Source organism: Nocardia sp. NPDC047038 (genome assembly GCF_040644075.1).
Lineage (GTDB): Bacteria > Actinomycetota > Actinomycetes > Mycobacteriales > Mycobacteriaceae > Nocardia > Nocardia sichangensis.
On the sequence record NZ_JBEYVQ010000005.1, the window covers coordinates 314,029 to 371,075 of the forward strand.

Genomic DNA, 57,047 nt, shown 5'->3' on the forward strand with positions numbered 1-57,047 from the left:
CGCGAGCGCGCCGGTCCCATATCGCCGCGGTCCAGCGGCGCCCCCTTCCGATCACCCGGTTCCGGCACCTCGTCGCCGACGCGCGGCGGCGTCGCCAGATCGGACGGCCGATTCGCTTCATCCGCAGCGCCCGGTTCACGGTCACCCGGTGCAACCCGTACTGGGTCAAGTGCATTCGAGTCATCGGGCGAACGCGCCGGGTCCGACGGCGAACGCGGCGGTATCGGGGCATCGTCTGCGGGACGCCCACCGGCGACCCGCCACCAGGTGTCGGCGTTCTTGCGGAACTCGCGGGCATGCCATTCGGCCTGTCCCGCCTTGATCCGCAGCGAGCGTTTCGTCACCCCTTCGGGCAGATCCGCCTCATCGATTCGGTCGATCAGGTCACGCAGCTGCCGCGCTTGCTCGGCGGCGCGCCTGGAGTGCATGTCGGCCATCTCGGCGCGCAACCGCGCTCGGAACTGCGTCGGCGTCTCGCCATCGCGCCGACCCGCGATCTCGCCCTCGGGACCATAGATCGGCCGTTCGTCGGCCGGTCGAACCCGCGGGTCGGAGCCGCTCGGCGGCACCACCTTTCCCGCACCGTCGAACAGGATCGCCGATACCGAGCGGAGGTCCGACGGCACGTCCGGCGGGAACCCCTTGCGGCTCTCCGCTCCCGGGTCGGACACCTCGATGCGGAACTCGCCGGTGTCCGGATGCATGCGCACGGTCAAGGTGTAGGCGTGCGCGCCGACCCCGTGCTCGTCGACCGGGCCGGTGTATTCGTCCACCACGAGGGCGCGCGGTCCACGGCCTTCGGCGACATCGCGCGGGTCCATCCCCGCCGCCATCCGCAGCAATTCGTCGGCGATGCCCTGGTGACGAGACTCGTCCGGCCCGCCGTCCGGGTAGTCCCAGAGACGCCCGCCCGCGGCCTCCTCGATTTCACGCAGGGACATGCCGCGCTCGCCGACCGGCTCGTCCGGCGGCCGGATGGTATCGCTACCGGTGGCCTCCTGGAGTTCCGCGAGCGACAGCCTGGCGCACTCCCCGCGATTCTTCGGATGATCCTGTTGCGCATCGGAATCCGGATCGTCCCGCGTCGTCTCGTCGGTGTCCCGGCGAGCCTGGCCATCGGTGTCCGCACTCCGGCGGCGGGCCGGGCCATCAGCATCCCCGCCCGGGCGGCGGGTCGGGCCATCGGTATCCCCGCCGGGGCGGCGCGCCGGTCTGGACTCACCTGCGTCACCGGCGAGCGGCAGCACAACCGGTTCCGCGGTATCGCGCCTGCCGTCGTCGGATTCCGAGGTATCGCGTGATCGCGACGCCTCGCCCGGTCGATCCGTATTCGCCTGACGCGTCTCTCCGACCGGGCGCGTCCCGCCGTCCTGGCGCGTCTCCCCGACCTGACGAGTCGCGCTCGCCTCCCGCCTGGATTCGGCTCGCGGCGCCTCGGAGTCGGCCTTGCCCGCACGCACCCCGGCCTCGTCGCGACCGGAACCGGCGGCGCGATCGGCCACACCGGCCCGGCCCCGGTCGGCGGCCGCCCTGCTGTCCGGGTTGGCGGCCTGGGCGCGCGAATCGGCGGACGACGCGGGCCGTGCGTCGCTCGATCCCGGCGAAGCAGGAGACGCGTGCGTCGCGCCCGGCGCGACACCAGTGGACAGCGGCGTGCTCGCGATACTCGTTCCGGCGTGTGGCGACGCCGGGTGGCCGGTCAGCGGAGCGCCCACGGCCGGCGTCGCGCCCGTTGGCGCCGTGTCCGATACCGATCGCGTCTCCGTGTTCTGCACGCCGTCGACGGCGCCGCGCTGGGCGACCCCCGGCTCGGTAGCCCTATCATGCTGACCCGCAGCGATATTCGGCTCTTCGGACCGACCGGCTCCGGAGCCGCGGTGCTGTCTTCCTTCGTCGGCGAGCCCCGCGCCGGTGTCGGATGCCGACCGCTCACCGGTGGACCGTTCCCCCGACGACGAGTGCTCACCCGACGAAGACCGCTCACCAGCCGACGACTGCTCACCCGACGAAGACTGCTCACCCGACGAAGACTGCTCACCCGACGACGCGCGCTCACCCGACGACGACTGCTCACCCGACGACGCGCGCTCACCCGACGACGACTGCTCGCCCGACGACGCGCGCTCGCCGGACGTGCCCTGCTCACCGGTCTGCGCCGGAGTGCCGGACTCACCACTCCGCCCGGCGTCGTTGCCCTCCGACCTCGCGCCATCGGAGGCCGCGCTCGAAACCCGATCTCCCCCGGACGCACCGGTGGCGCGCGACGTATCCGTGCCGCCGGAGTTCGATGAACTATTGCCGCCGGCGGCGGGCATTCCGGCGCGCGGAGCGCCCGCACCGTTCGTCGCCCCGGACGTGTCCGACGCACCGGAAGTGTTCCCAGCGCCTGGAGCCAGACTGCCGTCGCCCGCGCCGGTCGTTCCCGCGCCGTCGGGCCGGTAGCCCACCCGCGCCCCGCCCGCGTCGGCGAAGAGATTGTTCAGGCGGGTTCCCAAGTCGGGACGACTCATCGTGGTCGGCATCATCTTGTTCCACATGTGCGCGGAACCGACCTTCGCGACGCTGGTCATCGCGCCGTTGGAGGCGCCCGCGGTGAACATCCGCCAGTCGACCGGCGTGTTCCCCAGGTTCTGCAGCGCCTGGTCCAACCCGTCGGTCGCGACATCGAAGCCGAACTGCGTCGCGGTCGCGCCGACGAAACCCGCACCCGCGCCCACTAATCCCGCCGTCGTCCCGGTGATGATGCCGTGCAGGAACGGATTGAACTCCGGGCCGAACCGCCGGGTCAGCGCGTGGCCGAGCTTCTCGCCCAACGGCCCCGCCGCGGCGCCGCCCGCCGCGGAGCTGACGGCGGTGACGACGACCTGTTCGACGTTGATGTTCTTGCGGTGCCCCTGCTCGACCTGATAGGCCTGCACGCCGAGTTCCTGCATGGTGCCGAGGATCGTGTCGATGGCGATGTGCCGGAGCAGGAAGCTCACGAACCGGTTCGCCACGATCCGGCCCACGCGCTGGATCACCGCCTGCACCAACCGCTGACCGATGATGCGGACCGCGATCCGGGTGGCCGCGATCGCCGCCGCGTCCACCGCGGGCTTGAACGGGCCGGACGCGAACGACGCCGCCAGCTCCCCCGCCAGCAACGCCAGCGACGACCAGTACATCAGCTTGCCGTACTCGATCTCGGTGCCGACGTCGTAAGCGGAGTCGCCGATCTCCTTGAAGTAGTCGGCCAGCTTCGACAGCGTCTGGTCGTCCTGCGGGTTGCCGCCGCCGAATGTCAGGAAGCTGTCGAAAGCCTTGACCATCTCCTCGTAGCCGTCGCCCGAGGGATAGGCGGTCATCGACGCGCTCTTGGCCGCCACGATGTCGGGGATGACCGAGCGCAACTCGGACGCGGCGGTCCGCCAGTCCCCGCCCAAGGCCCACATCTGGTCCTCGTTGCCCTCGGGCCACTCCATGCCGACGATCGGCTCGAGGTACTTCAGCGCGCCGGGCAGCTCGATGGCCATGCTCAGCTACCTCGACGGCCCGGTGCGGCGACCGAGCTCACCAGCTGGAATCGGTGACCGATCCACCACGATCGCGTTCTACCGTCTCGGTATCGGTGAAGCGCATGCCGCTGCCGTCGGAGAACTCCCTGCGCTCCCGCGCGTTCGGCGGCGCCGTCGGAGCCGGGACGGGTTCCGGAGCGCGCACCTCGGGCATGCCCTCGACCAGATCGGACAGCTTCGGCATCCGGGCCCGATGAGTGTCCAAGGGAGCCATCAGATCCCGTGTCTTGCGGGCCACGTCGGCGCTGGCCAGCTGCGCGGCCTCGGTGACCGCCTTGGCGATCTCGGCATGGCTGAGGTCCTCGATATTGGGCCCGAACTGGGTGTCGATCACCGTGTTGTCGGCGTTCACGACCACCGTCACCCGCTTGCCGCGCACCGTCGCGCGGCCGGTCAGTTCGGCGCGCTCCTGCTGCAACCGTGCGATGATCCGCATCTGTTCTTGGACGCCGTCGAGGATGTCGGCCAAGTCCGCCTTGGCTTGCTCGTTCGTCATCGGTCGGTGAACCCCGGGTCAGCGGATGCCGTCGCGGTTGCCGTGCTCCATGTCGCGCAGCAGATTCGCGGTCTTCGTCTGTCCTTTGCTGAAGTTCTCGAACGTGCCCGCCATGTTTCGTGCGCCCTTGATCAGGTTGTCCCTGGTCGTGGTGTAACCGCCAGAGCCGTCCGGGCCGTTGGCGAAGTTACGGCCGATACTGTCGTTGCCCCAGCAGTTCCCCCGCGCCGCGATCGACGTGCTCAATCTGTCTATGATGCCGGTGATCCGGTCCTGGACATGCCCCGTCTTCTGGGCCGCCTTGCGGAACAGATGCTCATCGAATTCGACATTGTCCGCCATCGCGTCCGCTCCTCCACCCTCGAGTCCTTCCCACCCACGGTAACAGCGGATGACTAATCACCAGTGACGTCAACGTGAACAGGAAATTCCTCGATGTTTGCGGGCAGACTCCGCGCCAGGTCGAGTGAGGCGCGGATCACCAGATGCACTCGGAGCCCCCGATTTTCGGGGCAAGACAACAGCTCACAGCTCCACCATAAGGGTGACCGGACCGTCGTTCACCAGGTCGATGTGCATGTGCGCGCCGAACCGCCCGGCGGCTACGGTTGCGCCGAGTTCGCGTAACGCCTCCGCGAAGTGCTCGACGAGTGGTTCGGCGACAACGCCGGGCGCGGCCGCCGACCACGACGGACGCCTGCCCTTCTTCGTGTCCGCGTACAGCGTGAACTGGCTGACCACCAGAATCGGCGCGCCGAGGTCCGCGGCCGAGCGCTCCCCGTCGAGGATGCGCAACCGCCATACCTTGTCGGCCAATGCCCGCGCGGTCGCCTCGGTGTCGGAGTGGGTCACGCCGACCAGGGCGACCAGGCCGTGCGGGAGGCCGTCGACCACCGGATCAATGCTTCCGACGACCTGCTCGCCGACCGTCACCCGGGCCGATCTCACGCGCTGTAGAAGGGCTCGCACAACCCTCGATCATGCCTTCCGCCATCGTGTCGGCCGCCGCGCGGGTCGCCGACCGCCGAACGACCCGGTCTGCCTGGCGGGATACAGGTGCGCGCGGGCGGCAAGCGTGACAAACTCGGTGCGCAGAAGAATGTGTTGCGCGGTTGCCGCGCGTTGGCGGAGGATCATGCTGGAAACGAGGAGCGCGATGGATCTGGACGCGATGGAGCGTCAGATCGCGGCGGATCGGTATGCGGCCCTCGACCGGACGGTCGAATCCGAATTGCGCTTGGCCACCTCGCTCGGCGAACTCGCCAAGGGGCTGATCGCCACCAAGAACAACGGCTCGACGCGCGACCGCACGAGGGAAGCGCTGGCGCCCGCCGAAGAAGCGGTGGCGATCCGCCTGCGCCTGCTGTCCAGGGGCCAAGTGCTCACCGCCCGTCTGGCCGGGGAATTGAACGACGCGCTGCGCTCCTTCGAGCAGGCGGCACGGCACAGCGGGCGCAGGGAACTGGCCACCACGACGATCCGGCGCGCCTGTGACGTCTACCGGCAAGTGGCGCGGGCGCATCCGGAAGTCGCGGGCCCGTGCGCCGACGGCCTGTCCAAGTGCGGTGTCTGGCTGGGCAGGCTGGACCAGGACGCCGCCGTGGCCGCCACCGAGGAGGCGGCCCGCATCCGTGCCGGCCTGGCCGCGGCGAACCCGGAGTTGTCCGGCAAGTACCTGGCCAGCTTGAGCACGCTGCTGCGCACGCTCATGGTCGGCCGGTCGCGCAAGCAGGCCATCGCCATGTACCGGGAGCGGTACGCGGCGTTCACCTCCACCAGCATGTCGATCCGTCTGCGCGCCTGCGGCATCCAGGACCTGGATCTCACTCCCAAGTCGCACCGGGCGCTGGTCGAACTGGGCTGCCGCACCCTGGAAGGAGCCGGACGGCTCACCCAGCAGCAGATCATGTTCAAATCCTCCGGCGACCTGTCGACCGTCGAGGAGATCAACTGGAAGCTGGCTCTCGTCGGCCTGCGACCGCTCGCGCCGGGCACCGAGCAGGATCAGCCGTCGACGCCGGTCCAGATCGGCTCCACCTTCGGCGCGCTCAGCGTCTACGTGCCGGAACGGGACGCCATCGCCCAGGTGCGCGCCGCGATCATCGCGGCCTACGCCGTCGACGACGCCTATCCCCTCGACCGCGACAGCTATCTCGGTACGCCCGAGTCGAAGTGGAAGATCCGCGAGCCGAAGCTGAACGCCTCCGCCACCCTCGGCGACGACATCGTGCTGATCGACCAGCCCTACGGCGGCTGGGTGACGGTCATGAGCCTGAACTGGGAACTCACCCCGGTGGCGAAACATCCACTGGCACTGCGCCTCTCCCAGGACTGGCCGGTCGCGGCGATCACGGTCACGGAGGACGTGGCCTACGAGTTGTGCTGGTACGAGCGCGGTACGGCCACCCAGTACGCCGCGCTCGGCCGTCCTGCCGGGCAGGCCCCCCTCGACAAACCGCTCGCGCCACTCGATTTCGAGACGCTGGCCTTGTACAACCCCGACCGGGCGACGGAGAGCAAGCTGCGCGCGGCCTTCGGCAACACGAAGGTGTTCGCCAACCTCACCTACCTGCCGGATTGCGGCCTGCGCCAGATCAGTGTCGACACGCCGTTGTCCGAGCACGGCGACCGCGTGCTGTACTTCCGCACGACACCCTGAGGCGCGCTGCCGCGGTATCGATTTGCGGCAAGGTAGCGCACCCGTCAGCGACGGCGCTGAACAAAACTCCCCGCGTTCTCGCCCCGCATCTACACAGGTCGTTTGACCAGGAATTACGTACGCCGAGTTGAACGCGGGGCGTCCCCGCGCACCCTACCGGTAACCACACCCGCCGGTAACCGGCGGGCGAACGAATTTCTCGAGAACTAATTGAACGGAATGTTTGATCCGCTCCATGGAGTGCTCTACTGAGACAACGCCCGCACGATGAACCGGATCACAGCACTGGTGCCGCAGCGCCGTCCGGGCGGCTTGGAAAAAGTCACACGAAGCTACCCGAGGGCCCTATGGACCAACTGGCGTTGGCGGATACCCCGACCGCCCGATGCGCCTACTATCGACACACCTGCGACCTGCCCGCCGGAGTCCATCCGGAGATAGGCCGAATCGTCCTCCGCGCCGGATTCGTCGGCGCGATCACGATGCCCGCCGCGTTGGGGCAGAAAGTTCGCGACGATCTCACCCATCGCCGAATAGCGTTGGGCCCGATCGTTTCTCACGTTCGGTCCAAACGGTGGACCTTCCTCACCCGCCCCGACTTACCCGACGACGTCCGGCTGTTCGCGGAACTGTTCCGTCTCAACGTCTCCATCGTGCCCTCCGGCGGTGAGATCGCACTGCCGTCTCCCGCCGTGGCCGACGCCGACTATCGGCACTGGATCGTGGCACCCGAGAACGGTTTCCGTCCCTCCGGCTCGTCCATCATCGACACCGTACGGTCCTGCACGAGAACGGCCGGGCGATGACCACCGGGGCGGTTCTTCCGGCGAAACATCAAGTGCTGCAAGCCTGCCGAGGCGAGATGCACGAGAGCAATCCGATGCTGCGCTGCGCACACGAACTCACCACGTTGCACGAACGCAGGCTCAGCGCGGGACCCGAATCACTCGGCGAGATAGACGCGTTGCGTGCGAGCCTGATTCACGACATCGATCGCTGGATCACCACGCAATTGCCGCCCGCCCACGGCGCGGCGCACGTGCACACCGAGACCGTCGGCGCCGTGATCGATCGCCTGGCCCAGTTCACCGCGAACGCCTACGCGGCGCTGGCCAGCAGTTCGGAATGGGATCTGTGGGACGCCTGGCAGCGCTTGGCCGAACTGGCCGTCGGCTACGACGACCTGGCCGCCGAGGTCTGCGCGGGCGTGCGGAGGCTTCCCGGCGCATCTTAGGTTCCGTCGCGGCTCCCCATCCGTAGAGTGAAACGGATGGGGAGTCCCGACGACTACGAAGAAAAGCTCGCCTTGCACACCAGAAGGGCGAGTTCGTTCGGCGCACATGCCGCCGCGTACGCCGAACACCGTCCCGATTATCCCGCCGCGGCCATCCACTGGGCGCTGGCCTCCGTCGCCCACCGGCGACCGTTGACCGTCCTCGATCTCGGCGCCGGAACCGGCAAGCTGACCGTGGGCCTGCTCGAAGCAGGCGCCACCGTGATCGCCGTCGAACCGGACGAGCACATGCGCGCCGAACTCGCCCGCCGATTCCCGGACGTCGCCGCCCACGCCGGTACGGCCGAAGCCATTCCGCTCGCGGACGATTCGGTGGACGCGATCGTCGCGGGGCAGGCTTTCCACTGGTTCGACTTGGACCGTGCCTATCCGGAGTTCCTCCGAGTGCTGCGGCCCGGCGGCGTTCTCGCTGCCTTGTGGAACACCGACGACAGCTCCGTGGAGTGGGTCGCGGGGCTGAAAAAGGTGGCCGGGTCCAGCGTATCCACGCCCCTGCCGCCGAGCGAACAAGTGGCGCTACCCGACCACCCGCTGTTCCGCCGGCACGTGTTCGAGCGGTCGACCTTCCCGCACCGACATCGGCGCACCGCGGAGTCCCTGACCGCGACCATCGGTACGCAATCGCACACGGTGGTGATCTCCCCCGACGAGCGGACCGAGGTGCTCGCCCGGATCAGGGCCTATCTGCTGGCGAGGCCGGAGACGGCCGAAGGCGAATTCGATCTGCCGATAGTCACTTTGGTGCTGCGAACGACTCTGCGCCGCGCGGATTGAACGGCTACTTACGCACACGAAATAGCCAGGCCACAGCGTTGCCCGCCCCGTCGCGGTATCCACGGAGCAGGCCGGATAGCGGCGAACTGCGGCGTGCGCCAAGCCGATTCGAGTAGCGGTCTACTCAGGTCACCGGCTACTGCCCGGCCATACGCTGACGGCATCGTTCAGAACAGTTCGAAACCAAGGAGAAAGTAACCGTTCCACCCCGCACGGGCACCGACCGGCCCACCGCTTCGGCTCGACGCGAAGGACGCGGGTGCAAGGAACGACGTCACCGATCCAGCGAACGCTGGGTATCGCCCGGTGGCGTGTCGGCGCATGGTGCCTGCACGCGGAGAAGCGGCGAGATCGACCAGGAATCCTGGCGTCGGTGCGGCTCGTTTCCTCGCCGCGCAGTGTCACCGAACCGGACCCGTCCGACGGCCGTGCACTACTCCGGACGCAACGTCAGGATCCGGGGTCCGTCCTCCGTGACGGCGACCGTGTGCTCCCAATGTGCCGCACGACTGCCGTCCACGGTGACCACGGTCCAGTCGTCGTCGAGCACCTTCGTCTGGGTGGTGCCGAGCGTGAGCATCGGCTCGATCGCGAGCACCGATCCCACCACGAGCTTCGGGCCCTTACCGGGCTCGCCTTCGTTGGCGAGGAACGGATCGAGGTGCATCTCGCGCCCGATGGCATGCCCACCGTAGCCGTCGACGATGCCGTAGCCGCGCCCGTGCTCCTTCTCGGCCGCCCGGGTGCCCAGCTCGATGGCGTGCGAGACGTCGGTCAGCCGGTTACCGGGCAACATCGCCGCGATACCGGCCTCCATCGACGACTTGGTCGCCTCGCTGAGCAACCGATCGGCCTCGATGATGGTGCCGACGCCGAAGGTCCAGGCCGAATCGCCGTGCCAGCCGTCGAGAATCGCGCCGCAGTCGATGGACACCAGGTCGCCCTCGGCGAGAATCTCCCCCGCCGTCGGAATCCCGTGCACCACGCGGTCGTTCACCGATGCGCAGATGGACGCCGGGAAGCCGTGGTAACCCTTGAAGGAGGGCACCGCGCCCGCGTCCCGGATCACCTGCTCGGCGACCTCGTCCAGTTCCGCGGTGGACACGCCGGGCTTGGCGGCCGCGCGCACGGCCACCAGAGCGCGGCCGACGATCGCGCCCGCCGCCGCCATGGCGTCCAGTTCGCCTGCCGTCCGGAACGGCACGACCTTCTTCTTGCGGTTGAAGACCATCCGCCCTCAGCGCTCCATCGCGAGTCGGCTCAGTGGCCCAGCGCGCGCAGCGCCCGCGCGTTGACGTCGTCGACCTCGCCGACGCCGTCCACCGAGACGACCAGGCCGTCGTAGTGGTCCAGCAGCGGCTCGGTCTCCTCGCGGTACACCCGCAGCCGGTTGCGGATCACGCTCTCGTTGTCGTCGGCGCGGCCGCGCGCGAGCATCCGCTCGACAACGGTGTCCTCGGGGACGACGAAGCGCAGCACCGCGTCGAGCGTGGTGTTCATGTGCTTGAGGATCTTCTCCAGCGCGTCGGCCTGGTCGACCGTGCGCGGGTAGCCGTCGAGGACGAAGCCGTTGGCGGCGTCGGGCTCGTTGACCCGTGCCTCCACCATGCGGTTGGTCACGTCGCTTGGCACCAGGTCGCCCGCGTCCATGTACTTCTGCGCCTCGCGACCCAGCGGGGTCTGCTGGCTGATATTCGCGCGGAACAGGTCCCCGGTGGAGATGTGCGGAACGCCCAGCTTCTCCGACAGCAGGACGGCCTGGGTGCCTTTACCGGCGCCCGGCGGACCGAGCAGTACAACTCTCACTTGAGGAACCCTTCGTAATTTCGATTCATCAGCTGGCTCTCGATCTGCTTCACGGTGTCCAAACCGACGCTCACCATGATCAGCACCGCGGTACCGCCGAACGGAAGGTTCTGGGTACCGCCGGAGGCGCCGATGTCGAGGAACAGGTTCGGCAGCACCGCTACCAGACCGAGATAGATCGAGCCGGGGAGGGTGATACGGCTCAGGACGAAGTTGAGGTAGTCGGCCGTCGGCTTACCGGGCCGGTAGCCCGGGATGAAGCCGCCGAACTTCTTCATCTCGTCGGCGCGCTCCTCCGGGTTGAAGGTGATCGCGACGTAGAAGTAGGTGAAGAACACGATCAAGCTGAAGTAGATCGCGATGTACACCGGGTTGCCGGGATTCACCAGGTATTTCTGGATGATCTCCTGCCACCAGCTCGGATTCTGGTTGTTCTGCGACCCCGTCAGCTGCGCCACCAGGTTCGGCAGGTACAGCAGCGACGAGGCGAAGATGACCGGGATCACGCCCGCCTGGTTCACCTTCAACGGCAGGTAGGTCGAGGAGCCGCCGTACATCTTCCGGCCGACCACGCGCTTGGCGTATTGGACCGGGATCCGGCGCTGGCCCTGCTCGACGAAGATCACGGCGGTGATGATCGCCAGCGCGGCGACACACACCAGTCCGAAGACCAGACCGCCCCGGCTGTCCAGGATCGCCTTGCCCTCGCTCGGGATGCGGGCGGCGATACCCGAGAAGATCAGCAGGGACATGCCGTTGCCGATGCCGCGCTCGGTGATCTGCTCGCCGAACCACATCACCAGCGCCGCGCCCGCGGTCATCACGAGCACGATGATGATCATGCCGAAGATGCTGGTGTCGGCCAGGATGTCCTTCTGGCAGCCCTGCAGCAGCTGGCGGCGGGCCGCGAGCGCGACCAGGCCGGTGGCCTGCAGGATCGCGAGGGCGATCGACAGGTATCTGGTGTACTGCGTCATCTTGGTCTGGCCGGATTGGCCTTCCTTGCGCAGTTCCTCGAACCGCGGGATGACGACCGTGAGCAGCTGGATGATGATGCTCGCGGTGATGTAGGGCATGATGCCGATCGCGAAGACCGACAGCTGCAACAGCGCACCACCGGAGAACAGGTTGATCAGCTGGTAGATGCCGCCGGACTCACCGCCCGAGACCAGGTCGATGCACTCCTGGACCGCCTTGTAGTCGACGCCGGGGGACGGCAGCGAGGCACCCAGCCGGTACAACGCGATCAACCCCAGCGTGAAGAGAATCTTCCGCCGTAAGTCCGGAGTCCGGAAGGCCGATACGAAGGCGGAAAGCACTGATCCTCCTGGCGAACGACATGGTCATGACATGGATGTTCAGCGATGTCCCTGCTCGACATAGAAGGGACGCCGAAAACCACGACGAGGCTTGGCAGACAACAATTGAACTCTAACAGTGGCACCGGACGAGCTCTCCACTCGTCCGGCGCCGCTGTAATGCAGAGTACCGTCAGCCCAGCTCGGTGACGGTGCCACCGGCGGCGGTGATCTTCTCCTTCGCCGCGCCGGTGACCTTGTCCGCGGTCACCTGGACCGCGACGCCGATCTCACCATCGCCCAGGACCTTGACCAGCTGGTTCTTGCGAACCGCACCGGCCGCCACGAGCTCGGCCTTGCCGACCTCGCCGCCCTCGGGGAACAGCTTCGCGATCTTGCCGACGTTCACGACCTGGTATTCCGTGCGGAACGGGTTCGTGAAGCCCTTGAGCTTGGGCAGCCGCATGTGGATCGGCATCTGCCCACCCTCGAAGGCGGCCGGGACGTTCTTGCGCGCCTTGGTGCCCTTGGTACCACGGCCCGCCGTCTTGCCCTTGGAGCCCTCACCGCGACCCACACGGATCTTCTCGGTCTTGGCGCCGGGAGCCGGACGCAGGTGATGCAACTTGATGGTCATGTCAGACCTCCTCAACGGTCACGAGGTGGCGCACGACGTTGATCAGCCCGCGGTTCTGGGCGTTGTCCTCGCGGACCACAGCCTTGCGGATACCGCGCAGACCGAGGGTCCGAAGACTCTCCCGCTGATTCTTCTTGGCGCCGATCGAACTCTTGATCTGGGTCACCTTGAGATCTGCCATTACTTGACACCTCCGGCAGCCTGGGCGCGCGCACGCAGCATGCCGGCAGGGGCGACGTCCTCGAGCGGCAGGCCACGGCGGGCCGCGACCTCTTCCGGACGCTGCAGCTGCTTGAGGGCAGTGACAGTCGCGTGCACGACGTTGATGGCGTTGTCGCTACCGAGCGACTTCGCCAGAATGTCGTGGATACCGGCGCACTCCAGCACGGCGCGAGCCGCGCCACCGGCGATCACACCGGTACCCGGCGAGGCCGGACGCAGCATGACCACACCGGCGGCCGCCTCACCCTGAACCGGGTGCGTGATGGTGGAGCCGATCATCGGGACGCGGAAGAAGTTCTTGCGAGCCTCTTCGACACCCTTCTGGATGGCCGCGGGAACTTCCTTGGCCTTGCCGTAGCCGACGCCGACCAGGCCGTTGCCGTCACCGACGATCACGAGGGCGGTGAAGCTGAAGCGCCGACCACCCTTCACGACCTTGGAGACGCGGTTGATCGCGACGACCCGCTCGAGCTGGTTCTTCTCCGCGGCGTTGTCGCGACGGTCGCCACCGCCCCGACGGTCGCCGCCACCGCGACGATCGCCGCGGCCGCCCTCGGGGGCGCTGCCATTCTGTCCGGCGGGTCCGCTTCCGCCGTCACGCCTCTGACGTCCCGGCATCAGACGTTCCTTCCGTTCTTGTTATCGATCATCAGAATTTCAACCCACCTTCGCGAGCGGCATCGGCCAGTGCGGCGATCCGGCCGTGGTAGTCGTGCCCACCACGGTCGAACACGACGGCCTCGACACCGGCAGCCTTGGCACGCTCGGCCAGCAGGGCGCCGACCTTCTTGCTCTTGGCCGACTTGTCGCCGTCCACCGCGCGCACGTCGGCCTCGATGGTCGAGGCGGCGGCGATGGTCTTGCCGACCGAGTCGTCGACCAGCTGCGCGTGCAGGTGGCGCGAGGAGCGGTTGACCACCAGGCGCGGACGCTCGGTGGTACCCGCGAGCTTCTTGCGCAGGCGGAAGTGACGGCGCGTCTTCGACAGACGGCGCTGCGTCGACACGTCCTTGCCCAGGGGGATGCGCTTGGCCTTCTGGTTTTCGGTTTGCGCCATGATCACTTACCCGTCTTTCCGACCTTGCGGCGAACGACCTCGCCGGCGTAGCGGATGCCCTTGCCCTTGTACGGGTCGGGCTTGCGCAGGCCGTGGATGACCGCCGAAATCTGGCCGACCTTCTGCTTGTCGATTCCGGACACGGAGAACTTGGTGGGCGACTCCACCGCGAACGTGATCCCCTCGGGGGCCTCGATCGGCACCGGGTGGCTGTAGCCGAGGGCGAACTCGAGGTTCTGGCCCTTCAGCGCCACGCGGTAACCGACGCCGAAGATTTCCATCTTCTTCTCGTAGCCCTGGGTCACGCCGACGACCATGTTCGACACCAGAGTGCGGGTCAGGCCGTGCAGCGCGCGGCTGCGGCGCTCGTCGTCCGGACGGGCGACCTCGAGCTGGCCGTCCTCGCCCTTGGCGACGGTGATCGGCTCGGCGACGGTGAGCGACAGGGTGCCCTTGGGCCCCTTCACCGAGATGTCCTGGCCGTCGATGGTGATGTCGACGCCAGCGGGGATTGCGATGGGCTTCTTACCAATACGCGACATTGTCCTGACCTCCCTTACCAGACGTAAGCGAGGACTTCGCCGCCCACGCCCTGCTTGGCCGCCTGCTTGTCGGTCAGCAGGCCGGAGGACGTGGAGATGATCGCCACGCCGAGGCCGCCGAGCACCTTGGGCAGGTTGGTGGATTTCGCGTACACGCGCAGACCGGGCTTGGAGACGCGGCGCACGCCGGCGAGGCTGCGCTCACGGCTCGGGCCGTACTTGAGGTCGACGATGAGCGTCTTGCCCACCTGTGCGTCCTCGGTCCGGTAGTCGGCGATGTAACCCTCGCGCTTGAGGATCTCGGCGATGTTCGCCTTGAGCTTCGAGTGCGGAGCCTTCACCTGATCGTGGTACGCCGAGTTGGCGTTGCGCAGACGTGTCAGGAAGTCTGCGATCGGATCAGTCATGGTCATGGTTCGACCTAGACACCTTTCTCGCCGCGGTTCCCATACAGCGCAGCCATGCACATCGGCATGCCCAGCGGTGGGCCTACGACAATTCGGATGGTCCGGCCGACCCTTGCCGACCGGAGGAGGTTCGATCGCCCGAGCGCACGCATGCGGACATGGAGGTGCCCAGGCAACCGCTCTAGTGTAGGCAAGGGGTTCACCGAGGCAAAATCGGGGTGTGTGAGGTGCCCGCTTCGCTGGACTCATGACCAGCGGAAACAGCCCGTGACCGGGCTAACATGAAGCCATGGCAAGTCCGCGCGGCGAACGACCCGATCTCCCGGAGCACATGACCTGGGAGGAACTCGAACAACTGCCCGAAGAGATCGCCGGGCAGATCGAACTGTGGGACGGGCGTGTCGTCTGGCTACGACGGGGGCCTGCCGAGCATCAAGAATTCACCAACCTGCTGTGGAGCGAACTGCGCCGGTGCGCCCGCGAAAACATGGCGGCGGACCCGCAACAATGCTGGAGGGTCCACACAGAAACCAACGTTTTCTTCGGTGAATCAGAAAAGTCGGACTTCGTCACGCCGGACTTCCTGATACACCGCTGCCTCCCGCGCCCCTACCAGGATGTCCGCGCTGCCGATGTCCTGCTGGTCGGCGAGGTCCTTTCTCCGTCGAACACCCAGACCGACATGTACGCCAAGCAGGCGCGTTATGCCAGGGCAGGCATCCCCATGTACTGGGAGGTGACGCTGGAACGCGAGAGGAGTGCCATCGAGATGGTCCGCGCTTTCGCGCTGGAGACGACCCACGGCAAGCTGCTTCCGCCCGGCGTGCACCCCTTGCGCACGGCCAACTACCTAGTAACGGACGAGTGGTCCCCGAAGAACTCCGATGCCATCACCATCGACTTCCCGTTCCCGATCCACATCCCCTGGTCGGAGCTGGAGTTCTGAGTCGCTCGGAGAACCGGCCGCTGCTGGTCCGAGGTATCGCCGCACGCCCGGACGGGAGACCTGCGAACCATCACTGCAATGGCTCGCTGCAGTTGTTGATGCGAACCAATGAAGGAGCCCCAGGCGCATGAGAAGCTCAGAGGCGACACTGGGGCGTTCGTGACGCAGCATACCGGCTCGTGACGGGGGATGTCGACTACAGCAACACCAAGGTCTGGGACCTGCTCTCCAAGCCTCGAATGGCTCCGTACCTACACGCCGCACAGGGTGACCGCGCCGCCGCCATGAAGCTCTACACCTGGAGCGCCCGGACTGTTGCTGCCTCGTTCGAGGTGCTGGGTCATATGGAAGTCCTGCTGCGGAACGCCTTGGATTCCGAGTTGCGCAAGCATTTCGAGGAGGCATCTCGCGGCATCCCTTGGTTCTTGCTGCCGTTGAACGACAACGTGACAACCGCAGTGGAAGTTGTCCGAAATCGCCTCCGAGAACAAGACCTCGAGTACCGAGATCAGATCGTTGCAGGCTTGAGCTTCGGATTCTGGACCGGACTACTCGGCCCGAAATACGAACAGCTGTGGCGGGATTGCCTGCGTCATGCCTTTCCCAACTCGTCGGGACGACGCAAACAGGTGATGGTGGCTCTCGAAGGTGTTCGCAAGTTTCGGAATCGTCTCGCTCATCACGATTCGATCTTGAACATCGACATTCCGTTCGAGGTACGGCGAATCATCGAAGTCGCCAACTACATCGATGAAGATTGCGCCGCATGGCTTACCGACCTCAGCCGGGCGATGCTGGTATATGGCGAGCGCCCGATAACCCTGTCGGACACGGCAGTTGTCGCAGCCCGCTCGGCGTGGCCGCTCTATCAGTCGTGTTACGCGTACGTCTGCCAGGCGGGCCGGTTCTTCCGCCCCATCGAGCGAATAGCCTTCTACACTAATTCGGCAATCCAAGTAGAAGTGCCGCGTGTGCGGCATCGAAGAGATGGTGTCGAGTGGACGCAGGACTCAGCCAATCGACTCCGAATCTCGGCGAATCGGGACGATCGCAAAATCGCCGCCGTCATCGACGCGTCTTGCCAACTCGGGTGGACCGAAGGTGCCTACCAGGTCTTCTTGCTGACTCGACCCGGTGATCCGGAACACCGCACGCTGCCGAATCCGCTACCGCATAACGCGACAGGTCGCGGTGCGGCATTCACGCAGCGGCAGCGCTACGTGTCGCTGCATGCCCTGGAGACGGCGCAGACGACGGCTGACCTCTGAATGATCAACTCGGCGGGCTTCGATCGCCAACGCTGCTCGGCATGCCCTGCCGCCTTTCACCGTACGACGGTCACGGGGGCGCACAGAACCAGGAAGGAACATTGCGATCTCACGCGGTCGGAGGACACCTGAAGACGACAGGCTCACCGAGCCCGAGGCCGTCAGCGAAGTGCGTAATGAAATCAGACTCGCCATGGAACTCGCCGCCGCCGTATACAACCGTCGCACGGAGCTCGGACTCACCCAAGCCGAACTCGCCGACCGGGCGGGACTGACGCAGCCGAAGATCTCCCGGATCGAGGGATCCGACGCCGTCCCCACCCTTCCGCTGCTGACAAAGCTGGCACGAGCCCTGGACGCTTCGCTGCACAGCACCATCGACGCCGACGACGCACGCGTCAGCTTCACACCGCACACCAGCGCGGCGTAGCGCTCGCTGCGCCCGGCTTCCGGCGTTCGTCCCCTCGCACAGAGCCGAAATGAACCGCCTCCCATATGGCTCGCGACAGCTTCGCGCACACCTCTGCCACAGTGTGCATATGCCTCTCGAGCGAATCACGGTCCACGCTGATACTGCCGACTTGGCCGTCATCGAGGACGCGGCAATGCGGACGGGCGTCAGCAGTGCGGATATCCTTCGCGACGCTATTCACCTGGCCGCGGTGCGGGTCCGCCGATCGCGGCCTCTACGCCTGAACCGTTTCGCCAGCGGCGATCCCACACTCGCCGCACGCGTCGACGACATCCTCGCCGGTGACCTCCATGACCATCCGGACCGCCGATGACACGCGGCGTCCGCGAGTGGCACACCACTGCGCCATCGGCCGAGTAAGCCTCTCGACGGTGTGCCACTCGCGGCCCCGTCGCACGGGGTGATTATGTCCGAGTCGAAGATTCGTCCGCGGCTTGTGGCGCGAGCGTCTTCACGGCTGCAAGTAGAGGCGCTCGCATGGCAAACGCGGCAGCCCGGTGGTATCGCCAGGAACAACGATGAGGTCGGCAGCGGCACGCACTGCACGCCACTCCCGGATGAACCGCACGGCTGCGGTGTGGCAAGCGGCGAAGTCCAGACTCACACCGCCGAGCAGGACGCGCAGGTGGACATCGGGTTCCTCCGGGCGCGGGGTGGTCACGCCCTCTCCTGCGGCTCGGCGGCGGCAGGCGCGGGTCCCGTGTCGCGCGGAATCTTCGGTCGCACTCGCCCGGCGGCTATCGCGTCCACCATGGCGTTGAACCCGTCCCAGTGCCGCACGTGGTGGAGAATCTGATCCTCGGTGATTCCGCCGGGTTGCTGTTCCTCTCGGCGGCAGCGCACGAAATCCGCGGTGAGCAGGCTGACCAGCTCGCCGTAGGAGTAATGCATCTCCTGGGCGTCCGCAGCAGGCCGGTAACCCTCCCGGCTCGCCGTTTCGAGCAGGTCTTCCACATATCGGTCGATCGCCCAGATATGCAGGTCCATCAGATAGGCGAGCTGGTGGCTCATCGGACGACCAGGGTTGCGGCTCTCGTAGTGCCGGACCCACACGCCGAGCAGCCCCACGGCCGACACCATCAGCGCGTCCGCCGGTTCGATGCGGCCGTTGAAGATATCGAAGAATGCACGGGTGCCGGGCAGGCGCAGCTCACGAATTTGCTTCTCATCCGGATCAATTCGCCGACCGGTTGTCACCGAACTCCCCTGGTCGGCGTTGAAGTTCCGGCAAAACCGAGCGCGGACAGGTTGATCGCTCGCGGCGGAAGGCATCGGCTGATCGCCGCGACCACCACCATCGCCGAGGGGCGGAAACCGTCTCGAGGCGGCTCGACCCAATGCCGCACCGCAGGAGGGCGATCGGCCGGCGACGGCAAGGCGATCGCCCGGCCGTGGCCGTAAACCGTGACACCAGCCCGATACAACTGGGCGCACGCAGCGGTCGAGTCCGGGAGATCGGGACGCACGAGAAAGACCCAGCAGCCCGATCTCGGGTACGACACGATCGGCCCGATAGCGCTTCCTCGCCGCCGGAGTTCCTCGCGGACCTCGTGGCCGAGATACGCCGCCATCCCCAGTCCCCATACGCTGCCAGCCGGGACCGTGATGCGGCCGGTGTGCGGGTCCACACCTGCGGCGAGTCCGCCGATACGGCGATAGAACGCGCACCTGGTGGTGGGAGTGTCTCGAAAGGAGCCTTCCTGCATGGTGTTCCCCTGCCGTCGAATGAGTCGGAAGCGCGCCTAGAGCGAATTGCTCGCCACTTCGAACCGACAAAGCCCTGTTCAGCGGCCCGGCGCAGGCACAGCACACCAGCCGGGCACCGCCCGCTTCGGCCTGATTCGCGTATTCCCGACAACTTCTCCGAAAGCCCTGGACAGCATCGAATTCTGCGGTATCAATGGATGCAGTTCAGACCGTGTGCTGGATTCATTCACCTGGGGAAAGCCGATGACCGAAGTCGAGTCGCCGACGCTGCTGCGCCGCCAGCTCGGCAGATTTCTGCGCGAGGCGCGTGAAGGCCGGGGCCTCACGATCGCCATCGCCGCGAAGGAAGTTCAACTCAGCTTCAACGGGCTACAACGCCTGGAAACCGGACGAGCGGTGAAGCCACGCCGCCAAGACGTACGCGAGCTGTGCATGCTGTACGAGGTGAACGCCGAGCAGACCGAACAGGCGGTGGGGCTGGCGTCGCGCGCGGCTACGGCGCGCGACGAGGACGGTGTCACTCCGCTCGGCGGACTGTTCTCGGATGCGTTCAACATGTACGTCGGCATGGAGCGGTCGGCCCAGCGGCTGACGTCATACGCGGTGCAGGTGCCTGGATTGCTGCAAACCGCCGACTATGCCCGCGCGCTGATAGGCGCTTTTCTGCACGACGGTCCCAACGAGGAGATCGAGCAACGAGTACGTCTTCGCCTCAACAGGCAGGTTGCGGTCACCCGCAAGACCCGACCGGTGGACCTCCACGTACTTCTCGATGAATCAGCGCTTCACCGGGTCGTTGGCAGCCCGAAAGTAATGGCCGCGCAGCATCGCTACCTCGCTGATGTCAGCACACGGCCGAACGTCACTCTGCGCATCCACCCGTACGCGGCCGGATACACGCGCGGCATCTTGCATGGCTCGTTCGTGCTCCTGGACTTCGGCACGGACAGCAAAGGGCGACCGATCGAACCTCCGGTCGTCTACCTCGACGGCGGGATGAGCAGTGATCTCTACTTGGAAAGGCCCGAATTGGTGCATCGTTACACTGAAATGGCCGACGCCATCCGAGAGACGGCCCTGGACGAAAAGACCTCGCGAGACCTGCTCCGCCTGGTAGCAAGGAGTTTTGACGGTGACCGCTGACCTATCCGGAGCAAACTGGTTCAAGAGCAGCCACAGTGAGTCCAACGGCCAATGCGTAGAGATCGCCCACCTGAACAACGGCATAGTCGGCATGCGCGACTCCAAGAACCCGACCGGCCCCGCCCTGACGTTCACCCCCACCGCCTGGGACACCTTCCTGTCCGCAACCAAACACGGCGAATTCACCCACAGCTGAAGACTTTCGACCCCGGCGGCACCCCGCCGCCGGACTCAGCACCTCCCGCCCACCAACTCCCCGGCCGACACCCGCGAGTGGCACACGGCTGCGGCAAAACGCGAGTAGACCTCTCGGTGGTGTGCCACTCACGGGGACCACCTCACGCATGCAAGTAGGGATCGTCCGCCCAAGGATCACCGTAGTTCTCGTACGGATCGCCCAGCTCCCGCAACCGCCGTCTGCCGCTCTCGGTTATCCGCGCCCTGAAGATCTCGCTGGAGCCGATCTCGCTATCAGCAATACTCAGATACCCAGGCACCCCGTTATAGCCATCCGAAATCCGCCTGACCGCTTCCTTTGTACCGACATTCCAGGGCTCCCACCCCCTGCCGCCCCCAGGGAAGGCGCCGAACTCGATATATCCCTCGTTAGCCAATTCTTCGACAACACGCAGCACATATGTGCGCGAATATTCTTCCGCTGCGATTTTCTCGACCGTCCCGTCGAACTCGCCGATCGCGGCCCAATCGTCCGCGACATTGCAGAGAAGAAAGTTTTCCAACTTCTCGATCACGGAAAATATGCCTTCAATACCCTAGCACCAGCCCCGAACTTCATGTCTATCCACGCGAACGTAGACTACGGCTTCTCCGAAAACTCGAACTGTGGATCGTCGTTGCTCCAGATTCGCACCTTTCCCCAATCGCCCTCCATGTAATACATCCCGTCAGTGTTGGTCAACACATCCACGTTTCCCAAATCTTCCGAGCCTGAAGCATCCTTATACTTCTGAAAAGATCGCTCTAGCCATTCGACGCGGCTCACTTTCACGAAAACGAGGTTGCCACGGACGTAGAAATGCTGCTCCCGGGCGCCGGGGGCGCGATACCTCGGGTGCTCGGGCGTCAGCACCGCCTCGAGGACGAACACGACTTCGGTAGGCCGCTCGATGATATCGAGGACGTAGCTATCCTCGAGGTACAGATTAGAAAGGACTGGGCAGTCCGAGTAATCTCGCGTCATGTACGAACCTAGTTCCATGGGGATACCGGCCAACTATTCGACAAAGTCAGGCCATCGACGTAGCAATTGTCCGAGCTCTTCACGAGATGAGAGTACCAACCACGCCGCGTCGACCGATGTATAAATCCTGTCTCCGACAGCGCTCCGCGCGAGCGGCATACGACCGACAGAATTCACCGGGTCAGCGACAAATCTCTGATCCGGATCGGATAAACCTCTACAGATAATTCGCCCGACAGATCGATTCCGCTGGTCGATATTTTGAATACCCCGCCCCGTTCGACCGCAATACGGTTCACCTGTTCTCGGAAAATATCCACCACGAGCATCGAGTCCTGCAACCAACGCACTCGCGCGGATCTCGCTATTACATCGTATGATAATTCCAGTTTGTTCCGATCGTCGGAGTCGATACTCACCACAAAGGAAGCGGCAGCTGCGGGGATGGCTACACGATCGGCCCCGAAAGCCTCCAAGAACTCCGACTCTTCCGGCTCGATGAACTCATAGTCGTCCACCTACACTCCTCCAACCATCGGGAATCGCGTTCTACTGATTACCATTCGCGAAAACATACCGCGTCACAGACTGAGAGCGTGGCGGGCCGGGCGCGCATGAACGCCACTCCGGCGAAGCCGTTTCCGTCGACGTTTGATTGTCCGAAACTTCACGACCATGCACTTACCGAGTGCATACTATTTATCTTTCGGAGCCAAATATCCGAAAAGCTGTTCGATCTGATTTATTCCTTCGCTCACTTCATGCGAGGGAGACTGATCCATGACCTTACGAGAATTCTGCAGGATCGGCAATCCATCATTGGTTTGCAACTCTTGTAAACGGTAGGCGATATAGTCGGAATCAGGATCGTCGACACGTCGCCCTAACTCTCCGAGGATGGCCACGAGTCCGGCTCGGCCACCGAAACGAGCCAGAACCTCGGTCGCTTCCAGTTCTACCGCCATATCATCGTCACCGAGAAGTTCAGACAGTCGTTGAATCACTTGCTCCGACGGGAGCATTTTCCCGAGTTCGGTAGCCGCACCCTCGCGCACCTTCCAGTCCGCCGAGTGCGAATCAGCCAGCACACGCGCTAGTTCCACGCTACTCCTATCATGGAATCTCGTCCGGTGTCGCGGGCCGGACCTGTTTCGTTAATTCTCGCACATAAACTGTTCCATCCGGTGCGACGTCATGGACCATCTCGACTACATGCGGCGTCGGCACGGATCCATGTGGCCGACCCGTCAGGTCGACCCGCTTTATACCCCTTCCATTTTCGTCATATTGTACGTAATTGGTTATGTTGCCATTTGCATCCTTCTTAACGACGTACCCGTTCGGTGGGCCGTGCGCGATGTCAATTCGGCGATCGGTCGTTACGGTAGCGTTGTCCAGTTCCTGCCGTAGCGACTTCTTCGGCAGCTTTCCGGAGGCATCGATTTTCCCGCGTAGCCGATCGCGTAGGTCGGTGACCACCTTTCTGGCCTTGACAGCGGCGTCCCTAGCCTCCTGGCGGATGCCGGCGATCTGGAGCGCCTTGCGGGCTCGCCAAGCGATGATGCCGTCTTTGATCTTCCCGGCCCATCGCCGCACCGTGTCCAGAGACTTGGCGGCGGTGACCGCGCCTGCGCCGAAGCTGATCAGCGACAGGCCGATGGTGATAGCGGCGTCGATGGCGAGCTCCTGGACGAGAGAATTCAAGAAGCCCTTGATCTCGTCGCGGAGTTCCGTCAGCGCGTCCTTGTACGCGATGCAGGACTGGCTGATCTGGGTGCACGAGGTAAGCAGTTGGTCGATGGAACCGGCCAGGGATTTGAGATCGTCTCGGATGTAGCCCGCGTCGTCGGCGGTGACACTGTCGAACAGGCTCGCCGCGATCGTGATCTTGTCGCGGGCGTTCGTGTTCTGGTAGATCGTGCCGAGGCGATCCCAGGCGTCGGCGGCCTTGGCGAGTTTTCCAGTGTCGCCGTCGGGAACGGGTATGCCGATGTGGCTGATGATATTGATGCCCTTGTCGACGATCCCTTGACCAGGGCCACCAGCGGAAGCCGGGACCGAGAACGGGCCGAACACGGGCATTCCGGGGTCTGTCGGCCGGTCCGGCTGCGGTGCGCCCTTCATGGTCGCGTTGGCTTGCGCGTGCGTGAAGCCGATGTCGTTGAGGGCGCTGCCGTATGCGTACAGCGTGGAGTGGACGTCCTGGAAGAATCCCACCGCTTCGTAGGCGGAGGTGTTGTACGAACGCGCCCACTCCTGGCCGTTCTCGTCCACGCCCGCCATCGATCCGCATTCGGACAGCTCCGCGAAGATGTACAGAAAGCTGTCCCGCAGCGCGGATGCGGCGTCGAAGCAGTTGGTGGCCGCTTGGTAGTAAGCCTTCGGATCGACAGCCAGAGCCGTCATACCCCGAGGATCCTCAAGCCCTCGGCAACAGCTCCGGTATAGCCGTCGTGGGCGAGTTTCACGGCCTCCTCCAAAGCCGTGAGCCCTTCGGCGATGTCGGTGGCACCCGCCAACCACTCGTCGTGCGCTTCCCGGTAGGCCACCATCGCCGCACCGGCCGACGCGGCGTCGACTTCCTTGACTTTCTGGTCGATCGCCGCCAGCCGATCGGCAAGCAACCCCGCGAAGCCTCGGATCCGGGCGGCCAAGTTCTCGAGTTTGTCGAGCTCGACCGAGAAGGCCTCTGCGTCGGACATACGGTCCCCCTCAGGGCAGATCGAGCGAGCTGACGCCCGCCGCGAATGATTGGTCGGCGCCGCGCACGGTGTCCGCGGTGATTCCCAGCTTCTCCGCCAGCTCGAACAGCGCATCCCACACCTGCACCGCCCCTTGATGGAACTCTTCCCATCCGGCTGTGAAAGCGCCTGCGTTGCTACCGGTCCAGCTCTCCAGCAAGTCGCGGACATCGGTCTCCAATGCCGAATACCCGTCCCGACACTGAGTGGCGACATCGAAGGCCAAGCGCCCCAGAGCTTTGACTGCATCGGTATCGACCGACAGCGATGGCTGCTCCCCGACCAACCCTCTGCCCCCTCTGTCACCGAACAGTCCCACCGACAAGGTACTCCGAGCATGGCGACGGGAAAAGCGCTGCCCGACAAGGCTGGATGCGAAAACGGTGCTCGCCCGGCAGCGGAACACCGATCAATCACTGCCCCAAAACGCAAGCGAGGGCACGGACTCGTATGGAGTCCGTGCCCTCGCTCCGGCTTCAGTTGGTGACGCTCAGCCGTGGGTCAGCTCACCAGGAACTCTTGCGCACGCCCGGCAGCTCGCCGCCGCAGACGCGGCACAAGCCGAGCTTGCGGTAGACCGTATGGGGGCGGCCGCAGCGGGTGTAGGCGCGGACAGCGAACTTCGGCTTGGCGTTACCCGCCCCTCCTACCCCGAATCGCCGACCGCATCGAGAAATCGGCGCTGCTCGTCGTGAAGCAGGGCACTTACCCGAGAGGTAATCGACTTCATTATCAAGACCCGACATGATGATGAGGTATCCGAGGATTGGAGAAAACGATGCCCTACTTCGAATCGCACGACGGCACCACCCTGCACTACCAGGACTGGGGTACCGGACAGCCGGTGCTCTTCCTGGCCGGTGGCTGGTTGAGCAGCACTTCGTGGGAGCTGCAAATGCTGCCGCTGTCCAAGCAGGGCCTGCGGTGCCTGTCGTACGACCGGCGTGGACACGGCAAGTCGGACTGGGTCGGGCACGGGTACGACTACGACACGCTGGCCGCGGATCTGGCCGCATTCCTGGACCATCTCGATCTGCGCGACGTCACCGTGGTCGCGCACTCGATGGCGGGCGGTGAGATCGTCCGGTATCTGACCCGGTACGGCAGCGATCGGATCAGCCGGGTCGCGCTGGTATCGGTGACGATGCCGTATTTCGCGCAAGCCGAGGACAATCCGAACGGCGTGCCGAAGGCGATCTTCGATGCGGTGGGCGCGGCCCGCGCCGCGGATCGGCCGCTGTGGATGGAACAGAACGCGCAGGCATTCTTCGCGACGCATCTGGGCAACCAGGTGTCTTCGGCGCGGATCGCGTGGATGGTGCAGAAGTGCATGGACTGTTCACTTCTCGCCGCGGACGAGATCATGAATACGATCTACCACGCCGACTTCCGCGACGAGTTGCGCGCACTCACCGTGCCCACGCTGGTCATCCACGGTGACGCCGACGCCTCGGCTCCCATCGACCTCTGCGGTCGGGTGATCAAGGATCTGATTCCCGGCAACACCTACAAGGAATACCCGGCGACCGGACACGGCATCATGATCTCGCACGCCACGCAGCTCAACGCCGACATCCTCGATTTCATCAAGGCATGAGGCCGGTGCGGTACCGGCGGATTGTCCCCGCCGCTACCACGCGACCCCCGACCAGTGCTTTCGGTACCGGCAGGTTGGCCGAGCCAGCGACTACCGAACCAGGTCGGCGAAGCTGATGTCGCCGAGCACCACGTCTTCCAGGCGGACGAATCCGTCACGGTGCGGGCGGTACTCGGCGGCGTGGGCGTCGAGGCGAAATTCCCGCACCTCTTCGATGTGCATCGACGACGTCGGAAGTCTTCACTCGGCTCTGCCGATCAAGAACGCGCTGGAGCCGGTCTCGAAGCGGCGGAACCGGTTCACGCTCCGAGACCGGTGGTGGCAGCGCGGAAATCAGTGGGGCGGATACCTCGAAGTCGCTTGAACGCCGCGCTGAAACCGAAAGCGTCCGCATAGCCGACGGCCTTCGCCACCTGCGCCACGGTGAGACTTCGGTCAGCCAGCAGTTCCTCCGCCTCATCCATCCGGCATTCGGTGAGGTACGCCAGGGGCGACTGGCCCATGACCTCGGAGAACCGCCGTGCGAACAGCGCCCGGGATACCCCCGCCTCGGCGGCCAGCGACGCGACTGTCCAACCGGCGGAGGGCTTTCCGTGCATGGCCTCCAACGCCGGCCCGACCACCGGATCGGCCGGCCCTCTGTACCACCCCGGCGCGTCGGCGTCCAGTTCATCGAACCAGTCGCGCAGCGTGCAGACCAGCGCCCAGTCGAGCAGCCGGTCCATCATCGCCTGCGCTCCGGCCGGACGCCGGGCGGCATCGGCGGCGATCGACTCCATCCACGCGCACACCTCCACGTCGTCGGTCACCACCAGGACGGGCGGCAGAGCACGCAGCAGACGTTCGTGGCGGCGGCCGGAAGCCCGATAGGCGCCGACGATCAGAGCGGTCTCACCGGTGAGGTCGTTTTCCCACCGACCGCCATCGAGCGCGGGATCGCATTTCGCGTCCGGCGCGAAGCAGGCGACCTCGTATTCCTCGTGCGGCAGGCCGACAGTATCGGCGCGGTCGACGAGAACGAACGGTTGCGGCCCGCGCACGATCGCGGTGTCCCCCATTGTGATCCGACGTTCCAGACCGCCCGGCAGTAGTAGTGTCCCCGCACCGCGCAGCACAGTCACCATGGTCAACGGCGCCTCGTCGGCGAACCGGATGCTCCACGGTGCTTCCAAGACCGCGGTAGTGAGCACAGCTCCCTCGGCGCGTATACCGCCCAGCAGTTTGCTCAGAGGATCCACACCATCGAGATTAGACGAACTCCTATCAGATGTAGATCTTCACCCATAGATCGTCCACTGCTCAGGGTATGGAATGGAAACCGGACCGAACAACCGATCGTCCGAATCTCCGGACCAACAGTGGAGGCCACCTTGCCGCACAACCCGACCGTGGACACCGCGATCACCCGCACCGCGCTGGTCGTCGTCGCCCATCCCCGGCCCGATTCGCTGACCGCCCATATCGCCGAACTGGCCATCCGGCGGCTCACCACGGACGGCTACCGGATCGACCTGCTGGACCTGCACGCCGAGAACTTCGATCCCCGGATGGCCGCCGCCGACCTTCCGGAATGGGGCAACCGGGAGAAGGCCTATTCCCCCGAGGTCGAGAGCCATATGGGGCGCATCCTCGGCGCCGACGTGATCGTCGCAGTGTTCCCGGTGTACTGGATGCAGGTCCCGGCGATTCTGAAGGGCTGGATCGATCGGGTGTGGAACTACGGATTCGCGTATGGCCGCAGCAAATCCCGGCTCGCGGGCAAGCGGATGCTGTGGCTGGGACTGGCGGGCGTGGCAGACGACGACGCGCTCGTCGGACCCATGCAGGATGCGCTCAGCGCGCAACTCGACGACGGCATCGCCTATTACTGCGGGCTCGCGCAGTCATCGGTGGGATTGTTGCCCGGCGCGGAAGAGAAGCGGCAGCGCCTGGATGCGGCGGGCAACCTGCTACTCGACGAAGCCCTCACCGGCGCGGCGCGCGAAGCGCACTACGCGGAGTTGGACAACCGGGCGCTGGGCTTCGTCGACGAATTCCTCGCCGCCGACCGGGTTCCGGCCTGACCACACAGTCGAGCGCGGCATCGAACCAGCTCGAAATCATGAACACTGAGCGAGGGCACGGACTCCTAGGAGTCCGTGCCCTCGCTCAGTGTTCAGTTGGTGACGCGCAGAGCGTCAGCTCACCAGGAGCTCTTGTGCACGCCCGGGAGCTCGCCGCGGTGGGCCATCTCGCGCAGGCACACGCGGCAGAGGCCGAACTTGCGGTAGACCGCGTGGGGGCGGCCGGCCCGTGTGGTTGTTCCACTCGTCCATCTCGATACCCCTAGTAAGGAAAGGCGTTTTACAGTCGGACGCTGGATCACAAGCCGTTGCGTCACCAAACGAGTAGTGACGCCAGGATCGAAACGCCCAGGCCCAGCCAGGAGATCGCGATTCCCGTTCCGAACTGCCGAGCCCTACCCTTCGACAGCCATAGGACGACAACTATCGCCACCTCGACAGCCAGGACGAAGGCGTACAGAAAGAGCAGATAGTACGCCGTGGCGATCAGGGGAACCGCATTGACCAGCATGGCCATCGAGCATCCAGTGAAGGAGGTCCGGCTGAATCCAGAGGGCGAATCCTCGTCATCGGTCGATGCGACTGCGATACAGAGCGCCACCAGCGGCAGAGCCAAGGGAAAGAACCGCAGTGCCGGTACGCCAAGCAGCACGAAGGATGCGGTGATCACACCGAGCGCGACACCCCTCCACTTGGGAGAGCTCGACCATGCCAGTCCGAACGCGATGAGCGCGCCGACCGCGGATACGACCAAATAGCAGCCGACGGGTGGCTCATTTCGATCCGAATAGATCACCGCCATCGCGGCTGCCACAGCAATGAGCTGGGGAATGAACCACAGCGAGGTGGACCACGTCGCGGCAGTCCAATACCCGTAGCCAGTCCGTAAGGCGCGAAGGCCGGCCATCGTTCACCCTCCCTCTGATACATAAACCGCATCCCTTGGTACCGAATCGGACGGCGGAGCTTACCTGCCCAATGGATGATCGTCTTCGGTGATTGTGCGGACCGACGGGGCTTTATCGGGTGTCCCAGCCGCAGTCCCTGGAAGATCGGTGGTCACCGGGAATCCAGGAGGCTGATCACCTGGATACTCCTGGTACGTCCTGAACTGGTCGAAGACGTTCGGATCGGTCCCGGGAAGCTCGTGATGGAAAGGCAGGTTCACGCCCGGACCCCACGAACGGCCGGATGCAGCCGGGTCCACGGTGATCGTCCGAGTGCTGCCATCCGGGCGGTCCTGGTAAGCCTCGAGGGAAGGGTAGTCCGAACGAGCACCTTGTATCTGGACGCCGTCCTGTCCGGGAACAAAGACCAAGTCGCCGTTGACCGATATCGGATGCTCGGACATCGGCCCTGGAGGATTTCTGGCTATGTCCGGCGCAAACGGATTGGCGGCGTCATAGCGGATACGCACTGTGCCGTCATCTGTCTGCCAAACGGTCGCCTCGGGGGCGCCGACCTTGGACACTCCAGGACTACCGTCGGGATTCTGATCGACCGATGGGTTCTGCCGGATGACGACGATACCGTTCTCGTAGTCCACATATGTAGCGACGCGTGTGTGTTCGGGATCGAAGTTGGGATCAGCCGTCCGATTGTCACCCATGTCCCGGTTCGTCGGCGGAAAGCTTGTTACATCGCGCTGCTCGATGTACTGACTCGTCCGCACGACCCCTTGGTCTTGGACCGGATTGATGCGGACCACTCGAATTTCTGGCCCAACTCCTTGATACTTCGGATCGTAACTCTTCGGATTCAGCGCCTCCGCAGTGGTCCAATCGGTAGCGCTGGTTGGTGGCCGACCGAACGCCTGCTGAAACGCTGCAGCGGAGGTTTGAATGCGTTCAGGGTCTGCCCTCGAGTCCTCCAACCGGTTGGCCTGGATCGCGGCGTTGGCCGCCGCGAGCACTGACTCAGGCGCCATGGCCGTTAGTTCGTCATTCGCAGCCGAGATCTTCGCGCCCCACTGCGTGTCGAATGCCTCGAGTGTCGAGATCAGGCCACCCAGCCTCGAAAGCTGCACCCCTGCTTCCGAATTCCAATCTTCTACACCACTGATGCTCCAGTCGTCGCCGACCGTGACCGGGAGCGCTACATAGTGCTGGAAAATCGTGCGGATCTCAGAGATCGGGTGGGCCATATCGCGAGCGGCGCCGGCACAGGCGGTACTGAGGTCATCGTAAGCTGTTGCGATAGCGCGCATCTGGGCCTGCTCGCGATCAGCACGCCGCTCCGCCGCACTTCTCGCATCACCTCTCCAACCGAGTCCGTAGATCGTGCCGTGCATCGCGTTGGATGCCGTGATGATCACTTCCGCGATGCGACTCGCGTTATCGGCTACCGCCTGAAGGCCAGAAACATCCCAGTTCAGGACTTCGATAGGGGTGGGCACAGCTCACCGTCCTCCGTGCGGGTCACCCGAATTGATGTCCGACACTGCCGCTAGGCGATTGGCCGCGTCGGCATCTGTGTTCTGGAACTTGTCGGCCGACAACGCCAGCAGAGCGGAGAACTGATTGAACCGAGCCCGCAAAACATCTTTGGCCGTCTTACTCTTGCCATCACTGCCACTGAGCGCCGTCCCGACGGCGGAGCCCTTCAACTTTGCGGCGACAGGTTCAGCACCTAGATGCGGTGCACGATCTATTTCGCCGGGCAACAGCGCCATAGATCCTGCCGCCGCACGCAGCGTGTCCGGGTCTACTTCGAATGCCATCCCGCCCCCTTGTGATTCGCAATCGGCATGTCGCGAATCACCCGTAAGTACAGCTGCCACCGAGGCCGACTGAGCTCGGTACAGCTTAACCGGTTGCCGATCGCAACCCCAGACTGACATCACGGGAGCAAGGCACTCTCCTCGAGAAAGTCCGCTGGGACCGAGATCCGTCAGCCGCTACCGGACCAAGTCGGCGAAGCTGATGTCGCCTTCGCCAGCGGTATCTTCGTGCAGCTGGTGGTACTGCAGCTCGGTCAGCTCCTGCGGGCAAGTGATCCGAGGCTCGGGTCGTCACGACAAAAGTCTATGCAAGTCCGCCGTAACGATGGCCCTGAACGCGAGCGAGGGCACGGACTCGCATGGAGTCCGTGCCCTCGTTCAGTGTTCAGTTGGTGACGCGCAGAGCGTCAGCTCACCAGGAGCTCTTGTGCACGCCCGGGAGCTCGCCGCGGTGCGCCATCTCGCGCAGGCACACGCGGCAGAGGCCGAACTTGCGGTAGACCGCGTGGGGGCGGCCGCAGCGCTGGCAGCGGGTGTAGGCGCGGACAGCGAACTTCGGCTTGGCGTTGGCCTTGTTGACCAGTGCTTTCTTAGCCATGTGCTCAGTTCTCCTTGAACGGGAAGCCGAGGTGCTTGAGCAGGGCACGGCCTTCTTCGTTGTTGGTCGCGGTGGTCACCACGGTGATGTCCATACCACGCGGACGGTCGATCCGGTCCACGTCGATCTCGTGGAACATCGACTGCTCGCTCAGGCCGAACGTGTAGTTGCCGTTGCCGTCGAACTGCTTCGGCGACAGGCCGCGGAAGTCGCGGATACGCGGCAGCGCGATGGAGACCAGGCGGTCGAGGAACTCCCACATGCGGTCGCCGCGCAGGGTGACCTTCGCGCCGATCGGCATGCCCTCACGCAGCTTGAACTGCGCGATGGACTTGGTCGCCTTGCGGATCTGCGGCTTCTGACCGGTGATCAGGGCCAGGTCCTCGACGGCGCCGTTGATCAGCTTCGCGTCGCGGGCGGCGTCGCCGACACCCATGTTGACGACGACCTTCACCACGCCCGGGATCTGCATCACGTTGGCGTAGGAGAATTCCTTGTTCAGCGCGTCCTTGATCTCTTCGCGGTAGCGCTGCTTCAGCCGGGGCTGCACTTTTTCGGTCGTGGTCATGTCAGATGTCCTTCCCGTTCTTACGGGAGATCCGGACCCGCTTGCCGCTCTCCTCGTCGGTCCGGTAGCCGACGCGGGCCGGCTTGCCGTCGGAGTCGACGACCATCACGTTGGAGACGTGGATGGGGGCTTCCTGGGTCACGATGCCGCCCGAGGAGGCGCCGCGCTGGTTGGCGGAGTTCGCGACGTGCTTCTTGATGCGGTTCACGCCCTCGACGAGAACCCGGTTCTCCTTCGGGTAGGCCTGGATGACCTTGCCCTTGGCACCCTTGTCCTTGCCCGAGATGACGAGCACGGTGTCGCCCTTGTGCACCTTCATGTCAGAGCACCTCCGGGGCCAGCGAGACGATCTTCATGAACTTCTTGTCGCGCAGCTCGCGGCCCACCGGGCCGAAGATGCGGGTGCCGCGCGGGTCGTTGTCCGCCTTGATGAGCACGGCCGCGTTCTCGTCGAACTTGATGTAGGAACCGTCCGGACGACGGCGCTCCTTGGTGGTGCGCACGACGACGGCCTTGACGACGTCACCCCGCTTCACGTTGCCGCCGGGGATGGCGTCCTTCACGGTAGCGACGATGATGTCGCCGATACCGGCATAGCGACGCGACGAACCGCCGAGAACGCGGATGCAAAGGATCTCCTTCGCGCCCGTGTTGTCGGCGACGCGCAGTCGCGACTCCTGCTGAATCACTTCAGCGTCCTCCTTGACCTGGACGTATGTGCACGCCGGATTGCCGACCCGACGGGCATGGTCGGTCGCCCTCCGGACGCGCGCCTGCCAGCGGTTTTCTCGGTTCGAGCCAGAAACGCGGAACCAACCACTGGGGGTTCACTGCCGGATTGCGGGCACAGCTCCCGCAGGCAACCGGTCTAGTGTATGGGAATCCGCAGGTCGTTCCCAAATCGGGGGTGGTCGCCGGCCCGCACGACGACGCTCGTCCCCAATCCGGGCCGGACCGGCGCCGCGCCGGTAGCCTCGTGTCCTGCAAGGCTGCCTTCGTACACCAGCGGCACCGCCGCGTCGGGGAGAGGATTCTCGTGACATCTACCGGTCGGCCAGCGAAGCTGGATCGTCGTGCCTTCCTGATCGCCCTCGGAGCCGTCCCGGCCGCCGCCGCGCTGGTCGCCTGTTCGGACGACACCGAACCCGCGAGCAGGACGCTGACCGGCGTCGATCTCAGCGGAGCGGACGAGACTATACGGCCGCAGGACGACCTGTACCGGCACGTCAACGGGAAATGGCTGCGGGAGTACCAGCTGCCGCCGGACAAGGTCAGCTACGGCTCGGGCAGCGAGGCGGGCGAGCGCACCGAGCAGCAGTTGCGCGAGATCATCGACGGTATCCACGACCCGAAGCCCGGCTCGGAAGAACAGCAGATCAGGGATCTCTACGACGCCAGGGTGGATTGGGACGAGATCGAGCGGCTCGGCATGACGCCGTTGGCGCCGCTGTTCGCGAAGATCGATGGGGCCGCCACCAAGCCGGAGTTGGCCAAGGTGATGGCCGAGTTGCCGATCGGCGGGCTGATCGGGCTCGGCATCGGCGTCGACCGGAAGAATTCCAACGCCTACATCCCCTCGGTCGGCCAGTCCGGACTCGGGCTCGGGGAGCAGTACTACCGGAAGCCCGAATACGCCGAGGTGCTCGGGCAGTACCGCACCTTCCTCGAGCGCGTCGCCGCGGGCGCGGGATGGGCCGACCCGGCCGGTGTCGCTCAGCGGGTGTTCGATCTGGAGAAGCGCATCGCCCCCGCGCACTGGGACAACGTACGCAACCGCGACACCGACGCGACCTACAACGTCTACAGCTGGACCGATATGACCGCTCTCGCCCCGGGCTTCGACTGGGATCCGTGGCTGGCGGGCAACACCGACCGCCCACGCGAGTTGTTCGCGACGATCGTGGTCAACCAGCCGTCCTTCATCACGGCAGCGGGTCAGCTGTGGACCGAGGTGGACATCGCCACGTGGCGGGACTACTTGAAGTTGGCCGTGTTGCGGGAGTTCGCGCCCTATCTGCCGAAGGCCGTCAACGACGCGAATTTCGACTTCAAGGGCAGGATTCTCAACGGACAGGACGAGCGCCCGGAACGCTGGAAGTACGGCGTGAGCATCGTCGACGACAAGCTCGGCGAGCAGCTCGGGAAACTCTATGTGGCCAAGCATTTCCCGCCGGAAGCCAAGGATCGCGCCAAGGAAATGCTCGCCGACGTGATCGCGGCCTACCGGGAGAACTTCACCAATTCGACCTGGATGTCGCCTGCCACCAGGGCGGCATCGCTGGCGAAGCTGGACAAGATCGATCCCAAGATCGGTTATCCGGACAAGTGGGTCGACTACTCGAAGCTGAAGATCACCAAGGGCAAGCTGATCGAGTCGTTGCTCGCCATCAACGAGTTCGAGGTCAAGCGGACGTTCGCGCGCCTGGGCACGCCCGTCGACAAGACCGAATGGGGGATGTCGCCGCAAACGGTGAACGCCTACTACTCCGCGGCGTCCAACCAGATCGTCTTCCCGGCCGCCTACCTTCAGCCGCCCTTCTTCGACAAGGACGCTCTGCCCGCGGTCAATTTCGGTGCGGTCGGGTCCACCATCGGGCACGAGATCGGCCACGGCTTCGACGACCAGGGCTCCAAGTACGACGGCGACGGCAACCGCCGCGACTGGTGGACGCCAGAGGATCGCGCCGCGTTCGACGCCAAGGCCAAACAACTGGTCGACCAATACAACGCGCTCGTGCCAGAGGGGCTGGAGCCGACCCAGCACGTCAACGGCGAACTCACCGTGGGCGAGAACCTCGCCGACCTGCGCGGCCTGCAGATCACGCTGGCCGCCTTCCGCATCGCCGAAAAGCGCCGCGGTATCGACAATCCCGACTACCGCACCATGTTCCTGTCCTGGGCCCGCAGCTGGCGTGAGAAGCAGACGAAAGAACTCACCGTCCGCTACCTCAGCATCGACAGTCACTCCCCCAACGAATTCCGCTGCAACCAGGTCGTGCGCAATCTCGACGAGTTCTACAAGATTTTCGAGCTGAAAGAAGGCGACAAGTTGTACATGCCGCCCGATCAGCGGGTGACATTCTGAGCGAAGCGAGGTTCGAGCCTGCCCGTCGCGGCGGGCTCGATCGCTACGCGGACCGGAGCAGACCGTCGATGAGGGCGGCGAGGCCCAGGTCGTAGGTGTCCTGAGCGGCCAGGGACAGGTAGTCGGAGCCGAGGGCGGCCAAGCGGGGGAAGATGTCGGCGTCGAGGTCGGCGAAGACTTGTGCGCGGAAGGTGGGGCGGTCCTCCGCGGCCCTGCGGGCGGATCGGGCGCGCACGATGAGGTCGCCCGCCGTGTAATGCCAGATGACGCGGTACGCCTGGGCGGCGCGGTCCAGCGGTAGACCTCCCGCGACGAATCCGTCCACGATGGATTCGCTGACCCAGAGCGCCGAGACGCCCAAAAGGTCGTCGGCGGTGAGGATTTCGACGATCCACGGCCGTGCGGCGAGCACGTCGTGCATGGCGCGCGCCGCGACGCGGACGCGCTCGCGCGGCTCCGCCGGCAGGTCCGGCCACGCCACCTGGTCGGCGTACTCGTTGAGCAGTAGACGCAGCAGGTCTTCCTTGTCCCGGACGTGGTGGTAGAGCGCCATCGGCGTGCAGCCGAGTTCGGTGGCGAGGCGGCGCATGGTCAGCTTCGCCACGCCCTCGGCCTCGATCACCGAATTGGCCGCCGCGAGGATCTCCGCTCGGGAGATACGCGCAGGTCGGCCGGTGCGTTGTGGCTGAGATGACGAACTCGGCATCCGTCCATCTTCGCCCATCCGCAGAACCGGGTGTGGACACGGGGCGACTCGCGCGGTTACTTTCTATACATGTATAAAAACTCTCGCGGGCGGCCCGGCGTCGCTCTGACGGCGGTGGCCGTCGCGCAGTTCATGGTCGCGTTGGACATGGCGGTGGTGAACGTGGCGCTGCCTGCCATCCGCGCCGATCTGGGCTTCGCGCCGGTCGATCTGGCCTGGGTGGTGCACGTCTACGCGCTGACTTTCGGCGGGTTCCTGCTGTTGGGTGGAAAGGCGTGCGACCTGTTCGGGCGGCGCAGGTTGTTCACCGGCGGGCTCGTGATGTTCGGCATCGCCTCGCTGGTGGGCGGATTCGCGCAGGAGCCATGGCAACTCGTCGCCGCGCGGGCCGTCCAGGGACTCGCGGCGGCGGCCGTGGCGCCCGCCGCCTTGGCCACGTTGACCACGACATTTCCGGAAGGTCCCGCCCGGGTGCGAGCGCTCGGCGTGTGGAGCGCGGTGAACGCGGCGGGCGGCGCGATCGGCGTGCTGGTGGGCGGATTGCTGACCGAGTACGCCAACTGGCGCTGGGTGATGCTCGTCAACGTCCCGATCGTGGTGATCGCATCGGTCGCGGCGGTGGCCGGTGTGGCGGCCGATCGAGTGAGCGGGCGAGCGCGGGTCGATGTGCCGGGCGCCGTCCTGGCCACCGGCGGAATAGGTTTGCTGGTGGTCGGCGTGGTGCGGACCGAACACCACGGTTGGTTCTCCGCCGCCACAGTCCTCACGCTCGGGGCCGGTGCGATGCTGCTCGCGGCTTTTCTCGCGGTCGAGGCGCGTACGTCGACACCATTGGTTCGGCTCGGACTGTTCGGCAACCGCTGGGTGGCCGGAGCGAATGTGTTCGTATTCTTGGCCGCGGCGGGCCAATTCAGCGCGTTCTATCTGCTGTCGCTGTACCAGCAGCAGGTCCTGGGCATGAGCGCGGGCGCGGCGGGTGCGGCTTTCGTGCCGTTCTCGCTCAGTGTCATCGTCGGCACGGTGGTCGCCACTCGCGTGGGCGGCCGCCGTTCCCCGAAAGCGGCACTCGTCATCGGCGGGGTGCTCACCACTGCGGGTATCGGCTGGTTCGCTTTCATCAGCGCCGACGGCAGTTTCCTCGCCGATGTTCTAGGACCCTCGCTGCTGGGCGGCTTCGGCCTCGGACTGTGCCTGGCTCCCGTTGCCGCCGCCGCGAACATGGGCGTCGCGCCCCACGAAGCGGGAATGGCTTCGGGGGCCTTCAACAGCGCGCGGCAGCTGGGTGGATGTGTCGGAGTGGCCGCACTCGCCACCGTCGCGGCGGCGCGCACCGGAGACAGCGTCGCGCCCGCGGCGCTGAACGACGGTTACGCCCTCGCGCTGTGCTGCGCGGCGGGATTCTTCGCCGTGGCGACCGTCGTCGCCGCGACTGTGCTGCCGAGGACGCACCGCGCGATTTCCACGCCCAGAGCAGACGTGGTTCGACCCAAAGCCGAACTATCCGAGAAATTTTTCGCCGCGCGACCATAAGACAGCGCAACCGCCCCGAGAGCCAGGACGGGTCGGATTGCGCCGAGTGCTCTGCACTGACCGCGCACCGAGCCGCCACCACCGGAGCCTCGCTGCTGCCGATCCACATTGGTGCGGCATGGATCCGGTGCCGGAATCCATGCCGCGCCTGGCGATCCACTCCCCCACTTCGTTCCGGCACCGCCCTTGATCGGCCCGGAAAGTCTCATCCAATCCGACGAGAGGAAGCATCATGAATCAGGCCCCGATCGACTTGTTCGGCCGCGCCATCCATTTCGGCCATGACGGCCACGTAGCAGCCGGTGAACGCCGGATGAGCACCGGCGACGGCGACTGGCAGCTCGCGACGTTCCACGTCGAATCCGATGCCGACGTGCACGCCGACCACTGGGAAGTCCATCCCGGCAGCGACGAAGCGGTGTGCTGCCTGACCGGCGCATTGCGTCTCTACCTGCGACCGGAGCACGCGGGCGACGACGAGACGATGGTGCGCCTCACCGCGGGCACCGCGTTCGTCGTCCCCCGCAACCGCTGGCACCGCATCGAACTCGACGGACCGTCCGACATCATGTCCGTCGGCCTGCGCCACGAGACCCGCCAGGAGCCCGTCACCGCACGGTGATCCGCCCAGAGGTGCTCGCACATGGATCGCGTGTGCGAGCACCGCGGGGTCTGATCACCGCCGGCTTTGCCCGCACCCGGCGGTCGGGCCGCGCGAGCGACCGATCCATGACGTACCGACCGGGATACATACGGTAGGAGCCGAATCCGGGCGCCGAGTGGCCCGGCGGAACGATCATGTCCGTCGATTCGCCGTGTCGCCGAGACACGTCCGGCTATCGGGACACCGCCGCGATTGTGGAAAACCGCGCCGTGTCCGACCGATAGCCCACGGCCGCGACGGCTTCCGGCCATACACGCGCCAATTCGAGCAGGAACCGGAACTCCGCCGCGCGATCGCGAGCCTCCGCATGCGCCGCGCCCGCGGCCATCGAGCCGGGAGTGGGTGTGTCACCGTCGCGTTTGGCTCGCACGGCCAGCGCGACCTGGAGGGCAGAGCGACGCGCATCGTCGCGACCGGCGGGCGAGCCGGCCTCGGGCAAAGCGGGTACATACGGTCTCAGGTGTAGCAGCGCATCCCAGATCTCGACGGTCATCCGATAGAGCCGGGACGTTGCTTCCCTCGGCGCGGAACCGTCCTCCGCCAGAATCACTTCCGGCACCACGGCGGTGAGATCTCGCCACAGCGGCCGCAATCTACGGCAGTCACGGCCGGTCCGGTCCAAGCCCGTTCGCGCCAGCAGCGCCGTGACCAGGGGGATCATGGTCAACAGGGTGACGGCGGAGAACGTGAGCACCGCCGCGACGGCCCACACCTTGCCCGGCTGGCTCGGAGGCGTACCGGTGAGCGCGCGACCTACCATGATCGTCATCGAGATCAGCCAATAGGTCGCGAACGCCAGCAGTACCGCGAACGTCAGCTTCTCTCTGATCGAAACGCCTATGGCGCGCAGCTCGCGAACGCAGGCGCGGGCGAAGAGCAGCGCACAGAGACCTCCAGGGAGCGCGGACATCGTCCATACGATTTCGACATAGTCCAACTGCCAGGCCCACCGCAGGATCGGTGTGGCGACGATCAGCGAAACAACGGCAGCGACCGCCGTCGCATCGTATCGCCGCTGACGCAGGTGGACGGTTGCGGCATCGGCACCGTCGACAAGCCTGGCCAGCCCGTAGAAACTGCCGAGCGCCAGGAGACCGCAGCCGAGGTAGAGCCGCGGCCCGAACTCGGGACGGCCCACCGCGACGGTCACCTCGTACAGCAGCAGACCTAGCAGGTTCCAGCTGAACGTGCGGTTGATCAGCCGATCGGTAGCCGTCTCGTCGACGAGCACCCACCGCCCGGCGGTCATGAGCGCGACGAATACGACAACCGACAGCACCACTGGAGTCGGAACAGCGTTCATCGCGATCGACCGTATGCCGTCGCTCGGCGTGGGGCCAGCCCGGGCGCGAAACCGCCGCGGTGTTTCAGCGCACGGCCGCCGCGGCGGACGCGTCCTGCGTGACCCGATCGGCTTCGGCGAGTTCGGCGGCCTCGTCGTAGACGTACTTCTCGCCGATGAACCACGACGCCACGGCCGCCAGGAGCATCATCACCGCCGCCGAGACGAACACCACGAGCAATCCGGAGTGGAACGGGCCGGTGAGCAGGTTCGGGAAGAACTCCTGGCCCGTGAGGGTTTCGGCGTTGACGCCTGGCTTGTCGAGTTCACCCGACGGTCCGAGCAGCTCCTGGATCGGGTTGTAGCCGAGGAACGCGGCGAACATGCTCGCCACCGGCGGCATGCCGGCGAGTTCGGCGGCGGCTCCGGCGGAGACGCCCTGTGCGCGCAGACCGGAGTCGAGCGCCGATGGCAGGCTCGCCGCCAGTCCGAGGACCATCAGGGAGAAGAAGATTCCCATGGACAGCGCGTTGCCGCCGTTGAAGAGGGTGCCGCGCATCCCGGAGGCCGCGCCGCGCTGGGCGGCGGGAACGCTGGACATGATGGCGGCGGTGTTCGGCGAGAAGAACAGCCCGCTGCCGATGCCGTTGAGCACGGTGATCGACGCGAACAGCCAGTAGTCGAAGTTCACCGGGATGACCAGCAGCAAGATGAAGGTCGCGCCGGTCAGCAACGCGCCTCCGGTGGTGAACAGCCGGGGCCCGTAGCGATCGGACAGCCAGCCCGAGATCGGGCCTGCGGCGAGGAAGCCGATGGTCAACGGCAGCAGGTAGATGCCTGCCCACAGCGGGGTGGACTCGAAGTCGTACCCGTGCAGCGGAAGCCAGATGCCCTGTAGCCAGATGATGAGCATGAACTGCATGCCGCCACGTCCGATCGAGACCATCAGATTGGCGAAGTTGCCGAGACCGAAGGCGCGGTGGCGGAACAGGCCCAGGTGGAACATCGGATCGGGGACCCTCGTCTCCACTACGCAGAACGCGACCAGCAGGAGAAGGCCGCCGAGTACAGCGGCCAGCACCCACGGGCTCGTCCAGCCGGTCGCGTGGCCGCGGTAGGGCTGGATGCCGTAGGTGATGCCGGTGAGCAGCGCCGTGAGTCCGAGACCGAAGGTGATGGTGCCCGCCCAGTCCAGTTTGCCCGAGGTCCGGATGCCGACCTCGTGCAGCGAACGATAGGACCAGACCGCGCCGAGAACGGCGATCGGGACACTGACCCAGAACACCGCACGCCAATCCCATTCCGACAGCACGCCGCCGATGAGCAGGCCGAAGAACGAACCGGCCACCGCGGCGACCATGTTGATGCCGAGCGCGGTGCCGCGCTGGCTCGCGGGGAAGGCATCGGTGAGGATCGCCGAGGAGTTGGCCGTCAGCATCGCGCCGCCGACACCCTGGACGACGCGCCAGACGATGATCCACAACGCGCCCGCGCCCCCGTGCCACGGATCGAAGGACAAGGCGACCGCCGACAGCGCGAAGATGGTGAAGCCCAGGTTGTACACCCGCACCCGGCCGAAGATGTCGCCGAGCCGCCCGAACATCACCACCAGCACGGCGGTGGCGAGCAGGTAACCCATCAGCATCCACAGCAGGTACCCGACATTGCCCGCCTCGAGTGGGTTGAGCCCGACGCCGCGGAAGATCGCGGGCAGCGAGATCAGCACGATCGAGGAATTGATCGCCGTGAGCAGGACACCCAGCGTGGTGTTGGTCAGAACGATCCACTTGTAGCGCGGATGGTCCCGGTCGTAGCGCAACCGGCGCCGGATGGTTCGGACATCACCCGGATCGACTTCGATGGATGGATTCGTCACGGACAGCCCCTCACCAGATAGTTACCACGGCAAACTATATAGTTAGCCGATGTAACCATCAAATGGAGCCGCATCCACCGAGCACCGATACCACCCGGGAGCTACATAGGTTAGCCTTGGCTAGCTTGCTTGGAAGGAAGGTGCGGCAGATGAACTCTGTTCGGACGCGCGGCCGTTGGTCGCGGGCGGCGCTGACTGTGCTGACGGGAGTCCTCGCCCTCGGCCTGGCCGCGTGCGGATCGGCGGAGGACGACTCGGCGTCCGGCGGCGAACAGGTGACCATCCACCACGCCCGCGGCGAGACGACCGTCGAAGGCACTCCGAACAAGATCGTCGCCCTCGGCAATCAGTGGCTGGACACCACGCTCGCGCTCGGCGTGGTGCCCGTCGGATACCTCGACAATGTCGCGATCGCCTCCAAGAGCACCCCGCCGTGGGAGCCGGGGAGCCTCGCATCGGCGAAGGCGCTCACCAGCACTGGGAACCTCGCCGAACAGGTCGCCGCGCTGGAGCCGGACCTGATCCTGGTCGATCCGTTCATCGCCGACCAGAAGACCTACGACGAACTCTCCCGTGTCGCGCCCACGTTGCCCGCCCTGAGCAAAGCGGCGGTAGCGCCCTGGCAGGACCAGATCACCACCCTCGGCAAGGTGCTGCACAAGCCGGACGAGGCGAGCAAGGTGATCGCGAAGGTGGATGACAAGGTCGCCGCGATCGCCGCCGCGAGCCCCGGATTGAAGGGCAAGACGTTCGCCAGTACCTGGCTGGCCGGTCCGGCACAGCTCATGGTGTTGACCGACCCCGACGACGGATCGTCGAAGGTCTTCACCCAATTGGGTCTCGGCATTCCGAAGAACCTCACCGACCTGCCCGCCAATCAGGGCAGGCTGGCCCTGTCCCCGGAGCGGGTCGACGAATTGACCGCCGATCTCTTGCTGGCCGGCTACGCCCCCGGCTTGGACGAGAAGTTCCGGCAGCTACCCGGCTACGCCGACCTGCCCGCGGTCAAGAAGGGCTCGGTCGTGTTCCTCACCACCCAGGAGATCAGCGCCGTGAACACGCCGACGGCGCTCTCGGTGCCGTACATCCTCGACAAGCTGGAACCCGCCTTCGCCGCTGCGGCGAAATAGGCGCCGCGTCGGTCGACTCGGCCCGGCAAGCGGTGGTACGCGCTGCTCGCCGCATGTCCACAGCGGACCCGATCGGCTGTGTGGGAATGACCCACTCGACCGCGTCCACGGCGACAGACCGCGCCCGCGCGCTCGGAGCGGCGTCCGCGCTGGGGCGACGCGAGCCTGCGGCGACGCCCCTCATCAGGATCGATCCGGAGAGGAGCGCGGACAGTCCACAGGTCCGCCTGCGGACCGAAGACCGCCGGGCGCGCTCACCGATCAGTGCGTCGTGGACAACCGCGCTGCCTGCCAACCGCTTTCACGTCTGCGCGAGGATTTCCTCGTCCGTCATCGCGGCGACCTCGAGGTAGAGCCGGGCCACCGCGGACAGCCTGCCGTCCGCGCCGTGCCGAATCTCGCGCTCCCGCAGGCACTCGGCCAGCCGGGCGACGGTGCGTGCGGCGAACAGGTCCGCGACCAGTGCGTGCTCGGCTTGCAACCACTCGCGCACGCGGGCGATGACAGTCGTGGCGAGCACGGAATCGCCGCCGCGGCCGAAGAAGTCGTCGTGCACGCCGATCGCATCGATGCCGAGGACGGTCGCGACGATGTCGGCGAGCGCGGCCTCCACGTCGTCGCGTGGGGCGGTCTCCCGGTCCTCCCCCACCCCTGGCTCGAGCAGGGCGACCACGGCGCGGCGGTCCAATTTCCCATTGGCGGTCAACGGCATCTGCTCGAGGAGCTCGATCCGAACGGGAATCATGTAGCCGGGCAACAGGTCCGCGAGCGCCGTAGCGATGTCGCCGATCTCGTCCAGGTCACCCGCGACGGCGGCGACCAGCTTGGGTGCGCCCGCACCGACGACCGCCGCGACGGCGTGCCGGACGCCGGGCACCGTGCGCAACGCGGTCTCGACCTCGCCGAGTTCGACCCGGTATCCGCGGATCTGGACCTGGTGGTCGGCACGGCCGAGGAATTCGATGGTGCCGTCGGGCCAGTACCTGGCCATATCGCCGGTCTTGTACCAGCGGATGCCGTCGTGTTCGACGAAGCGTTCCGCGGTGCGCTCCGGGTCGTTGCGGTAGCCGGCGGCGACACCGACGCCGCCGACCCACAGTTCGCCTGGCACCCAGTCCGGGCAGTCGCGGCCCGCGGGAGAGACGACGCGGCATCGGACGTTGCGCAACGGAACGCCGAATGGCACGGTCGCCCAGTGCGCGGGCGGTTCACCCGTCACCTCGCAGATGGTGGTGTGGATGGAGGTCTCGGTCGCGCCGCCGAGTCCGGCGAATCGGCAACCCGGCGCCTGCGCCGACAGCCTGCGAGCGAGATCGGCGCCGACCCAGTCCCCGCCGAGGATGGCCGCGCGCAGCGAATCGCCCAGCTGATCACCGCCGATCTCCAAGATCATGTCCAGCATGCTCGGCACGCAGTTGAGAATCGAGACCCGATGTGTGCGCAGCAGTTCCACCCAGCTGGAGGGGTCGGCGCGCTGTTCCGGATCGACGGTCACGACCGCGCCGCCCACCGCGAACAAGCCGAAGATGTCGTAGACCGAGAGGTCGAATTCCAGGGCGGACAGGCCCAGCGAGCGGTCGGCGCCGCCGACGCCGAACCACTCGTTCAACGCGTCGATGGTGTTCATCGCGCCACGGTGTGGGATCTCGACGCCCTTGGGCACGCCGGTCGATCCGGAGGTGAACAGCACGTAGGCGATATCGCCGGTGTCCGGGTAGACGGGGGCCGCGAGCGGCTCCGCATAGGCACTGGCCGCGTCGATGGACAGGCACGTGATCGGTGCGCCCAGGTCCGCGCCCTCGACCGTCAGCGCCGCGTGGACACCGCCGGTGCGGAGGATCTCCGCACGGCGGCCTGCAGGCTGATCGAATCCGATGGGCACGTAGGTCGCCCCGGCGGCGAGCACACCGAGCACGGCGGTGACCTGATCCGGCCCCTTCGGCAGCGCGACGGCGACCGCGTCGCCCGGCTCCACGCCCTCGGCGCGCAAGGCCCCCGCCACCGCCAGCGCGCGAGCGGCCAACTCCCCGTAGCTCCAGGCGCCTCGGTCGTCGCCCAGGCCCCAGACCACGGCGGGCGCTTCGGGATTCGCCGCCGCGTTGTCGAAGAACCCCTGGTGCAGGGACCGCCCGCTGACCGGGCCGTCGGTGGCGTTGACCGCGGCGCGCACCGCGGCCTGGTCGACCGGCAGCCGCACGGCGGCCTCCGCGTTCCACCCTGCCGCCCCGTCACCGAGCCGCCCGATCGCCGCGCGGTACCAGGCGAACATGGCGTCGATCATGCCGTCGGGGAAGGCCGACGCGCGCACGTCCCAGTTCAACAGCAGCCCGCCGCGGACCTCGGTGACCTGCGCGTCGAGCAGTACCTGCGGGCCCTGCGAGATGATCCACACGGGCTCGCCGAAGGTCTCGGTGACCGTGTCGGCGAACAGCTCGCCCAAGTTCAGCGCGCTGGTGTAGACGACCGGGGCCAGCACGGGTTCACCGCGATGCCTACCCAGATCCCGCAGCACTTCGAGCCCGGAATACACGGTATGCGCACCGCTTTCGTGCATGCCGCGCTGTAACGTGCGGGCGCGCTCGGTGACCGACATGCTGTCGGTGACGTCCACCTCGAGCATGATCGAGGACGTGAAGTCGCCGATCACCCGATCGATGTCGGGGTGCACCGGATCCCGGTGGAACAGTGGCACGTTCAGCAGGAATCGGCTCTGCGCTGACCAACCGCCGATGGTCTCGGCGAATACCGCGGCCAGCGCCATGGCCGGAGTGATGCCGCGCTCGTGTGCGGCGGCGAGCAACCGCTGCTTGGCTTCCGGCTCCAGCCAGTGGTCGTAACGCACGGTGCGATTCGGGTCGGTGCGCTCACTCACCGGCACGGTGGGAAGTTCCGGCGCGCCCGGCAGTTCCGGCAGCCGCTCCTGCCACCACTGCCGGTCGCGCTCGCGAGCGGCGCCGTCCCCCTGGCGCTCGGTGCGGTGCCTGCGATAGGTGTAGCCGGGGACCGGCACGGCCCTCCCGTGGTACAGCTCGGCCAGATCGGCGATCAGGACCCGGTAGCTCATGGCGTCGCCCGCGAGCATGTCGACATCCAGGTGCAGTCGACTGCGGTCCGCGTCGCGCAAGGTGAGCGTGACATCGATGACCTGACCGTCTTCGATGGCCAGACGCTGGTGGGTCTTGCGGTCACGCAGCTCGGCGAGCGCGGCGTCGGCCGCCTCGGGCGACCGATCACGCAGGTCGACGACCTCGAACACCGGCCTACCAGGGGCGGTCATGGTCTGCTGGGTGCCATCCGGCAGGAACCTGGTGCGCAGCATGGGATGGGTGGCGACCAGATCGGCCACCGCGCGCTCCAGCCGCTCCGGATCGATACGGCCGCCGTCGAATTCGATGTACAGGTGCGCCGCGACGCCGCCGAGCTCTTGTTCGTCGGAGCGGCCGATCCAGTACGCGTGCTGCATGGTGGCCAAGGGGAAGGGCGCCGCCTCGTCGTCCGCGGTCGCCACCGGCACGACCGTCACCGGGCCTGCCGCCCGCCCGACCGCACTCGCGCCGAGCAGACCGTGCCAGGAAGCCACCGTGGGGGTGGCCGCCAGCTGAGCGAAGTTGATGTCGGCGCCGCGTTTGCGCCAGCCGCCCGCGAGCTTCATGGTGCGAATCGAGTCCAGCCCCAGTTGGATGAGGTCGTCGTGATCGGCGATCTCCGTGGCGGCGAGGCCCAGTTGGTCGGCCACCGCGGACCGGATCTCCTCCCGGCCGATGTCCACCGTTCCTTCTGCCCGACGCTGTGTCGACTCCATCGCGCTGCCACTCCTTGTCTGCCGCCGGAACCGGCGGTCTGGACTGCTGGGGCACAGCTTAGCCGACCCTAAATAGGTATGCCTAACCTACATCGGCGCGTGCTTTCGGCCATTCCCGCGCCAATTCGAGTAATTGCCGCAAGCCGTTGGCACGATCGTGACCACCGGTCGCCACGGCGGCGAACGGAGCGGTCGGTGTGACCGGACGGAGCCCGGCGGCTCGGGACCGGATGGCGTGGGCGATCTGACGGGCGTAATCGCCGACGCCATGACCCGCGTCGGCGGCCGCCCGCGCCGGCGCGGGCGACGGCATATACGGCTTCAAATGCAAAAGCGCGTCTTGGATCTCCACCGTCATCCGATAGAGCCGGGACGCCGCGCCGCCGTCTCCGTCGTCGGACCGACTCAACACGACCTCTGGGACGGCGGCGGTCAGGTCACACCACAGCGGACGCAGACGGCGGCAGCGCCGACCGGTCTTGTCCAGCCCCGCGCGCGTCAGCACGGCGGTGAAAAGCGGTATCGCCGTGAGCGTCGCGATGATCAATACACAGAAGAAGGACGAGTTCGCCAGCACGTTCCCCGGATGGCTCGGCGGGACGCCGAAGAGCGCGCGGACCACGGTGATCACTGCCGCCGCCGCCCAATAGACCGCGAGGAACAGCAGCGCCGAATACGTCAGCTTCTCCTTCGTCATCCGCGCGGCGGTGCGCAGCTCTCGGAGACTGGCATGTGCGACCAGATATCCGCTGGCCACCATGGGCAGCTCCGACAACGTCCACACGATCTCGTCCAAACCGACGTGCAACACGTTCCGGGCGAAGGGCGAAAAGATCAATGTCAGAATCGAACTCACGGCGGCGACGGCGGCGTAGATCTTCTGCCGTCGCAGCATGACCTCGGGGTCCGCACCCGCCGCCAGTTGCGCGAGCACCAGGACGACGGCGGTGGTCATCAGTCCGCAGCACAGGAACAGTCGCTGCCCGAGTTGCGCGGAACCTGCCGCCGCGGCGGCGACATAGAGCGCCAGACCACACAAATTCCACGCCCACGCATGGTTGATCATGCGATCGGTGACACTGTCCGCGACCAGGAACCACCGGCCGACCGTGATCGCCGCGATAGTCAGAATGACCGGGAACATGATCCAAACAGACACCGAATCCATCGAGGTGCAACCCTAATCGTCGCTGCCCCCAGGTCCAATGGCAGTGAGCCGGTCGCGGTGCGCGACCGTGACCGGCTCACCCGAATCAGCGTTGCGCGGACCAGGATTCGCGCAGCATGGCCAACGCGTCACCGGACAGGCCCGAGGCCGACATCGGCTCGTACCGGTGCTCCTCCGGCGCCGGCGCGCCCGCCGCCCGATCGGCGGCCGCGTCGACGGCCGCCGCCAGTTCGTGCAGCGTGAAGTGCTCGAAGATCAGCTGCGGGGTGAGCGCCAGGCCCGCCTCGCCCGCTCGCGCGGCCCACTGGATCGCGATGACGCTGTCTCCGCCGAGCGCGAAGAATCCGTCCGTGCGGTCCACGTCGGTGATCTCCAGCAGTTCCTCCAACAGCGCCGCCAGAGCGCGCTCGGTCTCGGTCTGCGGCGGGCCCGCCTCGGCCTCGCCGACCGTGGCCTCGGACGCCGCGTGGCGCACAACGGTACGCGCGGTGTCCCAGCCCTGCGGCGCGAGGTTCGATTCCCGCACCGCGGTATCGGGTTTCGTGGCGAACGCGGTCAAGATCCGCACCAGCGTGTCGGCGAATTCCTCGCCGGAGGCCGGGTCGTACAGCTCCGAGTTGACCACCACCCGCACCAGCAACTCGCCACCGGGTTCGACCAGGAAGTCCAGGTGGAAGTCCATGAACGCGGCGTCGTACCGCGGCGTGAGCGGGGTCAGTGTGGTCTCGGCGGTGAAGCCGACGGTCGGCGCGGTGTGCCCGAACTGCATGATCACCTGGAACAGCGGATTGCGGCCGAGTACCCGGGGCGGGTTGAGCGTTTCCACGATCCGCTCGAACGGTACGTCCTGGTGGCCGAGAGCGCCGAGCGCCGATTCGCGCACCCGCTGGAGCACGGTTCGCGGCGACGGGTCGCCCGAAAGATCGTTGCGCAGCACCATCATGTCGGCGAACAGGCCGATCAGCCGGTCCACCGACCGCCAGGGCCGATTGGCGACCGTCGCGCCGATCGGCACGTCGTCGCCGCCGCCGAGGGTGTGCACCAGCACCGCGGCCGCTGCCTGGCACAGCATGAACTCGGTCGCGCCGGTCGTCTCCGCCAGCGATCGCAGTGCCTGCCACGTCTCGGCCGCGACGATCCGGGTCGCGCTGACACCGGCATGGCCCAGCCGCGCGGGACGCGGGCGGTCGTGGCCGACCGCGATCTCCACCGGCAGGCCCGCCAAGGCCGCGCGCCAGTAGTCGAGTCGCGCTTTGCCGTATTCGCTCAGATCGTCGCGGCCGGGGGCGTGGTCGAAGGTATCGCGTTGCCACACCGCGAAGTCGGCGAAGTGCAGCGCCGGTTCCGGCCAGGACGGAGCCGTGCCGCTCACCCGCGCGCGGTAGGCGACGGTGAGGTCCTCGAGGAAGACCCGGCACGATTCCCGGTCGGTGACCATGTGATGGGTCAGCACCGACAGCACGTGGGTGCGCTCGTCCAGGACGAACAGGCGCAAGCGGAGCAGCGACTCCCCGGCCAGGTCGAACACATGGTTCGCCTCGGCCGCCAGCGCCTCGTCCAGGCGAGCGCCGTCGAGCGCGGTGCGGGGCAACTCGACCGGTCCCGCCGGGGCCACCCGCTGGTACGGCGTGCCCTCGTGCTCCGGGAAGCTGGTGCGCAACGACTCGTGACGGGCGATGACGTCGCCGAGCGCCGCGGTGAGCGAGGCGATGTCGAGTTCGCCGTCGAAGCGGATGGCGAACCGGAAGTTCTCCCACCCGAACGGGCCTTCCAGCTTGCGCCGCAGCCACAGCGCCCGCTGCGAGTACGACAGCGGAATACGTTCGGGGCGTGGTCGTTTCGTCGGCATCGCGGCGTTGTCACCGGAGGGCAGGCCGGTGGGAACGACCTCGTCGAGGTTCTCGCCGAACCGATCGTGGTACCGGGCGACCAGATGCGCGGCGAGCCCGGCGACCGTCGGGGTGTCGAACGCCGCGCGCACGTCGATATCGATCCCGAATGTGTCGCGCACCAGGGCGACCAGCCGGGCCGCGAGCAGGGAGTGGCCGCCGAGTTCGAAGAACGAGTCGTCGGCGCCAACTCGCTCGGTGTCGAACAGCTCGCCGTACAGCGCGGCGAGCCGGATCTCGGTGGGCGTTTCCGGTGCCCGATACGTGCGGGTCCGAGTCAGCACCGGCTCCGGCAGCGCGCGGCGATCGAGCTTGCCGTGGGCGCTCAACGGGACTTCATCGATCACGGCGAAGGCCGCGGGGACCATGTGCTCGGGCAGCGTCGCCGCGACCGTCGCGCGCACCTGCTGGAGGTCGATCTCGCTTCCCGGCGCGGGCACCAGGTACGCGGCCAGGATCGGGCCGAGCCGCTCGTGCTCGGTGACGATCGCGACGCACTGCGCGACGCCGGGGTGATCGGCCACCGCGGCCTCCACCTCACCGAGTTCGATGCGGAACCCGCGCACCTTCACCTGTTCGTCGGCGCGGCCGACGAATTCGATCTCGCCGTCGGCGGTGCGCCGGGCGAGATCGCCGGTGCGGTACAGCCTGCCGCCGGGTAGGAAGGGGTCGGCGACGAACCGCTCCGCGCTCAGGGCGGGCCGATCCAGGTAACCGCGCGCGAGCTGGCGTCCGCCCAAGTAGATCTCGCCGATCACGCCCGGCGGGACCAGCCGCAGCGAGTCGTCGAGCAGGTAGACGTAGACGTTGCGGTTGGGGAATCCGATCGGCACGATCCTGGTGCCTTGCGGCCCGTCGACCGGCATGGACGTCGAGCACACCACCGCTTCCGTCGGCCCGTAGTGGTTGCGCAGGTCGGCGTCGAATTGCGCGGCGAACCGGTCGGCGATCTCGCCGGGCAGCGCCTCGCCGCCGACCGGCACGTGCCGCAACGCCCGCCAGTCGTTCGCCTCGGGGAGCATGAGGAAAGTGGCCAGCAGCGAGGGCACCATGTGCAGCACCGTGATCCCGTGGCGGGCGATCAGCTCGGCGACGTACGGAATATCGCGGTAGGCGTTCGGTTTCGGGACGACGATGCTCGCGCCCGCGATCAGCGGCAGGAAGATGTCGGCAAGCGACGCGTCGAAGCTCACCGAGGTGGCCTGCAACACCCGCTCCGGGACGCTGGCGTCCCAGTCGGCGGCGAAGTTCACCAGGTGATCGGCGATCGCGTCGTGCGGCACGGGCACGCCCTTGGGCTGTCCGGTGGAGCCCGAGGTGTAGATCACGTAGGCGATGTTCGACGGGCGCAGCGGCGACTCGCGTTCGGCGTCGGTGGGATTCGTGTCCGGCGCGTCGACCGCCTCGGTCATCGCCGCCGCGATCGCTTCGGCGTCGAACGACAGCGCCGGACGCGCGTCCGACAGCAGATACTCGATGCGGTCCGGTGGATAGGCCGGATCGATCGGCAGGTACGCGCCACCCGACTTGAGTACCGCGAGGCTCGCGATGATGAATTCGATGGAGTTCGCCATGCGCAGCGCGACGAGCTGCTCGGCGCCGACGCCGCGTCGGATCAGCCAGTGCGCCAGGCGATTCGCCCGCCGGTTCAGCTCGCCGTAGGTGAGTTCGGCTTCGTCGGATACCACCGCGACGCGATCGGGGGTCGCCGCGGCCTGCCGCTGCACCAGCTCGACCAGCGTTGTCGCGGGCGCGTCGACGAGCGGACCGTGCGATGCCGCGACGATGTCCGCGCGGTCGGCGGCGCCGAGCATATCGATCGCGCGGACCGGCTGCCGTGGATCGCGCATCGCGTCGGTGAGCAATTCCAGATAGTGGCGCAGCAATTGCGCCACCACCGACCGGTCCAGCTCGTCGACGAGGTAGGTGGCCTCCACGCGTGCGCCCGCGTCGTCGAGGACGACCATCAGTCCCAGCGGCTCCTGCGCGACCGTGCTTCCCCACGGCAGCTCGGTGGAGCGGACCCCGGCGAGATCGAACCCGTTCGCCCCGCCGCGCACGCTGAAGCTCAGCTGCACGAGCTGGGCCAGGCCGTCACTGCCCGCGATCCGGTCCGAACTCACCTCGCGGACGACCCGTTCGACGCCGATCCCTTGATGCGCGAACGCGTCGCGGGCGGCGTCCCTCGTCACGTCGACCAGCTCGGCGAAGCTGCGCCCCGGACGGATTCGGGCGCGCAACAGCAGCGTGTTGCCGAAATAGCCGATCAGCGCCTCGGCGTCGCTACCGCGGCGGTCGGTCACCGGTACCGCGACGAGGAAATCGGTCGCCGCGGTGTACCGCTGGACCAGCGCCTGGAAGGCGGCCAGCAGCACCATGAACGGGGTGGCCGAACGGTCGCGCGCGACCTCGGTGACCCGGTCCAGCAGTTCCTGGGGCAAGGGCAGCACGCACTTGTCGGCATTGCGGGTAGCCGCGCCACCGGCGAGCGTTCCGGGCAACTCGAGCCGCTCCGGGAGCGGGGTCAACCGCTCGCGCCAGTACGCCAGGTCGGCGTCGTCTTCGGCGGGCCGCTCGGCGAGCGACACGTCCACGTACTGCGCACGGATCTCCGCCTGCGGGTCACCGCGGTAGGCGGCATTGAGCTCGGCGAAGAAGACCGACCAGGAGTCGTCGTCCCAAGCGATGTGGTGGATCGTCAGCACGAGCACGTGTTCGGCCGGACCGGTGCGCGCCAACGTCACCCGCAGCGGCGACTCGGAGGTCAGGTCGAACGGACGCGCGAACTCCCGCCTCGCCAGAACCTCGAGTCGCCTGCCTCGGCCTTCCTCGGAGAGATCCGTGAGATCGTGCTGCTGCCACACCGGCCCCAGTTCGGCGTGTGCCGTTTGATACGGCTCGCCGTCCGCGCCGACGTGATAGGTGGTGCGCAGGATCTCGTGCCGCGCCACGACGGTGTCGAAGGCGGCGCGCAGCCGTGCGCTGTCCAACGGACCGTCGAGTCGGTAGCCGACGCAGACGTTGAGCGTGGTGTCCTCCGGCGCGACCGTCTGCACGAACCACATCCGCTGCTGCGCGGACGAGAGCGGAGCCGGATCGCCGGGGCGCCTGCCGCGCGCGGGTCGCGCGGGCGCGGGCGCGAGTTGCTGTTCACGCAGTCGCTGCTGCAGCAGCCGCTTGCGCCGCTCGAGAATCTCGTCTGACATGGTGGGTCCTTCGGACTGGGTTCGGATGGGCTGAGTGGCTGGCGATCGCGGTCAGTCGGCGCCGACGGTCACCACGGAGATCGCGCGCGCGAGGGCCACGACGGCGTCGTGCCACAGCTCGGCGAGCCGGTCGACGTCCGCGACGGTGAACACCGCCTCGCTCCAGCGGAGCATGGTGACCAGCTGCGGCCCCTCGGTGGTGGTCCGCACCGCCGAGACGACGTCGAGCGCGTAGCGCAGCGGGAAGTCGGGCTCCGCCACGAGCGGAAGGCACTCGTGCAACGCCAGATCCGGGATCGGCGCCCACGGCCGTCCCGCACCGGCCAGGTCGAACCGGCCCAGGTAGTCGAAGAGCACCTGCGGCTGCGGCGCATCGACCAGTTCGGGGGTTCGCGTGAGGTAGCGCAGCACGCCGAAGTCCACGCCGCCGTTCCGCTGTTCGGCCAGGTGTGCCGCGACGTGTTCGAGCAGTGCGGCGGCACGTGCCGGATCGGTCAGCGCGGTGGCCACATCCACGCTCTCGGCGCCCGCTCCGAGCCGGGCGGGCACGATGCTGGTGAACCAGCCCACGGTGTGCGCGCTGTCGACGTCGGCGCCGAGCGCCGCGTCCTCTCTGCCGTGTCCTTCCAGCGCCAGATACGCGCCCGCCGTGGGGTCCTGACCGCGTTCCAGACGCCAGCTCGCCAGCGTCATCGTCAAAGCGGCGAGCAGGAACTCGCGGACTCCCGCCGCGCCGCCGCCGAGGCTGTCCAGGATGGCCGCGCTCATCTCGGCCGGGGTGGGCACGGGATGGACCCGGTAGGAAGCCCAGGTGTCGATCCTGGGATCGGGCAGCCGCGCGCCCAGCACCGGGTCCGGCGCGGTGACCTGGCGCGTCCAGTAGTCGCGCTGAGCCGTGACCGCCTCGGCGCCCGCGCGTTCGCGCAGCAGCCGGGCCCACTGCCGGTAGCCGGTGTGCTCGACCGCCGGGACAGGTGTCCGTCCCGCGGCCACCTCGGCCCAGTACGCGGCGAGGTCGGCGGAGATGACGTACCAGGAGACCGGGTCGACGGCCAGGTGGTGGATGGTGAGCAGCAGCACGTCCGGGGCGCCGGACCTGGTGAACCACACCGCGCGCACCAGATCTCCGGTGGACGGGTCGATCTCGTCGGTGGCCGCACGGCCGTGTGCGGCCAGCGTCGCGTAGAAGTCGTCGCCTTCCTCGACCCGGGACAGGATGTCCCGCGCTCGGACGCTGCCCGGGGCGCGCGTGTGCAGGTCGTATCCCTCGGGTGTGGTGACGAAGCGGGCCCGCAGCATGTCGTGTCCGTCGAGCAACGCCTGCAGCACCGCCGTCAGGCCGGCCTGGTCGACGCCGTCGGGCAACTCGAGCAGATTGCTGAGCGTGAGTCTGCGGTAGCCCCCGTACTCGTGCATCCACGACACGATCGGGGTCGGGCCGACCGGCCCGTAGCCCTCCGAACTCGTCGCGCGCTCGCGACCGGCTTCCGCGTCGATCCGCGCGGCGAGTTCCCGGATCGTGGCGGCGCCGAGGACCGCCTTCGGGCTGATCGAGAGGCCGTCCCGCCGCAGCCGGTTCACCAGGGAGATCGCCACGATGCTGTCCATGCCGAGGCCGATCAGGTCGTCATCGATGCTCGGGACCGGACCGCCGGACAGTTCGGCGATCGCGGCGCACAGACGGTGCTCGGTGCCGGTGCGCGCCGTCTCCGCTCCCGGCCCGGCGGCCCGGTCCTCGGCGAGCATCGCGAGCCGTTTCGCATCGAGTTTCCCGTTGCTGGTCACCGGCAGCCGATCGACGACCACGATCCGGTTCGGCACCATGTAGCCGGGCAGCCGATCGGCCAGCGCGGCGCGCAGCCGCACCGCGTGGAGACCGTCGCCCACCGCGAACGCCGCCAGGCTGGGACCACCCGTACGGCGCACCACGACGACCGCCGCGGCCCGCACCCCGGGCAAGGCGAGCAGAGCTGTCTCGATATCGCCGATCTCGATCCGGTAGCCGCGAATCTTCACCTGATCGTCCGCCCGGCCGACGTAGGCGAGATCGCCCGAGGGCAAGCGGCGCACGAGATCGCCCGTGCGATACATCCTTTCACCGGCACGGTGTGGATCGGCGACGAATCGGCCCACGGTGGTTCCCGGCATACCGACGTAACCACGCGCCACCTGAGCGCCGGAGAGGTACAACTCGCCCACGACGCCGATCGGCACCTGGCGCAGCCGCGAGTCCAGCACGTAGCCGGTCATTCCGGTGACCGGCGCCCCGATAGCCGGTTCGGCATCGCCATCGCGCACCGCCGCGACCACCGCCTCCACCGTCGTCTCGGTGGGGCCGTAGCAGTTGTGCACGGCGGTGCCGGGCAAGGCGCACAACTGTTTCCACAGCGGCACACCGATGGCCTCGCCGCCGAGCGCCAGCACGGACAGCGGCGTGACGCCCGCCTCGACCAGTCCGGCCGCTGCCAGCTGCGTGAACATCGACGGGGTCGTGTCGATCATGTCCAGTCCGTGCCGGACGATGCCGTCGACCAGGCGTCGCGCGTCGCGCATCTCCTCGGCGTCGAACAGGTGGATTGCATGTCCGTCGAGCAGTCCGATCAGCGGCTGCCAGGAGGCGTCGAAGCTGAGCGACCAGGCGTGCGCGATCCGCAACGGCCGCCCGAGCCGCGCCACCGCGGGCCGGTACACCCGGTCGCGGTGGTCGGCGAAGTACGCGGCCAGCGCGGCATGGGTGCCGACGACGCCTTTCGGTTCGCCGGTGGAGCCGGAGGTGAAGACCAGATAGGCGGCCTGGTCGGGGTGGCCGGGCGCGGGCGCGAGCACCGCAAGCCCGTCGGAGAGTCCGTTCACTACCAGCACTTCCGGGCGCTCGGCGATTTCGTCGAGCGCGGACAGTCCCGAGCCGTCGACCAGGATCGAGCGCGGACGGGACCGGCGCACGATCGATTCGATACGGGTCGCGGGCAGCGTGACATCCACGGGCACATACGCCGCACCGGTCGCCAGCACGGCGAGAATCGCCACGATCGACTGCGCCGAACGCGGTAGCGCCAAGGCGACGACCTCTTCCGGACCGGCCCCGTGTGCGACCAGCGCGCTCGCCAATCGCCCTGCGGCATCGAAGAGTTCACGATAGGTGTAGCGATCGTTTTCGGTGCTGAGGGCGAGCGCGTCCGGCGTGGCGGCGACCTGGCGCGCGAACAGCTCCCACACGGTCACACCGCGCACGTCGGCGGCGATCGGCGCCGGTGGCGGCGCGGTCTCGCCCGGCAGCAGGACATCGAGCGCGTCGGGCCCCCGCTCGCCGATCGCGGGCAGTTGCCGCAGCACCGAGAGCAACCGCGCCCCGATGCCGGGTCCGGACAGGCCGCGCAGTGCCGCCTGCACCGCCTCGACCGTCACCACCAGCTGCCCTTCGTACAGGAACGAGGTCACCGCGAGCGGATAGTGCGTCAAACTCTGCGAGGTCATCGGCCGCACCCGAACGCCGTCCGCCATGTCGACGGGGCGCAGGATGTCGGACATCGGCGCGTTCTCGAACACGAACAGGGTGTCGAACAGCGTGCCGGAGCCTACCGACCGCTGGATCGCCGACAGGCTGACGTAGGCGAGATCACGCATCGGAGCCGACTCGCGTTGCATTCGCCTGCAGTCCCGCACCACGTTCTCGTCCCCGACCGCCACCCGGACGGGGACGGTGTTGATGAACAGCCCGATCATGGTCTCGACCCCGGACAACTCGTCGGGCCGCCCCGAGACGGTGCTGCCGAAGACCACGTCGCGCCGGTCGGTCAAACTGCCGAGGACAACGGCCCAGGCGTACTGCACGACGGTGTTCATCGTCAGGCCGTTCGACCGTGCCCACGCCGTCAACCGGCTGGTGTCGGCCGCGTCCAAGGTGACCGTGTCGATGCTGGGCACGATCGTGTTGACCGCCGAATCGCCACGGTCGGCGAGGATCAGCGGATCGAGATCGCCGAGGTATTCGCGCCAGGAACGCAACGCGGCATCGCTGTCGCGGGCCGACAGCCAGCCGATGTAGTCCCGGTAGGGTCGGGGCTCGGGCAGCGCCTCCGCCGCGCCGCCCGCCTGGTACAGGGCGAACAGTTCCCGGAAGAACACACCGAGCGACCAGCCGTCCAGCAGGATGTGGTGCGCGGTCAGCACCAGGCGCCGAGTGCCGTCCGGCAATCTCAGCAGCAGCACGCGCAGCAGCGGGCCGCGGGTCAGGTCGAACGGCGACCGCGTCTCGGCCGTGATGACGGCGTCGAGGTCGCCCGGGTCGACTTCGCGTTCGGCCCAGGGCAACTCGGCAGCGGCGGGGACGATCTGCACCGGCCGCGGCAGGTCGCGGTCCCAGAACGACGCGCGCAGATTCGGATGCCGCCGCAGGATGGCCGCGACGCTGCGACGCAGCAATGCCACATCGACGGGACCGGCGATCTCGTACACGAACTGCAGTGCGTACAGATCGCCCTCGCCGGCCAGCCTGGCCAGCCTGGCCAGCGAGAACAACCCCTCCTGCAACGGGCTCAACGCCAGTACGTCCTCGATCTCCGGCATGGGCGCCTGCGTGTTCTCCGGCATCGAGCGGCCTCCTGAGCCTGTGTTCTCGGGCATCATCAGCCTCGGTTCTCCGACATGAGCAGAACGACGTCGTCCAGGGACGCGCCGCCGAGGATCGCCGCGACCGGCAACTCGCGGCGCAACATCGTCTTCAGCCGCGCGCGCAGATCCACCGCCTGCAGCGAATCGAACCCGAGCGCGACCAGCGGGACGGAGCCGTCGATGTGGTCGGGGCCGTCGAGAAGCATCACCTGCCCCAGTTCGCGCCGGATGATCTCCGCGACGCTCCGCGTGGCATCGGCTTCCGGCTCGACGGCGGCCGACTTCGGTGCGGACGGCTCGGACGGCGCGGCCGCGGACTCCGGGACCGC

General features: G+C 66.9%; 55 protein-coding genes and 2 pseudogenes (1 of these 57 running past the window's edge). 16 read left to right on the top strand and 41 right to left on the bottom strand.

The window, feature by feature from the left end:
• From ABZ824_RS20665 to dtd, 4 genes and pseudogenes are all read right to left on the bottom strand, one after another.
• A pseudogene (locus ABZ824_RS20665) lies at positions 1-3,512 on the bottom strand (hypothetical protein); the annotation flags it as partial.
• Between the two features lie 37 nt (positions 3,513-3,549).
• Entirely contained in the window at positions 3,550-4,050 is a 501-nt protein-coding gene (locus ABZ824_RS20670) for a YbaB/EbfC family nucleoid-associated protein (protein WP_355076155.1), read from the bottom strand.
• An 18-nt stretch (positions 4,051-4,068) separates the two neighbouring features.
• The gene (locus ABZ824_RS20675; protein ID WP_356964778.1) at positions 4,069-4,392 is read right to left on the bottom strand and encodes a hypothetical protein; all 324 of its coding nucleotides are present in this window, start codon (positions 4,390-4,392) and stop codon (positions 4,069-4,071) included.
• Between the two features lie 183 nt (positions 4,393-4,575).
• Complete coding sequence (gene dtd, locus ABZ824_RS20680; protein ID WP_356964779.1) at positions 4,576-5,019, bottom strand: D-aminoacyl-tRNA deacylase; 444 nt, start codon at positions 5,017-5,019, stop codon at positions 4,576-4,578.
• Positions 5,020-5,185: 166 nt separating this feature from the next.
• Between dtd and ABZ824_RS20685 the strand changes: the two genes are divergently transcribed.
• The 4 genes from ABZ824_RS20685 to ABZ824_RS20700 all read left to right on the top strand — a co-directional run bounded on the left by ABZ824_RS20685 (position 5,186) and on the right by ABZ824_RS20700 (position 8,777).
• The gene (locus ABZ824_RS20685) at positions 5,186-6,709 is read left to right on the top strand and encodes a hypothetical protein (protein WP_356964780.1); all 1,524 of its coding nucleotides are present in this window, start codon (positions 5,186-5,188) and stop codon (positions 6,707-6,709) included.
• Positions 6,710-7,056: 347 nt separating this feature from the next.
• Complete coding sequence (locus tag ABZ824_RS20690) at positions 7,057-7,515, top strand: DNA-directed RNA polymerase subunit beta (RefSeq protein ID WP_356964781.1); 459 nt, start codon at positions 7,057-7,059, stop codon at positions 7,513-7,515.
• On the top strand, positions 7,512-7,943 hold the full coding sequence (locus ABZ824_RS20695; RefSeq protein WP_355076145.1) for a DUF4254 domain-containing protein: 432 nt from the start codon (positions 7,512-7,514) through the stop codon (positions 7,941-7,943). Before ABZ824_RS20690 ends, ABZ824_RS20695 begins: the two co-directional genes overlap by 4 nt.
• A gap of 36 nt (positions 7,944-7,979) precedes the next feature.
• Entirely contained in the window at positions 7,980-8,777 is a 798-nt protein-coding gene (locus ABZ824_RS20700; protein ID WP_356964782.1) for a class I SAM-dependent methyltransferase, read from the top strand.
• Positions 8,778-9,210: 433 nt separating this feature from the next.
• Here ABZ824_RS20700 and map read toward each other — a convergent pair whose 3' ends face one another.
• From map to rpsH, 9 genes are all read right to left on the bottom strand, one after another.
• Positions 9,211-10,008 (bottom strand): type I methionyl aminopeptidase, encoded by a 798-nt coding sequence (gene map, locus ABZ824_RS20705; RefSeq protein ID WP_355076141.1) that lies wholly within the window; start codon positions 10,006-10,008, stop codon positions 9,211-9,213.
• A 29-nt stretch (positions 10,009-10,037) separates the two neighbouring features.
• Entirely contained in the window at positions 10,038-10,583 is a 546-nt protein-coding gene (locus tag ABZ824_RS20710; protein ID WP_355076139.1) for an adenylate kinase, read from the bottom strand.
• Positions 10,580-11,902 carry a preprotein translocase subunit SecY gene (gene secY, locus ABZ824_RS20715; protein WP_355076137.1) on the bottom strand — a complete coding sequence of 441 codons (1,323 nt, stop codon included), beginning with the start codon at positions 11,900-11,902 and terminating at the stop codon, positions 10,580-10,582. Before secY ends, ABZ824_RS20710 begins: the two co-directional genes overlap by 4 nt.
• 172 nt (positions 11,903-12,074) lie before the next feature.
• Positions 12,075-12,518 (bottom strand): 50S ribosomal protein L15, encoded by a 444-nt coding sequence (rplO, locus tag ABZ824_RS20720; protein WP_039795561.1) that lies wholly within the window; start codon positions 12,516-12,518, stop codon positions 12,075-12,077.
• 1 nt (position 12,519) lies between these two features.
• On the bottom strand, positions 12,520-12,699 hold the full coding sequence (rpmD, locus tag ABZ824_RS20725) for a 50S ribosomal protein L30 (protein ID WP_356964783.1): 180 nt from the start codon (positions 12,697-12,699) through the stop codon (positions 12,520-12,522).
• Positions 12,699-13,358, bottom strand: coding sequence for a 30S ribosomal protein S5 (gene rpsE, locus ABZ824_RS20730; RefSeq protein ID WP_039795557.1), 660 nt, complete (start codon positions 13,356-13,358; stop codon positions 12,699-12,701). Before rpsE ends, rpmD begins: the two co-directional genes overlap by 1 nt.
• Before the next feature lie 31 nt (positions 13,359-13,389).
• Entirely contained in the window at positions 13,390-13,797 is a 408-nt protein-coding gene (gene rplR / locus ABZ824_RS20735; protein WP_355076134.1) for a 50S ribosomal protein L18, read from the bottom strand.
• A gap of 2 nt (positions 13,798-13,799) precedes the next feature.
• Positions 13,800-14,339: a 50S ribosomal protein L6 gene (gene rplF, locus ABZ824_RS20740; RefSeq protein WP_356964784.1), complete on the bottom strand. Its 540-nt coding sequence runs from the start codon at positions 14,337-14,339 to the stop codon at positions 13,800-13,802.
• Between the two features lie 14 nt (positions 14,340-14,353).
• Positions 14,354-14,752, bottom strand: a complete 399-nt coding sequence (gene rpsH / locus ABZ824_RS20745) for a 30S ribosomal protein S8 (RefSeq protein ID WP_039795549.1) — start codon at positions 14,750-14,752, stop codon at positions 14,354-14,356.
• Positions 14,753-15,035: 283 nt separating this feature from the next.
• Between rpsH and ABZ824_RS20750 the strand changes: the two genes are divergently transcribed.
• From ABZ824_RS20750 to ABZ824_RS20765, 4 genes are all read left to right on the top strand, one after another.
• Complete coding sequence (locus ABZ824_RS20750) at positions 15,036-15,692, top strand: Uma2 family endonuclease (protein WP_356964786.1); 657 nt, start codon at positions 15,036-15,038, stop codon at positions 15,690-15,692.
• A gap of 179 nt (positions 15,693-15,871) precedes the next feature.
• Positions 15,872-16,960: a hypothetical protein gene (locus tag ABZ824_RS20755; RefSeq protein ID WP_356964788.1), complete on the top strand. Its 1,089-nt coding sequence runs from the start codon at positions 15,872-15,874 to the stop codon at positions 16,958-16,960.
• Positions 16,961-17,129: 169 nt separating this feature from the next.
• Positions 17,130-17,390, top strand: a complete 261-nt coding sequence (locus ABZ824_RS20760) for a helix-turn-helix domain-containing protein (protein ID WP_356964790.1) — start codon at positions 17,130-17,132, stop codon at positions 17,388-17,390.
• A gap of 109 nt (positions 17,391-17,499) precedes the next feature.
• Entirely contained in the window at positions 17,500-17,745 is a 246-nt protein-coding gene (locus ABZ824_RS20765; protein WP_356964792.1) for a ribbon-helix-helix protein, CopG family, read from the top strand.
• A 138-nt stretch (positions 17,746-17,883) separates the two neighbouring features.
• On the opposite strand, the gene ABZ824_RS20770 is transcribed toward ABZ824_RS20765, so the two are convergent.
• Both ABZ824_RS20770 and ABZ824_RS20775 read right to left on the bottom strand, forming a co-directional pair.
• On the bottom strand, positions 17,884-18,093 hold the full coding sequence (locus ABZ824_RS20770) for a hypothetical protein (protein ID WP_356964794.1): 210 nt from the start codon (positions 18,091-18,093) through the stop codon (positions 17,884-17,886).
• Positions 18,090-18,629: a hypothetical protein gene (locus tag ABZ824_RS20775; protein WP_356964796.1), complete on the bottom strand. Its 540-nt coding sequence runs from the start codon at positions 18,627-18,629 to the stop codon at positions 18,090-18,092. The genes ABZ824_RS20770 and ABZ824_RS20775 overlap by 4 nt, the downstream gene beginning before the upstream one ends.
• 753 nt (positions 18,630-19,382) lie before the next feature.
• Between ABZ824_RS20775 and ABZ824_RS20780 the strand changes: the two genes are divergently transcribed.
• Positions 19,383-20,282 carry a helix-turn-helix transcriptional regulator gene (locus ABZ824_RS20780; RefSeq protein WP_356964797.1) on the top strand — a complete coding sequence of 300 codons (900 nt, stop codon included), beginning with the start codon at positions 19,383-19,385 and terminating at the stop codon, positions 20,280-20,282.
• On the top strand, positions 20,272-20,478 hold the full coding sequence (locus ABZ824_RS20785) for a DUF397 domain-containing protein (RefSeq protein WP_356964799.1): 207 nt from the start codon (positions 20,272-20,274) through the stop codon (positions 20,476-20,478). The genes ABZ824_RS20780 and ABZ824_RS20785 overlap by 11 nt, the downstream gene beginning before the upstream one ends.
• A 142-nt stretch (positions 20,479-20,620) precedes the next feature.
• Here the strand turns inward: ABZ824_RS20785 and ABZ824_RS20790 are convergent, their stop codons facing one another.
• The 8 genes from ABZ824_RS20790 to ABZ824_RS20825 all read right to left on the bottom strand — a co-directional run bounded on the left by ABZ824_RS20790 (position 20,621) and on the right by ABZ824_RS20825 (position 24,901).
• Entirely contained in the window at positions 20,621-21,034 is a 414-nt protein-coding gene (locus tag ABZ824_RS20790; RefSeq protein ID WP_356964801.1) for a hypothetical protein, read from the bottom strand.
• 65 nt (positions 21,035-21,099) lie between these two features.
• On the bottom strand, positions 21,100-21,483 hold the full coding sequence (locus ABZ824_RS20795) for a hypothetical protein (RefSeq protein WP_356964802.1): 384 nt from the start codon (positions 21,481-21,483) through the stop codon (positions 21,100-21,102).
• Between the two features lie 173 nt (positions 21,484-21,656).
• Positions 21,657-22,001: a hypothetical protein gene (locus ABZ824_RS20800; protein WP_356964804.1), complete on the bottom strand. Its 345-nt coding sequence runs from the start codon at positions 21,999-22,001 to the stop codon at positions 21,657-21,659.
• Positions 22,002-22,178: 177 nt separating this feature from the next.
• Positions 22,179-22,586 (bottom strand): HEAT repeat domain-containing protein, encoded by a 408-nt coding sequence (locus tag ABZ824_RS20805; protein ID WP_356964805.1) that lies wholly within the window; start codon positions 22,584-22,586, stop codon positions 22,179-22,181.
• A 10-nt stretch (positions 22,587-22,596) separates the two neighbouring features.
• Positions 22,597-23,889 (bottom strand): polymorphic toxin type 24 domain-containing protein, encoded by a 1,293-nt coding sequence (locus tag ABZ824_RS20810; protein WP_356964806.1) that lies wholly within the window; start codon positions 23,887-23,889, stop codon positions 22,597-22,599.
• Entirely contained in the window at positions 23,886-24,185 is a 300-nt protein-coding gene (locus tag ABZ824_RS20815) for a WXG100 family type VII secretion target (RefSeq protein ID WP_356964807.1), read from the bottom strand. The genes ABZ824_RS20810 and ABZ824_RS20815 overlap by 4 nt, the downstream gene beginning before the upstream one ends.
• Before the next feature lie 10 nt (positions 24,186-24,195).
• A complete protein-coding gene (locus ABZ824_RS20820; RefSeq protein WP_356964808.1) occupies positions 24,196-24,510 on the bottom strand; it encodes a WXG100 family type VII secretion target in 315 nt (104 codons plus the stop codon).
• Positions 24,511-24,730: 220 nt separating this feature from the next.
• Positions 24,731-24,901, bottom strand: a complete 171-nt coding sequence (locus ABZ824_RS20825) for a hypothetical protein (RefSeq protein WP_356964896.1) — start codon at positions 24,899-24,901, stop codon at positions 24,731-24,733.
• Positions 24,902-25,002: 101 nt separating this feature from the next.
• Here ABZ824_RS20825 and ABZ824_RS20830 point away from each other — a divergent pair, with 101 nt between their 5' ends.
• Positions 25,003-25,821 carry an alpha/beta hydrolase gene (locus ABZ824_RS20830; protein WP_356964810.1) on the top strand — a complete coding sequence of 273 codons (819 nt, stop codon included), beginning with the start codon at positions 25,003-25,005 and terminating at the stop codon, positions 25,819-25,821.
• 90 nt (positions 25,822-25,911) lie between these two features.
• Here ABZ824_RS20830 and ABZ824_RS20835 read toward each other — a convergent pair whose 3' ends face one another.
• Complete coding sequence (locus ABZ824_RS20835; RefSeq protein WP_356964811.1) at positions 25,912-26,043, bottom strand: hypothetical protein; 132 nt, start codon at positions 26,041-26,043, stop codon at positions 25,912-25,914.
• Between the two features lie 77 nt (positions 26,044-26,120).
• Positions 26,121-27,059: an AraC family transcriptional regulator gene (locus ABZ824_RS20840; RefSeq protein WP_356964813.1), complete on the bottom strand. Its 939-nt coding sequence runs from the start codon at positions 27,057-27,059 to the stop codon at positions 26,121-26,123.
• A gap of 132 nt (positions 27,060-27,191) precedes the next feature.
• On the opposite strand from ABZ824_RS20840, the gene ABZ824_RS20845 reads away from it, so the two are divergent.
• Positions 27,192-27,884 carry an NAD(P)H oxidoreductase gene (locus ABZ824_RS20845; RefSeq protein ID WP_356964814.1) on the top strand — a complete coding sequence of 231 codons (693 nt, stop codon included), beginning with the start codon at positions 27,192-27,194 and terminating at the stop codon, positions 27,882-27,884.
• 119 nt (positions 27,885-28,003) lie between these two features.
• Here ABZ824_RS20845 and rpsN read toward each other — a convergent pair.
• The 8 genes and pseudogenes from rpsN to rplN all read right to left on the bottom strand — a co-directional run.
• Positions 28,004-28,114: pseudogene (gene rpsN, locus ABZ824_RS20850) on the bottom strand (30S ribosomal protein S14); the annotation flags it as partial.
• Positions 28,115-28,197: 83 nt separating this feature from the next.
• Positions 28,198-28,791 (bottom strand): hypothetical protein, encoded by a 594-nt coding sequence (locus tag ABZ824_RS20855; RefSeq protein ID WP_356964815.1) that lies wholly within the window; start codon positions 28,789-28,791, stop codon positions 28,198-28,200.
• 60 nt (positions 28,792-28,851) lie between these two features.
• Positions 28,852-30,279, bottom strand: a complete 1,428-nt coding sequence (locus tag ABZ824_RS20860) for a WXG100 family type VII secretion target (RefSeq protein ID WP_356964816.1) — start codon at positions 30,277-30,279, stop codon at positions 28,852-28,854.
• Between the two features lie 3 nt (positions 30,280-30,282).
• A complete protein-coding gene (locus ABZ824_RS20865; protein ID WP_356964818.1) occupies positions 30,283-30,603 on the bottom strand; it encodes a hypothetical protein in 321 nt (106 codons plus the stop codon).
• Positions 30,604-31,015: 412 nt separating this feature from the next.
• The gene (locus ABZ824_RS20870; protein WP_014981705.1) at positions 31,016-31,201 is read right to left on the bottom strand and encodes a type Z 30S ribosomal protein S14; all 186 of its coding nucleotides are present in this window, start codon (positions 31,199-31,201) and stop codon (positions 31,016-31,018) included.
• A 4-nt stretch (positions 31,202-31,205) separates the two neighbouring features.
• Positions 31,206-31,769, bottom strand: coding sequence for a 50S ribosomal protein L5 (gene rplE, locus ABZ824_RS20875; RefSeq protein WP_355076098.1), 564 nt, complete (start codon positions 31,767-31,769; stop codon positions 31,206-31,208).
• Between the two features lies 1 nt (position 31,770).
• A complete protein-coding gene (gene rplX / locus ABZ824_RS20880) occupies positions 31,771-32,088 on the bottom strand; it encodes a 50S ribosomal protein L24 (RefSeq protein ID WP_039795507.1) in 318 nt (105 codons plus the stop codon).
• A 1-nt stretch (position 32,089) separates the two neighbouring features.
• Positions 32,090-32,458, bottom strand: coding sequence for a 50S ribosomal protein L14 (gene rplN / locus ABZ824_RS20885; RefSeq protein WP_039795505.1), 369 nt, complete (start codon positions 32,456-32,458; stop codon positions 32,090-32,092).
• A 347-nt stretch (positions 32,459-32,805) separates the two neighbouring features.
• Here rplN and ABZ824_RS20890 point away from each other — a divergent pair, with 347 nt between their 5' ends.
• Positions 32,806-34,854 (top strand): M13 family metallopeptidase, encoded by a 2,049-nt coding sequence (locus ABZ824_RS20890; RefSeq protein WP_356964819.1) that lies wholly within the window; start codon positions 32,806-32,808, stop codon positions 34,852-34,854.
• Positions 34,855-34,897: 43 nt separating this feature from the next.
• Here the strand turns inward: ABZ824_RS20890 and ABZ824_RS20895 are convergent, their stop codons facing one another.
• Positions 34,898-35,560 (bottom strand): TetR/AcrR family transcriptional regulator, encoded by a 663-nt coding sequence (locus tag ABZ824_RS20895; protein WP_356964821.1) that lies wholly within the window; start codon positions 35,558-35,560, stop codon positions 34,898-34,900.
• Positions 35,561-35,629: 69 nt separating this feature from the next.
• Between ABZ824_RS20895 and ABZ824_RS20900 the strand changes: the two genes are divergently transcribed.
• Entirely contained in the window at positions 35,630-37,090 is a 1,461-nt protein-coding gene (locus ABZ824_RS20900; RefSeq protein WP_356964822.1) for an MFS transporter, read from the top strand.
• Positions 37,091-37,322: 232 nt separating this feature from the next.
• Positions 37,323-37,712 (top strand): cupin domain-containing protein, encoded by a 390-nt coding sequence (locus ABZ824_RS20905; RefSeq protein ID WP_356964823.1) that lies wholly within the window; start codon positions 37,323-37,325, stop codon positions 37,710-37,712.
• 214 nt (positions 37,713-37,926) lie between these two features.
• Here ABZ824_RS20905 and ABZ824_RS20910 read toward each other — a convergent pair whose 3' ends face one another.
• Both ABZ824_RS20910 and ABZ824_RS20915 read right to left on the bottom strand, forming a co-directional pair.
• The gene (locus ABZ824_RS20910) at positions 37,927-39,057 is read right to left on the bottom strand and encodes an MAB_1171c family putative transporter (protein ID WP_356964824.1); all 1,131 of its coding nucleotides are present in this window, start codon (positions 39,055-39,057) and stop codon (positions 37,927-37,929) included.
• A 64-nt stretch (positions 39,058-39,121) separates the two neighbouring features.
• Entirely contained in the window at positions 39,122-40,912 is a 1,791-nt protein-coding gene (locus tag ABZ824_RS20915) for an MFS transporter (protein ID WP_356964825.1), read from the bottom strand.
• Positions 40,913-41,061: 149 nt separating this feature from the next.
• On the opposite strand from ABZ824_RS20915, the gene ABZ824_RS20920 reads away from it, so the two are divergent.
• The gene (locus tag ABZ824_RS20920; protein WP_356964826.1) at positions 41,062-42,042 is read left to right on the top strand and encodes an ABC transporter substrate-binding protein; all 981 of its coding nucleotides are present in this window, start codon (positions 41,062-41,064) and stop codon (positions 42,040-42,042) included.
• 301 nt (positions 42,043-42,343) lie between these two features.
• Here ABZ824_RS20920 and ABZ824_RS20925 read toward each other — a convergent pair whose 3' ends face one another.
• From ABZ824_RS20925 to nbtC, 5 genes are all read right to left on the bottom strand, one after another.
• The gene (locus ABZ824_RS20925; RefSeq protein WP_356964827.1) at positions 42,344-45,844 is read right to left on the bottom strand and encodes an amino acid adenylation domain-containing protein; all 3,501 of its coding nucleotides are present in this window, start codon (positions 45,842-45,844) and stop codon (positions 42,344-42,346) included.
• Positions 45,845-45,926: 82 nt separating this feature from the next.
• Positions 45,927-47,003, bottom strand: a complete 1,077-nt coding sequence (locus tag ABZ824_RS20930; RefSeq protein WP_356964828.1) for an MAB_1171c family putative transporter — start codon at positions 47,001-47,003, stop codon at positions 45,927-45,929.
• 94 nt (positions 47,004-47,097) lie between these two features.
• Positions 47,098-52,107, bottom strand: a complete 5,010-nt coding sequence (locus ABZ824_RS20935; protein ID WP_356964830.1) for an amino acid adenylation domain-containing protein — start codon at positions 52,105-52,107, stop codon at positions 47,098-47,100.
• A 51-nt stretch (positions 52,108-52,158) separates the two neighbouring features.
• The gene (locus ABZ824_RS20940) at positions 52,159-56,697 is read right to left on the bottom strand and encodes an amino acid adenylation domain-containing protein (RefSeq protein ID WP_356964832.1); all 4,539 of its coding nucleotides are present in this window, start codon (positions 56,695-56,697) and stop codon (positions 52,159-52,161) included.
• A gap of 35 nt (positions 56,698-56,732) precedes the next feature.
• A protein-coding gene (gene nbtC, locus ABZ824_RS20945; RefSeq protein ID WP_356964833.1) for a nocobactin polyketide synthase NbtC crosses the window boundary here: on the bottom strand, positions 56,733-57,047 show its final stretch. The gene runs 2,718 nt beyond the window's last position; the window shows 315 of its 3,033 coding nt (coding positions 2,719-3,033); its start codon lies beyond the right edge, outside the window; its stop codon occupies positions 56,733-56,735.

Excerpts from the sequence above, each read along its gene's own strand:
- ABZ824_RS20670 (WP_355076155.1), bottom strand. The coding sequence starts at position 4,050 with ATGACGAACGAGCAAGCCAAGGCGGACTTGGCCGACATCCTCGACGGC.
- ABZ824_RS20675 (WP_356964778.1), bottom strand. The coding sequence starts at position 4,392 with ATGGCGGACAATGTCGAATTCGATGAGCATCTGTTCCGCAAGGCGGCC.
- ABZ824_RS20685 (WP_356964780.1), top strand. The coding sequence starts at position 5,186 with ATGCTGGAAACGAGGAGCGCGATGGATCTGGACGCGATGGAGCGTCAG.
- ABZ824_RS20690 (WP_356964781.1), top strand. The coding sequence starts at position 7,057 with ATGGACCAACTGGCGTTGGCGGATACCCCGACCGCCCGATGCGCCTAC.
- ABZ824_RS20695 (WP_355076145.1), top strand. The coding sequence starts at position 7,512 with ATGACCACCGGGGCGGTTCTTCCGGCGAAACATCAAGTGCTGCAAGCC.
- ABZ824_RS20700 (WP_356964782.1), top strand. The coding sequence starts at position 7,980 with ATGGGGAGTCCCGACGACTACGAAGAAAAGCTCGCCTTGCACACCAGA.
- map (WP_355076141.1), bottom strand. The coding sequence starts at position 10,008 with ATGGTCTTCAACCGCAAGAAGAAGGTCGTGCCGTTCCGGACGGCAGGC.
- rplO (WP_039795561.1), bottom strand. The coding sequence starts at position 12,518 with ATGACCATCAAGTTGCATCACCTGCGTCCGGCTCCCGGCGCCAAGACC.
- rpmD (WP_356964783.1), bottom strand. The coding sequence starts at position 12,699 with ATGGCAGATCTCAAGGTGACCCAGATCAAGAGTTCGATCGGCGCCAAG.
- rpsE (WP_039795557.1), bottom strand. The coding sequence starts at position 13,358 with ATGCCGGGACGTCAGAGGCGTGACGGCGGAAGCGGACCCGCCGGACAG.
- rplR (WP_355076134.1), bottom strand. The coding sequence starts at position 13,797 with ATGGCGCAAACCGAAAACCAGAAGGCCAAGCGCATCCCCCTGGGCAAG.
- rplF (WP_356964784.1), bottom strand. The coding sequence starts at position 14,339 with ATGTCGCGTATTGGTAAGAAGCCCATCGCAATCCCCGCTGGCGTCGAC.
- rpsH (WP_039795549.1), bottom strand. The coding sequence starts at position 14,752 with ATGACCATGACTGATCCGATCGCAGACTTCCTGACACGTCTGCGCAAC.
- ABZ824_RS20750 (WP_356964786.1), top strand. The coding sequence starts at position 15,036 with ATGGCAAGTCCGCGCGGCGAACGACCCGATCTCCCGGAGCACATGACC.
- ABZ824_RS20765 (WP_356964792.1), top strand. The coding sequence starts at position 17,500 with ATGCCTCTCGAGCGAATCACGGTCCACGCTGATACTGCCGACTTGGCC.
- ABZ824_RS20780 (WP_356964797.1), top strand. The coding sequence starts at position 19,383 with ATGACCGAAGTCGAGTCGCCGACGCTGCTGCGCCGCCAGCTCGGCAGA.
- ABZ824_RS20795 (WP_356964802.1), bottom strand. The coding sequence starts at position 21,483 with ATGACGCGAGATTACTCGGACTGCCCAGTCCTTTCTAATCTGTACCTC.
- ABZ824_RS20810 (WP_356964806.1), bottom strand. The coding sequence starts at position 23,889 with ATGACGGCTCTGGCTGTCGATCCGAAGGCTTACTACCAAGCGGCCACC.
- ABZ824_RS20815 (WP_356964807.1), bottom strand. The coding sequence starts at position 24,185 with ATGTCCGACGCAGAGGCCTTCTCGGTCGAGCTCGACAAACTCGAGAAC.
- ABZ824_RS20830 (WP_356964810.1), top strand. The coding sequence starts at position 25,003 with ATGCCCTACTTCGAATCGCACGACGGCACCACCCTGCACTACCAGGAC.
- ABZ824_RS20835 (WP_356964811.1), bottom strand. The coding sequence starts at position 26,043 with ATGCACATCGAAGAGGTGCGGGAATTTCGCCTCGACGCCCACGCCGCC.
- ABZ824_RS20855 (WP_356964815.1), bottom strand. The coding sequence starts at position 28,791 with ATGGCCGGCCTTCGCGCCTTACGGACTGGCTACGGGTATTGGACTGCC.
- ABZ824_RS20865 (WP_356964818.1), bottom strand. The coding sequence starts at position 30,603 with ATGGCATTCGAAGTAGACCCGGACACGCTGCGTGCGGCGGCAGGATCT.
- ABZ824_RS20870 (WP_014981705.1), bottom strand. The coding sequence starts at position 31,201 with ATGGCTAAGAAAGCACTGGTCAACAAGGCCAACGCCAAGCCGAAGTTC.
- rplE (WP_355076098.1), bottom strand. The coding sequence starts at position 31,769 with ATGACCACGACCGAAAAAGTGCAGCCCCGGCTGAAGCAGCGCTACCGC.
- rplX (WP_039795507.1), bottom strand. The coding sequence starts at position 32,088 with ATGAAGGTGCACAAGGGCGACACCGTGCTCGTCATCTCGGGCAAGGAC.
- ABZ824_RS20895 (WP_356964821.1), bottom strand. The coding sequence starts at position 35,560 with ATGCCGAGTTCGTCATCTCAGCCACAACGCACCGGCCGACCTGCGCGT.
- ABZ824_RS20900 (WP_356964822.1), top strand. The coding sequence starts at position 35,630 with ATGTATAAAAACTCTCGCGGGCGGCCCGGCGTCGCTCTGACGGCGGTG.
- ABZ824_RS20905 (WP_356964823.1), top strand. The coding sequence starts at position 37,323 with ATGAATCAGGCCCCGATCGACTTGTTCGGCCGCGCCATCCATTTCGGC.
- ABZ824_RS20910 (WP_356964824.1), bottom strand. The coding sequence starts at position 39,057 with ATGAACGCTGTTCCGACTCCAGTGGTGCTGTCGGTTGTCGTATTCGTC.
- ABZ824_RS20920 (WP_356964826.1), top strand. The coding sequence starts at position 41,062 with ATGAACTCTGTTCGGACGCGCGGCCGTTGGTCGCGGGCGGCGCTGACT.
- ABZ824_RS20925 (WP_356964827.1), bottom strand. The coding sequence starts at position 45,844 with ATGGAGTCGACACAGCGTCGGGCAGAAGGAACGGTGGACATCGGCCGG.
- ABZ824_RS20935 (WP_356964830.1), bottom strand. The coding sequence starts at position 52,107 with ATGTCAGACGAGATTCTCGAGCGGCGCAAGCGGCTGCTGCAGCAGCGA.
- ABZ824_RS20940 (WP_356964832.1), bottom strand. The coding sequence starts at position 56,697 with ATGCCGGAGAACACGCAGGCGCCCATGCCGGAGATCGAGGACGTACTG.